The following is a 56621-nucleotide window of genomic DNA, read 5'->3' on the forward strand; positions in this document are numbered from 1 at the left end:
TGACCATAAACATTTTTCAAGGTGGGAGAACGCAAATACTGCTTTTCCAATTCCTTGACTTCTTCCCAACTTTTTTCTAGTAACTGTGTACTACTAAGCTGCACAACCGAGAGATTAGGGGCAATTTCCGTAATGGAGGAGCTAGGGGAGGCCTTGAGGAGTAATCCCCAAGCAGGGCCGGAATCTTGACCGATCAAGAGAACTTTTGACCCCAGACCAGCCATTTTCTTTGCCGAAGCGATCGCTATTGTACTGCGACCGCTGCCCCCCTTGCCCAAAAAGGTCAAAATTAAGGACATAATTAATTCCTAAGCGTTGTATTTAGATGAGTTTGAGTTCATCCTCAAAAAACCAAGTAGCGGTCTTATCATCGAACTGGACAACAGCACCAACACCGCTGCCATCGGTCATCTTAAAATTTTTGATGACACCCACTTTACCCAATTTACCCGCTACATCCGAGTTAACGCGGTCTCTTAAGCGACAGACCTTGACTTTTTGCCCGATTTCCATTACTTCCACAGTTTTAATAAGACGATAATTCAATAAACCAATCCTAAGTTTAATATAAATTCGTGTCAGATAAACCCCCCAATGCTCTTCAGTTATCGGTCTTTCTCAGATCATCTGCACTTAGCGATCATATATACTAGCAAAAAGGTTTTATTTGGTTTCTGGGGCAGCATTTTGCCGATTTTCCAGTTGTTCCCTTTGCTTGCGTTTAAACTCCTCGGCCGCTTCGTTGATATTATTGAGGCTGTCTTCCTGAAATTCCGATCCGTCCCGGCTACGGCGAAAATTACTATTATGAATCAAGTCTAGAGGATTAAAACCACCGAGATCATCCCTGCCATCGGAACTACGTTCATTTTTTTGATAGTCCGGTTGACTGGGGTTCAAGCTTTGAGCTAACACTTGCGGACTAAAATCAGCCCCGACTAATAAAATAGTAGCTAGGAATAAAGACGATTTGAGCAACATTTTTTGAGTATTCATAATCTAACTCCTCAGAAAATTAAGTGGGTAGGTGTTAAAAGTTGTCAGGCACCCCCCTTATTAAGGGGGGACTAAGGGGGGATCGGCACCCCCCTTATTAAGGGGGGACTAAGGGGGGATCAGAGGCAAAATCTATCTTCAATTTAATTATAACTACTTACTTGTCTAGTTTTTGGTGGTGAGAAAGTTACAAGCTTTTCAGTGAACAGTAAACTGATAACTTATAACTGATAACTGATTTAAGCAAAACGACGACGAAGCAAGGGCTGAATTGCTAAAAGGATTAGCAGATCAAAAGCTAAGAGCAGGGCTAAAACTGTCAAGAAATTGAGGTCAAGCCAAGGGGTTTGTAAGACTATGCTATCAAAAGACCAGTGCTGATTGAAATAAATATAACGGATTGGTTCGATCGCATAGGTAAGAGGGTTGAGACTAGCGATTACTTGTAACCAATCTGCCATAAAGTTTAAGGGAGCGAGGGCGGTACTGGCAAATAAAAGCGGTAAATTGGTGACGAAAATGACGGCGATTAATTCGATATGTCCGGGCAGAGCAAAGGTTAAACTGAGACTTAAGGCAGTCATCCCCAAAACGATTAGGAAAACAATCAAAGCGATCGCACCTAATCCGGCTAAACTAGGCAATCCTGCCCCTAAAAAGGCACTAGCGGCCACGATCGAGGCGGTTTGGATGAAACTGAGGGCGATAATATAGATGGTAGAAGCGGCCACGATCGAGTAACGAGTGGTTAAAGGTGCTACCAACAGACGGTTAAGGAAGCCAAATTCTCGATCGAACATTACCGGCAAACCAGCATTTAAGGCCCCGGAAAAAGCGGTAAAGACAATCACCCCGGGGGCGAGAAATTTAGCATAACTGAGATCGTTGCCGAATAGACCCTGGGGAGCATTATAAAACAATGCCCCGAATAAAATCAGCCACATAAAGGGCTGAATTACCCCCGCGATTAGGGTTGAAGGACGACGTTGTAATTGGATGAACAGACGTTTAGTCATGGCCAGAGTTTCTTGCAGAAATTCCCCTAGCACATTTCCCCCATCGTCCACTGTTGCTGCTCTAGTGGGATTGGGGGCTAAACTAGCTTTTAAGGAAGAAGGTGTGATGGTTTGGCTCATGAAATATTTACCTCTAATGCAGTCTTAACGAGTAATTTGGATAGTCAACAGTTTATAAGTGATCAGATGGCTCTCTTGAGGTTCTGGTGATCAGCAAATCCTCTCGAAGAAAAGGCCGACACCCTACCACTTCTCCAATATACAAGGGGCGTAAGCCCTAGGGGAAAGGAATGTAAATATTTATTAAATTGTAGCCTTTGATACAATGCGGAGGGGGTGAAGTGTGTATGCTCTGCTTGAGCATTTGCTGGTCATTGTTTTGGGTTGCCCGATCGCTTAACCCGAATCGAAATGTCACGCACTCAAACCATTTACCATTAACCCTTTTCTTTTGATGAAAATAAAACAACTCGGCATTGTCTCCGCCGGGGTTGCCCTGGCAACTCTGGGAACCAGTGCGGCACAAGCTGCTTTGGTGGTCGTCCCTCCCGACTTGGCCGTTGGCGATCAGTATCGTTTGGTGTTTGTCACTGAAGGCAAACGGGATGCAACAAGCACCGACATCGATGACTACAATAACTTTGTCACCAGTCAAGTGTTGCCAGCAGGGACGACTGATACGGCTCTCTATCAGGCTTTAAAGATAGCAGGAATTGACCCGAATACGATTACTTGGAAGGCGATCGGTTCTACTGCTTCAGTCGATGCCCGTGATAATACGGGTACTAATCCGACATTGAGTACGGGTGTTCCGATCTATCTCATAGATGGCAACCGGGTCGCCAACAATAATGCCGATCTCTGGGATGGCAGCATCCAAACCGCTATCAATCGCACTCCTGACGATTGGCAATTGAATGAGCCAGTCTGGACAGGGACCAATAACAATGGAACAGCGGAGAATGGAAGACTTGGTGGTGGCTCCCTGGGGCAAGTAAGATACGGGCGCGCCAGTTCGATTACAGCTGAGTGGATTACCATGGACGATTCCAACCGCTTTGGTATCAGCCGGTTATATGGCATCTCCTCCGTGCTGACAGTTCCGACTCCAGCAGTCACTGTCCCCGAACCCTCTAGCCTTCTTGGTTTTATCACACTGGGCGGTTTAATGTTAGGAGGTGCTGTCCGCAAAGCTAGAAAATAATGCCCCAAGGGAGAGGAGACGCGGGTTTCCTCTCTCTTTTTTTGGGGGTTATGAGTAGCATCTCAGTCACGAATTATGCTAGGATTCGCCCTAGAATGATAAAAAATCATGACTACACAAGCAACAGTAATCCAAGGCACGGCCAGGGAAATTAGAGAAGCACTGGCGCTTATACCAGATGATGAAATTGTCCGCCTTATGGTGGGTCGTCCCAGCTTATCTATTAGACCTCTCCAAAAATTTATAAGTCAGTCACAGCAAGGAAGAGAGGCAGATTAGACCAAGAGTCAAAATTAGCTCTCAAAACCGATTAATCAGGGTTTGAAGAGACAAAATCCAATTTTGACGGAAAACTATGGCTAATTATAACGTCAATTACTTCCCCTGATTGCTCCCCTTCTATTACTTCTAAAATTAGCGCACTAATTCTCAACCTTACTAAGCCACAAACGGTCAGTAAAACCGATTTATATCGACTTTTATTTAATCTAAATCTTTCTTGAACTACTTTAAATACTTTGACAACTCGAATTAAATGCTCAACAAAAATTCGCCGAGATGATAAAACTTTATTTTCTTTAATTTGATTCTCGGTTAATTCTCCATTCTTAGGTTTTTTATCAGGAGTTCTGATTTGATTTTCTCCTAGGTAAGCTTTATCTCCAATAAAAGTTTGTTGAGAATCGAATTTGCTTAAAGTTTGCCGACAGATTTTTATGTCGCTCGTCGGACCAGGTTGACCAATAACTACATCAACAATATCTTCAGCTTTTGGCAAGACAATAAATTGACTTTTTAAAGTATGTCTTTTTTGCTTTCCCGAATAATATATTTTTTGTTCTTGATAATCGGTCGGCCTCTCCACGGGCTGTTCTGCGCTATCGACAATCAACTCATAATCCCTTAATTGTTCAATTATTATTTCCTCTTCTTGGCACTTCTTTATTTGTTCTAACAAACTTGGCGGTAACTCTCCTTCAAAAAGTTTTTGCCAATAGGTAAAGATATTATGAGCCGTTGATTCACTCACTTGAAATATTAGTCCTAAGATTTGAAAGCTTAGATGATGTCTTAAATAAACCAACATTAGAACAATTTGTTCCTCTTCTGATAATTTAGGAGGTGTTCCGCTTCCTGGTTGATTAATCCTAATTTTGGTTTTTTCGATTTCTGATTGGTTTTTCCGATGTATAAGTTTTCCAAGTGCCATCAGTTGTTCTAGTTGTTGGTAGTCAATTCCTAATAGTCTTTTAGTTTGTTTCGGATATTTTTGAATGTATTCCCAAGTGTAGTTTTTCATGGCTTTTTTGAGTTACTATTTGTTTTATTATATCCTATATATTGTGATTTAATTAAATTATGGAGAGGTCTATTATTGCCAGAAAATTACAGCACGAGGCCGCAACTCTTGGCATAACAGCTGCGGAACACGACGCACTCATGGCATCGTTAAAAGATGATTTGTGATGCGGGTTGTTGTTGATACCAATATTCTTGTCAGTTTCGCCATCCGTCCGAACGAAAATTTTGAGCAAATGTTCAATTTTTTGGCGAGACAGGGCATTACCTTGATTTCCGATGATACAGTTTCCTCTCTCTTTTTTTGGGGTTTCATGGGAAGATCGGGAAAGCTTGCTAGGTGCAATCCCGATCATCATGAAACGAGACTCGATATTTTACCGGCTTTTTCAACAATCCCCCTCCCTTCTCTTCGATTTACTGGAAAACCCGCCAGATAATGCCACCGAATACCGCTTTGACTCCGTAGCCGTCAAAGAACCCAAATTTGAGATCGATGGCGTATTCCTGCCACCCGATAATGATAGTAGCGGGGTAATCTATTTTTGCGAAGTGCAATTTCAAAAAGACGAACGACTCTATGAAAGGGTATTTGGTGAATCATTTTTGTATTTTTATCGTCAGCGAGAACGATTTGCCGATTGGCAAATTGTTGTCATCTATCCCACCCGTAGCCTAGAACAAAGTAACACCCATCCCTACCGAGCGCTGCTCAATTGTCCTCAGGTGCATCGAATTTATCTGAACGAATTAGGGGAAATTCAGCAGTTACCCCTAGGGGTTGCCTTGATGGTACTCACTACTGTGGAAGAAACCCAAGCACCAGAAAAAGCCCGCTATTTACTGGCACGAACCCAAGAGCAAATTGCAGATACAGAAGCCAGTCGCGCCATAATAGAAATGATTGCCACAATTATGGTCTATAAATTTACTAACTTGAGTCGGCAGGAGGTGGAAGCGATGCTAGGACTACAATTGGCAGATACAAGGGTATATCGTGAAGCCAAGGAAGAAGGACGACTGGAAGGACAACTGGAAGGACGACTGGAAGGACGACTGGAAGGACGACTGGAAGGACGACTGGAAGGGGAATCTGCCCTGATTTTGCGTCTGTTGCAACGTCGCTTTGGTGCAGTGGATGAGGTGTTGGCTGCCCGAATTCAGGCTCTAGAAATCGAGCAATTAGAGTCCTTAGCTGAGGCTTTGTTGGATTTTACAACCTTAAACGACCTAGTGCTTTGGCTAAATCGCTACTCGCAACCGCTTAACTAAACTTAGTCAAACCTAAGCCACCTGAAAGGGTGAGTTAGGAAATTTTGATGGCCAAATATCCATCCCTGACGATGGGTGACAAGGGCAATTCTTGTCAGAGGGCAGATAAAAGTTTATGCGGATGGCGAGACTCGAACTCGCAAGGCGTAAGCCACACGCCCCTCAAACGTGCGTGTCTACCAGTTCCACCACATCCGCTTGATTTTAGCTTAACCATTATAGCACAGAAAAAAAATAATCTGCAAGCAAATTTTAAAAATTACTGCCGCACAAGCTTCGCGCCACCTGAGTTAGTACGGATAAACCTTTTAGGGAACCTTGAATCAAATGGAAGGCCGGGAGAGGACGGATTAACATTTGTCGAGCTAGGGGCAATGGTAGCAGCTGACCTTGATTATCAATTGCCGGGGCTAAATCGGGTAAGTCCTGTGTCACCTCGTCGCTAATCACGCGCACAATTGCCACTTTTTGCCCGCGTAAAGCCGCTAAAATCCTTGCTCCTTCCATATCTACCACTTCATAGCCACCCTGTCCTAAACGTCGTTTTTCCTCGGACTGGCTAATCAGGCGATCGCTGGTTAAACCTTTAACGAGACTATATCCGGTTAATTGGGCGATTTCTGCGGTTATTTCTGGTTCGCACTGCCAATAACTCCCCTTTTCTGCGCCACAACCTTGATAGATTACCCCATCTCCGACTCGATAGCGATCGCTGAGACTGCCCGCTAATCCCATCAGCACAATTTTTCCTGTAAACTTATTAAGAAATTCTAGAGATTGCCTAGAGACTGGGGAACTGTCGAGGAATTCTGGAGCGCCAAGGTTAATCGGGATAATTTGCGGGGCTAAATCGCCTATTTTCCTTAATCCTCGACGGATTGAGCTATGCTCGGCCCCCCGGGGAACGAGAATAATATCTTCAGGTGTGAGCATGAAATTTTTGAGAAAGTTTCCTAATTAGTCCATTGAGATGTTATAAACAATAATAGTGAACTAATTAGGAATAATTCTTAAGTAAATAGCCCTGCCACTGACTGGGCAATTGTCTTTCCCACCATGAAAAAGTCTGTAATTCTGCGTTTATCCGAGGTTAACAAGCGTTTTCCCGCTTCTCCTACTCTAGCTGTCGATAATATCAGTTTTAGTTTAACAGAGGGCGAAATTCTCGGATTATTGGGTCCGTCGGGCTGCGGTAAAACCACTCTACTGCGGATGATTGCGGGATTTGAAAAACCATCTCAAGGAGTGATTGAATTGGGAGGGCGAATAGTTGCCGACGAAAAAACCTTTATTCCTCCGGAAAAACGCAATACGGGCATGGTTTTTCAGGATTACGCTCTTTTTCCCCATTTAACCATCGCTGACAATATCGCCTTTGGGTTAAAAAATTCTGGGGAGAAATTATCGAGCAGAGCTATTAACGCGAGGGTGGCGGAAACTTTGGATTTAGTCGGACTGCAAGGACTAGAAAAACGTTATCCCCATCAGCTATCGGGAGGACAACAGCAAAGAGTCGCCCTCGCCCGCGCTTTAGCCCCAAAACCCTCTTTAATCCTCTTAGATGAACCTTTAAGTAATCTCGATGTGCAGGTACGGCAACGCTTACGGCACGAGATCCGTCATATCCTGAAAGCGACTGGTATCTCGGCCATTTTTGTCACCCACGACCGGGAGGAAGCAATGGTGATCAGTGACACAATTGCGGTCATTTGTCAAGGAAAATTAGAACAAATTAACAATCCCGAAGCAATTTATAGTCATCCGGCCTCGCGATTCGTGGCCGAGTTTGTCACCCAAGCTAACTTTCTCCCCGCTAGACGGAAGGGTGGACAATGGCAAACCGAGATAGGAGTCTGGGAAATTGCCGATGGTCAAGATTTGGACAAAGGGGAATTGATGTTGAGAGAGGAAGATGTCAAAATTAACCCGGATGAGACGGGAAATCTGGTTATTTGCGATCGCCAATTTTTGGGGCGGGAATACCGTTATTGTCTGCTAACGGCCACCGGCAGCCAAATCCACGCTAGAACAACGATTAACACCCAATTAGACATCGGTACAAAGGTAAAACTATCAATTATTCCCGATAGCGTCCGTGTATTTGCCGACTGATAACTGATACTAAATCCTGTTTAAGGGGTGTGGGGTGTGGGGAAGGAAACCTCTTTCATCTGTGGGGGTGAAAATTTTTTCATCGGGACTGACTCCTGAATTCCGATCGGTCTCTCCAGCTAATATTGATATCGATCGCGATTTAGGACTAGGGTGGCATTTTTAGCGACAAAATCAATAATTTTTTTGGCCACATCCACACCGGTGGCCGCTTCTATTCCTTCTAAACCGGGAGAGGAATTCACCTCGATAACCACAGGCCCGTGATTGGACCGTAATAAGTCCACACCGGCAACCCGTAAACCCATAGCTTTAGTGGCCCGTATGGCCGTACTGCGTTCCTCTGGGGTTAATTTTATCTTTTCTGCTTTGCCACCCCGGTGAAGATTAGAACGAAAATCCCCCTCGGCCCCCTGTCGTTTCATCGAGGCTACCACTTTTCCATCGATGACAAAACAGCGCAGATCCGCCCCACTGGCCTCTTTAATATACTCTTGTACTAGAATATTAGCCTCTAATTGCCGAAAAGCTTCAATAACTGACTTGGCTGCTTGGTCTGTTTCCGCTAAGACTACCCCAATACCTTGGGTTCCTTCTAATAATTTAATCACCAGAGGGGTGCCGCCGACGGTTTCGATTAAACCATCGATATCTTCAATTGCGTGAGCAATTCCCGTCACCGGTAAACCTATCCCTTCCCGAGCGAGGATTTGCAGACAACGCAATTTATCCCGCGACCGGGAAATTGCTTGCGAGTCGTTGGCAGTAAAAACATTCATCACCTCGAATTGTCGGACGACTGCGGTTCCATAGAAGGTTTTTGAGGCGCCAATGCGGGGAATAATTGCGTCGAAACTCTCCAAGGGTTGACCGTTATAGACCACCGTGGGTTTATGGGAGGTGATGTTCATGTAACAGCGCAAATAATTGATCACTCGTACCTCATGGCCTTGAGCTTCTCCCGCTTCTTTCAGTCGCTTGGTCGAATAAAGAGAAGCGTCTTGGGATAAAATAGCGATTTTCATAAATTTTCGCTTAAATATTGCTTTTAAAACTGAATAGCTCTCTATTCTCCCCTATTGGCTTGTTTGGCCGGTAACTCATAAAATTTCTGCTCTCGATCGAAGTCCATCGATTATTATGGCACTGACAGTTCCCCTTGAACAGTTAGGTTAGGTGAAAAGTAAAAAAGATCAAGCTTAAGACTAGATTTGTTTTTGTCGTCAGGCTAAGTTTAAGTAGCTGGTTATAATTAAATTAAAAATGGATTTTGCCTTTAATCCCCCCTTAATAAGGTAGGGTTGATTCATGAATCAACCTTACCCTTGATAACGGGGGTGTCTGATAATTTTTAACGCCTACCTACTTATGACTTTACTAGCGAAATCTTTAGAGGAACTGACCGACTGGGTAAAAGACCAGGGACAACCCGCTTATCGGGGGAAACAATTACACCAATGGCTATACGAAAAAGGGGTACATTCTTTGGCGGATATTTCCGTATTCCCCCAAGAATGGCGCAGCAAGCTGGCAGACTATCCTATTGGTCGTTCCCTTATACATTATCGCAGTGTAGCACCCGATCGCACTCGTAAATATCTGCTAAAACTGGCGGATGGTTTAATTATCGAAGCGGTGGGAATTCCTAGTGAAAAAAGATTGACGGTCTGTGTTTCTTCGCAAGTGGGTTGCCCGATGGCCTGTGATTTTTGTGCCACGGGAAAAGGGGGTTTTACTCGTAATTTAAAAGCTCATGAAATCGTTGACCAAGTGTTAACAGTACAGGAGGATTTTCAGCAGCGAGTTAGTCATGTGGTATTTATGGGGATGGGGGAACCTTTATTAAATATCCCCGAAGTAGTTACGGCGATTCATTCCCTTAATAAAGATGTGGGTATCGGTCAGCGTTGTTTAACGATTTCTACCGTGGGATTGCCCCATAAAATCAAGCAACTAGCGGAACATAATTTGCAAATAACTTTTGCTGTTAGTCTCCATGCTTCTAATCAACAAGTTCGAGCTAAATTAATCCCCAGTGCCGACCATTATCCCCTAAGTAATCTGATCCAAGACTGTCAGGAATACGTTCAAATCACGGGACGAAGGGTGACATTTGAATACATTCTTTTAGCGGGAGTGAATGATTTACCCGAACACGCAAGGGAATTAGTCAAACTGGTGAAAGGGTTTCAGTCTCACGTCAATTTAATCCCCTATAATCCCATTCAAGAGGTGGATTATCAACGGCCTGATGAAAAGAGAATTAAGGCTTTTAAAACTATTTTAGAACAGGAAAAAGTCGCCGTTACTGTCCGTTATTCGAGAGGTTTAGCGACCGATGCGGCCTGTGGACAATTGCGATCGAGCGTCATGGTACAATGAACGGCCGTAAATCGGCCATTAACTAGATTGCTAGTCTCCCCGCTAGGCTAAACTAGAGAACTATAACATCAATGTAGGAGCCATTTCGATGCAAAGTCTCTCTAGTGCCAAAGAAAATCGCCTTTTTGTCTATGAAGTCGTCGGTTTGAGTCAAAATGACAAGACTGATAACCTAGATTATTCTATCCGTAAGAGTGGCAGTGTCTTTTTAACTGTTCCCTATAGCCGCATGAATCAAGAAATGCGTCGGATTACCCGTTTAGGCGCTCGCATCGTCAGCATTAAACCCTTAAACGCAGCCGCGGCCGAGTAGTTGAAAAAATAATTATTGCTAATATCTGTCCCCCGCTCTTGTCCTGATCAGGCAAACTAGGGGGATTTTTAGCATAAATGGGAAAAAGTAGCAGAAATCTTAATAAAAAGTAAAATGCTGCAAATGTAACAGATTTTAACCAGAGACTTGACCTATCCTCAAGAAAAGGATAAAAGCGATGTCTGTGGTTTTTTTAAGATAACTCTCAATTAGGCCTAGGTGTAGTGTACCGATGGTAGGCTAAACTATGGAACGATTATCGTGACTTGAGTTGGGAGTTATATTTAATGTACAGTCCGAGTACACTAGCGGGAAACCGTTTATTTGTTTACGAAGTGGCGGGTCTCAATCAAAACGACAATACTGACAGCTTGGATTATTCAATCCGTCAGAGTGGAAGCGTGTTTTTCACGGTTCCCTACAGTCGCATGAATCAAGAAATGCGTCGGATTACCCGTTTAGGTGGTCGTATCGTCAGCATCAAACCCTTAAATGGGATTGCCCCCGTAGCAACTGTTTCTAGTGCCTCCGCACCACAGCCAATCGCTCAATCATCGCCCGTCCCCGAACAGACCAAGAAAAAGGCCATGACTCAAGCGAAAGAAAAAACAGATATCCCCGTCAACATCTACCGTCCGAATCAACCCTTTATCGGCAAATGTATCGAGAATTATGCTCTCGTTGATGAGGGAGGTATCGGCATCGTACAACACGTCACCTTTGACCTTTCTGGGAGCGATTTACGCTATTTAGAAGGACAAAGTATCGGTATTATCCCCCCGGGTACCGATGCTAATGGCAAACCTCATAAATTGAGACTCTATTCGATCGCCTCCACCCGTCATGGTGATAAATTAGACGATAAAACCGTATCCCTCTGCGTGCGTCAGTTAGAATACCAACACCCAGAAACCAAGGAAACCGTTTATGGGGTTTGTTCCACCCATCTCTGTAATATAGGGGTAGGGGACGATGTGGCTATTACTGGTCCAGTGGGCAAGGAAATGCTGCTACCCAGTGATGAAGATGCCACTATCATTATGATGGCCACCGGGACTGGTATCGCTCCCTTCCGGGCTTTCCTCTGGCGGATGTTCAAGGAACAACACGAAGATTATAAATTCAAAGGTCTAGCTTGGTTGATTTTCGGAGTTCCCAAAACGGCCAATATTCTCTACCAAGAAGAATTAGAGCAAATAGCGGCGGAATTTCCCGATAACTTCCGTCTCACCTATGCCATCAGCCGGGAACAGCAAAATCCCCAGGGCGGCAGAATGTATATTCAACACCGGGTAGCCGAACACGCTGACGAAATCTGGAATCTACTCCAAAGTCCCAAAACCCACGCTTATATGTGCGGACTGAAAGGGATGGAAGATGGTATCAACGATGCTATGAGTGGTGCCGCCAATAAAAATGGTGCTGATTGGTCTGTCTATCAGAAACAACTGAAAAAAGAACATCGCTGGCACGTAGAAACCTACTAAACCAAAAAGGTTCTCTGAAAATTTTTTCGGGTGGGCATTGCCCACCCTTTTTGTCTTGGTTTCGGTTAAGATCGGTTTTTTAAAAGACCTTTAAAAAGATGAAATTCTCTCGACGCTTTTTTACCGTTTTCCTTGCCCTCTGCCTACTGTTTATTTTGCTGCCCCGGGCCTGGAGTTTTACTAATAGCCAAAAAGCAATTCTTGCCGATCTAAAAACAGCCGAGATTATTTATCTGGGGGAAAGGCACGATAGCCAAGCCGACCATCAGGCCCAATTAGCTATTATCGAGTATTTACAGGCTAATAATCCCCAAATAGCGATCGCTTTTGAGATGTTTCAACGTCCTTACCAAATCTATTTGGATCAGTATTTAGCCGGCAAAATTAGCGAAAATCAGTTGAGAGAAAAAAGTGAATACGACCAACGTTGGGGATTTGATTGGGAATTTTACGCCCCGATCCTACGCTTGGCCAAGGCGAAAAAACTACCATTGATCGCCCTAAATACACCCACGGAAATCACTAGAAAAGTGGCACGAGAGGGATTAGAAAGCCTCTCCACCTCAGAAATGACCTACATTCCCCCTAAAAGCGAAATAAACCAGGATAACGAGGAGTACCGTCAACAGATCTTAGCCGTTTATCAGCAACACACGGGGGGCAAAAGTCAGGGATTCGAGCGCTTTTTTCTGGCACAGGTCCTCTGGGATGAGACCATGGCCGATGCGATCGCTAAATTCTGGCAAGCTTATCCCGAATATCAGATCATCGTCCTAGCAGGAAAAGGTCATATTGCCTACGGTTACGGCATTCCCAGTCGAGTCCAAAGAAGATTAGGCGATCGCGTCAGCCAGCGCTCGGTTTTCTTAGGAAACACTCCTCAATCATCACCGGAAGAAACCAAAAAACCCGCCGATTATTTTTGGCAAGGGCAAAATTAAGCCAGTCAGGAGCTAGGAAGCAAGGGATGATAAGCTAAGAAGCCAGTCTTTAAATTTAGTGGATAATAAGTCTGAAAAACTGAGGCTATTTTATGATTAATTTAACCTGTCAAGATACCGAAACACTCGATCGCATTTTAGCTGTGACTCGTGCCGTGGGTTGGGGTGGTGCTAAAATTCTCCAATCCTACCACCGGGGTGAACAGGATTTAGCCGTCAACGAGGAAAAAAAAGGCGGGCCGGTGACGGCGGCGGATTTAGCGGCAAATCACTATATTTTAGGGGAATTACAAGCAAATTTTTCTGATATCGACTTTGGTTATCTAAGCGAGGAAACCCATCAGGGTAATGAAGCTATCCCGAAAGATTGGGTATGGATTATCGATCCTTTGGACGGAACCCGCGATTTTATCGACAAAACGGGAGAATATGCCCTACATATCGCCTTATGTTATCAAGGAAGACCGATCATCGCCGTGGTTGCCCTACCGGATCAAGAAAAACTCTATTTTGCCCAAAAAGGAAAAGGTACTTTTCTAGAAACTAGCGACGGAAATATTACACAGGTAAAAGTTGCCAATAAAGATAAAATTACCGATCTCTATCTGGTAGTTAGTCGTACCCATCGTGACCAACGTTTTGATAATTTATTAAGTCAAATACCCTTCTTCGGTAAAAATTATGTGGGTAGTGTGGGCTGTAAAATTGCCACGATCCTCGAACAAAAATCCGATGTTTATATCTCCCTATCGGGAAAATCGGCGGCTAAAGACTGGGATTTTGCCGCTCCAGAGTTGATTTTAACGGAAGCAGGCGGCAAATTCTCCTATTTTGACGGTCAACCCGTGCGCTATAATCGCGGCGATGTGCGGCAATGGGGGGGGATCATGGCCAGTAATGGTCCTTGTCATCAACAACTTTGTCAGTTGTCCACGGCAATCCTCGCCCAAATTGATGCCACTGTCTAATTTCTGCTCTCTTATTCTTTGTGTGATCGGTTTAACTTATATAGGAGCGATCAATCTTTGTGTCCTTTGTGTCTTTGTGGTTCGTTCTAGTCCTTCGCCGGCGGTACTGTATCTTAGAATACATTTTACCCACCAAACCCAAGAGAGCTTAATTTCTGCCCCCCTAACCGAGAATCAGAGATCGGTAGAATGGAAAAAAACCAGATCGAGCAATGTTACGGTTAAAAACTTGGCAAGGGTTGATTTTAGCAGTTCCGATCGCCGCCGTGGTCATCTTTCTGATCGTGGCCGCCAGTGTCCAGATCAATCAATGGGGTTTGAATTGGATTTGGGCAGTTTTTACCCTGATTTTTGTGGCTTGGCGCTTCCTGTTGGTCAAATGGACGCGCCCAGCAGTCGGGGAAATTGAAGCCACCATTGGGGAAATTAAGGCAGAATTAACCCCTCCCGACGGTGATTCCGGGGGCAATGTCGAGGAAATTATCGAGAGGATTATCGTCGAGGCCCGCAATGATCGCCCGGTTTGGGAAGATTGGGCGACTTTTTGGCAACGCTGTCAGGATTTGGTCAGTGCCATCGCTCATATATATTACCCCGATGTCAAGTACCCCTTATTAAATATTTACATTCCCCAGGCCTACGGTTTAATTCGGGGAACTGTGGATGATAGCGATCGCTGGATGCAGAATCTTTCCCCGGCCCTGAATCAAATCACCATCGGGCAAGCCTATCAGGCCTACGAAGTTTATCAAAAATTGCAACCCTCGGCCCAGAAACTTTGGCAGGTCTGGAATTGGGCGCAATGGGTGATCAATCCCGCTGCGGCTGTGGCTAAAGTTGCTAGTCAAAAGTACAGCGATCGAGCGGATCAGCAATTATTAGTCAATTTAGGGCAAGTTTTGCGGGAAAATGCCCTAAGAAATCTCTCTCGCCAAGCGGTGTTACTCTACAGTGGCGGTAATCTCGCCCCAACTCTCCCCACCAAGACCAAAATCGCCACCACTACTCTCAAGGAAATTCTCGCCCAAGCTGAACCGATCACGGAAATCGATCGCCAACCGGTTAACATTCTGCTGGTTGGACGCACCGGGGCCGGCAAAAGCAGTTTAATCAATACTCTCTTTCGGGCAGATTTAGCCCAAGTGGATCTATTGCCCAGTACCGATGCCATCCAATCCTACCATTGGCAAACCCCAGAAGGGGACGAGTTAATCCTCTGGGATACTCCGGGCTATGAACAGGCAAATCGGGCTGATGATCGGCAAAAGGTTCTAAATTATGCCAAAAACGCCGATTTATTGATTCTTGTCACCCCCGCCCTCGATCCCGCCCTGGCCATGGATGAGGCTTTTCTTAAAGATTTGCAACAAACTATTGACAATTTACCAGTTATAGTCTGTGTTTCTCAAGTTGATCGCCTGCGTCCGGTGCGAGAGTGGCAACCTCCCTATAATTGGCTGACGGGAGAAAGTCCCAAAGAAGTCAATATCCGCGAATGCTTGCAGTATCGGGCGGAATTATTCGAGGATCTCTGCGATCGCATTTTGCCGATGGTCAGTCAACAGCCAGATAGAGAAGCTTGGGGGGATGAGGAGTTATCAATCGCTTTACTGGGGGCAATTTCACCCGCAAAACAGTTGCGTTTAGCCCGTTTTTTAGCGGATTTGGAAACTCGAACCCTGGCAGCGGCGAAAATAATCGATCGCTATACTTTACAGATGGCCACGGGACAAGGTTTAACGGCCCTATTAAAAAGTCCTATTCTAGGTTTTATCTCCACTTTAGCCACGGGAAGACCGACTTTAGCCTATCTTTTAGCTGAACAAATTCCTGTGGAACAATTACCAGTAGCGATCGGTAAATTACAGATGGCCTACGAGCTTTCTTCTCTCTTAAATACGGAGAATAAAAGTTTTGATTTATTGGCACTTTGGCCAATACTATTAGAAAATTCTAGCACTGCTGACAAGGAAGCTTGGGCCTGGGGTCATGCTCTGGTAGAATATTGGACAAAGAACCTATCGATCGAACAGTTCCGGTCAAGTTATCAGGGGTATTTAGAGACGATAAAAACAGGCCTGTAGCCAGATTAATTAAGCTAAAACTTTATTCCACTTCAAAAGTATAGGAAAGTGGGGAGGAGAGGTTTCTGGGTTTGAGATTTCTGGCCCTTGTACTAAAATTCCTCAGTGGGCAGTTTAAATGCAGTGCAGCTTAGATAGGTACGGGAATAAAATAATTACTCAAATCTTTGTTTTTAGGTGTGTTATCGCAGAATAATATACCTTGTTTGATCAATATTTTTTTGGGTTTCTATGTCGCTATAACAATGCTAGATATCATCTAAAAGATGGTTCAATTGACCTCTCAACAAATCTAGTTTCTGATTAGCCTTTTCAAGTTGAAGACTCAGTTTTTTTATTTCCGACTCTTGAAGCCTTATCTTTTCAGAAAGATCGTCTATCTCTTGTTTGCAAGAGTCTAGATATCCACTTTTTATGATCTCAATGACATCAAAGTAAGAAATTTTTTGATCATTCATAAAGCAATATATTTGACATATTTGCTCTAAATTCGATAGTAGAAAATCCTTTTTAAATATATCTGAAAATGACATTATACTGGACACGTCAAAACTTTTGTGTCTCAGGGAAAGGATAAGTTTTTCGATATTTTGATGATTATTGGAAAAAGTGTCACTTGAAAATATTTCTATAAATTTACTGATTTCTATTTTCTTGCTTTCTAAGAACAATAACAATTTTAGAGTTTTTCTCTTTATTCGTATTTTTAGATATTCTGCAATCTCAAGGTTATATTTTTGTTCAAAAACAAATTCCAATAGATCTTTAAATGTAACTATTTTTTTAGATCCTTCATAGTATGGAATTTCTATGTCAAATTCCTGCTCTATTTGCATCAAGAGTTCTAATGAAGATAATTCAGAACGATAATTGTTGACAAAGACAAAATCTAAAACTGGCTGAGGTATTTCAGAAACTTCAAATACTTCTATCACAATATTATAAATTCTTGAATAAATATCTTCATAAGTTTTATTGTTCATATCCATAATTATAACTATTTTGCTTGTGTTAAAGGTCATCCAATGATAGACTGTCTTGATTGTAGCATTTTTATTAAACTAATGCAAGCACAAGTAATACTCAACCCTGTTTAAAAAGTATAGAAAAGTAGGCAGGGTGGAACGGTAGGCGAGTGGACAGATTTGGTATAATGCTTCAGCAATTATTGAGATGTTAATTTATTGTAAGCAGGAATAATCGCCGCATTTTCCCAATCATCATCAAAAGGAAGTGCATCGGGATCTGACAAAGCATTAGCCTCGATTTCTAGATCACCCATCGATTTAACTCGCTTCCAATCGGTTAAATTATTAATATCTGGGGGATTATTTGTTATATTTATCCTTCCTCAAGCTAGTCTTTCCAGATGCTTTGGCCAGTGCAGAACTACAGTGATATACTAAGGATAACTTGATCAATACTTTCTAGGGAGATTTTGCTATCAATTCCCAGAAAGTATCGGGGTTTAGGTTTTGCGTCCGAGAAAATTAATAATCTGGGGACTAATTTCTTTTGACCAATGTTCTTGGGGATAGTGTTTTGCTTCCGCGAGGGAGATTAATTCCACTCCTGATTTAGTAGCTAATTTTTCAACAGTGACAGAAGATAACCAAGGATCGGCCATTCCCCAGACAAAAAGGATAGGTTTTTCAAAGTTCTCTAAACCTGTCTCAATTTCTGCCATAGTTTTCGATAGGTTTAAATTGCGAATCGTGGCCACCAAAGCGCGACCCACTGCCGAAGTTTTTAGATAAGGTTGACGGAAAATAGCCAGATCTGCATCACTAATCACAAAACCGCTACCGGTTTCTAAAGTACGATCGACTAATAAGGGGTCTTGAGTTGCCATATCTCCGAGGAAAGGTAGCCCCCATTGTTTCATTATCCAGGGTAATTTAACATCACTGGAGAGGGGAGTATTTAAAACGATCAAGCGCTCAATTTTATCGGGATTTTCTAGGGCGTATTGTAAACCGACGGAGGCTAAAAAACCCTGGACAATGAGGGAGATTTTCGGCAATTGGAGAGCTTGAATAAAATCGGCCAAGGCTTGACAAAAAGCGCTAGGTGTGTAGGCGAAATCTCTGGCATCGGGTTTAGCGGATAAACCGGAACCGATCCAATCGGGGGCAATGGCATTAATGTTATATTCTTCTAAACTGGTCAATAATTCCCGCCAAATATAGCCATGGGCGGGTAAACCATGGAGTAGGATCACGGGGGTTGTGTCCGGTTGTTGAGCGGGGTTAACCTGTCGATAAAACCACTTGAGAGAGCCGACTTCGAGAAAACTTTCTAAAATAGCCATGGTTAATGGGGGATTAATAATCATTAACCATTGTCTAACGTCTAGGAACCGATCGCACCGGCAAATTTCCCACCCCGGCAGTTATAGGGAGCTTGCGTCGAGACTTTGTGCTTCTCCGGGGGTTAAGGGTAAATGAAGACCGCATTCTTGTTTTAAACCCTTGAAACGGGTGTCTCGTTCGTTGCTATCATCGGCGGTTAAAGGCCGACTGGAGTGCCAATCGCCGACGGAGACATAACCCAGATCAAAATAGGGATGGTAGGGGAGATCGTATTTAGTCAGATACTGGTATATGGTTTTGGCATTCCAGTCAAGGATCGGTAATATTTTGTAACGTTCGCCCTGTTGATTGACCCATTGGAGAGTTTTGCGGTGGTCGGTTTGGTCGCGACGTAAACCCGCTAACCAAGCGGTGGCCTTTAATTCCTTCAGGGCCCGTTGCATCGGCTCCACCTTGCGGATTTTGTCGTAGAGATTGAGGGAGTCGAGATCGTTATTTGACCACAGTTTACCGTGGATTGCTTCCATGCGGGCGGGACTGAGGGGAGATTGATAAACTTTCAGGTTTAAATGGAGGCGTTGGCTTAAGTCTTCGGCAAATTGATAGGTTTCCGGGGGAAGATAGCCGGTATCGATCCAAATGACGGGAATATCGGGGATAATTGCGGTGACGAGGTGCAACATTACTGCCGCTTGAATGCCGAAACTGGTACTCATCACCAAACCTTCCCCAAAGGTGGCCGCGGCCCAAGCGACGATTTCTGCGGCGTTAGCGGAGTCAAAACGTTGATTAATTGTGGCCAGGTCGAGGGATAGAGGGTAGGAAAAAGACCGGTCGGCAGTGGCGATGAAGGCGGTTTCTAGGGCCTGTGGATGAGAATTAAGCAAGTGTAAATCTGGCATTCTGGCTAAGATTTAAGGTGTACAGTAGCGGCGGATACTGATAGAGTCCAATCTATCCCTGTGATTGGATTATAGCATTGGGCCATCGACCCGCTCTAGCTATTCCTTTTCCTTTCCAGAGTCTGGTTATTCGATCGAGGATAATGGAACTATCAGGCCTCAATTGTATCTTAGTCGCTGATTTTAGGATAATTGGCCCCTCAGCCCCGCTACTGCTAGAAAAGTTACTATTTAGTAATTCTTTACTTTAAGTTAAGAAACTTATCTAAGGCTAGAACCATATTCGGCGGCCAACGACGCACGCTTTTTACCCAATCAAGGTCTTGATAGCGGGTATCCATGCCAACGGCGGCCACCCAATTGCTTTCCGCTTCTCCCTGTTGTCCTTGGGTCCATAAAACGGCGCTTAAGGCGGCTCTGACATCGGGGAACATGGGGTATTTGCGGGCAATATTCCGCATTTTTTGGACTGCTTCGGGATATCTGCCCAATTCGTACAGGGCCAGGGCCAGATTAGCTTGCGCCCAGGCAAAATTCGGGGCCAGTTGAGTGGCTTGGCGATAGTCTTTGACGGCGGCTTCCCAGTCCCCTAAACCGCCTTCGGCGTTGCCGCGATTGTTATAGGCAAAGGCATCATTGGGATCTAGTTCTAAAACTTTATTATAATCGGCGATCGCTTCTTGATATTTGCCTTCTCCCTCTAAAGCGGTGCCGCGATTGAGGTAGGGATCGGGGGCATCGGGGGCAATGGCGATCGCTTGGTTAAAATCAGCGATCGCATCCTCTAATTTATTGAGGCTGACTCTGGCATTGCCGCGATTACTCCAGACGGCGGGGTTAGTGGGGAATTTGGCGACTAATTCGGTCCAATAGTTTTCGGCCTGGGCGTAATCGCCTTTTTCTGTGGCTTCTAGGGCTTTTTCGGCGATAACTTCCCCTTCTCTAATCTGTTCTTCGCTAATAGTCGGGCTATCGGCATAAGCCGCTATGGGTAGGGCAAAAAAGAGCAATAGACTCAATACACAAGCGGTGATCCAACGCATAATTACTTCATAATTTGTTACTTAATCTTTTCTCAATCTACCCTACTTAGGTGAACTCTGCCCTAGATAGTCTTGATAGCCTAGTCGTTGAAGATTGCTTTGTTTTTCGAGGACGGAATCGGTGAGGGATTGACGATAGGCGATAACTTGCTCTAAAAGATCAGCATTACCAGTGGCGAGAATTTGAACCGCTAAAAGTCCGGCATTTTTGGCATTACCGATCGCCACCGTGGCCACGGGAATGCCTGCGGGCATCTGTACAATTGAATAGAGAGAGTCTAACCCTTGTAAAGTGCGCGTGACTACGGGAACTCCAATCACGGGTAAGGGGGTTAAAGATGCCACCATCCCGGGTAAATGGGCAGCGCCGCCGGCTCCGGCGATAATCACTTTTATTCCCCTTAAATGAGCGTTTTTGCCGTATTCAAACATTTTTTCGGGGGTACGATGGGCTGAGACGATGGCGACTTCGTGGCTAATCTGAAAAACCTCTAAGACTGCGATCGCTTCTTTCATGGTGGGTAAGTCGGAATCACTGCCCATAATCACACCCACTAGGGGCGCTGCTGTCACCATAGTTACTAGAAAATAATATTTCCCCTAAATTGTATCGGGATCGATGCCTAATTCTCGTAGTTTTTGGGCTAATTTTTCCTTAGCCTGACGTTCCCTTTCTTTCTCTAAAAGAGCCTGTTCTTTCTCTAAAATAGCCTGTTCTTTTGCCTGTCGTTGCTGTAACTCAGCTTCTTGAGGAGTGGGGACTAATTGACCATCGGCGGTAAAATAACGCAGTTTACGGTCAAATATCCCTAAATATAATCCTAACTGTTCACTCCAGAGATAACCCTGTTCATTGGGAGAAATGGCTTGATATTGTCCCTCAATTAGTCTAAATCCTTGCAATTCTAAAGTATTGGGATCGAACCAAAAATAATTAGGAGTGCGAAAGGTATTTTGATAGAGAATTTTCTTGTTATTGCGGTCAATATTGGCCGTAGAATCGGAGAGAATCTCGACAATTACATCCGGATATTTACCCTGTTCTCTCCAAACCACCCAACTTTTGCGGGGGCGTTTTTCGGTATCTAAAACCACAAAAAAATCGGGACCCCAGAAATCGCGTTTTTTTAGTTGTTCCTCGTTGTAGTAGATGGTTAGATTTCCCGAAGCGTAGTAATCACTCCTCTCGCGCCATAATAATTCTAGACAACTAAGGAGAATGATGATCTGTTGCAGGTGTAGATCACTTTCCAAGGGTGGTTCATCACTCCATAAATCTGTGGGGAGATAGGTGACATCTGGGATCATGTCTAGGGCTGTCATGACTTTTTCCCGATATTTTAGGATTGATTAATTATAGCTTTTTACCACAATTGCACAGATAAGGCGGGGGGGATTTTACCAATAACTTAAGTAGGTAGGCGTTAAAAATCATCAGACACCTCCCCTTATCAAGGGTAGGGTTGATTCATGAATCAACCCTACCTTATCAAGGAGGGCAGGGGGGATCGAACCTAAAATCCATTTTTAATTTAATTATAACCAATAACTTAATCCTATACCTTGACCGATCGCCTTTCGCACTTTATCCTAGCGCCATGGGCAAATATCTTAAAACTTCTATACAATGGCCCCCAATAAGCCCGATAACAACGATGACTGAAACCTTAATTCAACCTGCCACCCTAGTAGAACTCTTACGTTACCGCGCCACGGCACAACCGGAGGGCCATGCCTACACTTTTCTTATCGATGGTAGAAAAGAAACCCCACCTTTAACCTACAGTGAACTCGATCGCCAAGCAAGAGCAATCGCCGCCTATTTGCAAAAATACCAGGCCCAAGGGGAACGCGCCCTATTACTCTATCCTCAAAGTTTAGAAGTAGTGGCCGCTTTTTGTGGTTGTCTCTACGCGGGAGTGATTGCCATTCCCGTCCCCCCACCGGAATCGGGACGACTTAAGCGCACTTTGCCCCGTTTACGAGCAATTGTCAAGGATGCTAATGCCACCTTTGCCCTAGTTACCGAAAGTATTCTGACTCTTATTGAAGGTGTTAAGGAAGAATTCCCAGAATTCGACCAAATGAAATGGATTACTACCGAAAGTATTGATATTTCCCTAGCGGACCAATGGCAAGATCCCCAGGTGGATAAATCGGCGCTTGCTTATCTGCAATATACCTCCGGTTCGACTAATATCCCCAAAGGAGTGATGTTAAGTCATTTTAACCTGATGCACCATTGCGGTTACTTGCAAAAAGCTTGTGGTTACGAACCGGATAGCGTTACCCTCACTTGGATGCCCTATTTTCACGATTACGGGTTAGTGGAAGGTATCACCGTCCCCCTCTACAACGGTACACCCTGCTATCTCATGTCTCCCTTTGCTTTTATTAAGCGTCCGATGCAGTGGTTAAAAAATATTACTAAGTACAAAGTTACTCATAGTCAGGCCCCCAACTTCGCCTATGATCTTTGTACTCGCAGGATTAAAGCTGCCGATTTAGCGGAATTAGACCTGAGCAGTTGGCAGGCCGCGGGAAATGCCGCCGAACCGATTAATCCGAAGGTTATGGCCAAATTTGTCGATACTTTTGCCGATTATGGCTTTTCTTGGCAAACTTTCGCCCCTGCCTACGGATTAGCTGAATATACCCTGTTGATTTCCAATAAACCCAAGGGAACCACCCCAATTATCACCGCTTTGGATGCAACCGCCTACGAACGCGGTAAAATTGTCCCTGTAGGCTCTGATCTAACCACGGGAGTTAGATACGTCCCCAGTTGTGGTCGTCGCGTCTGTGATACCCGTATAGCTATCGTTAATCCCGATACTTTCACCCTTTGTGCAGCCGATGAAGTGGGCGAAATTTGGGCCAGTGACCCCAGTATGGCCGCTGGATATTGGCAACGGGAAGACGCAACCAAAGAGACTTTTCAAGCTTATCTTGCTGATACAGGAGAAGGACCGTTTTTACGCACAGGAGATTTAGGTTTTCTTCTCGATGGGGAATTGTATATCACGGGACGGATTAAGGATTTAATTATTGTCCGTGGTAGTAATCATTATCCCCAGGATTTAGAATGGTCAGTACAGCATCTTAATGAGGTTTTTCGTCCCGATTATGGTGCCGCTTTTTCTATTGAAGATAATGGGGAAGAACAGTTAGTTATTGTCCAGGAATTAGAACGTCGCAGCGGCGAATTAGATACGGCCAAATTAATTGCTGATATTCGTCAGGAAATCGCCGAAGAACACGAAATTATGACCCATGCGATTGTTCTGGCTAAATCGGGAACAATTCTCAAAACTGCCAGCGGCAAAATTCAACGCCGCGCTATTAAACAGAATTTTCTCAATGGGAATATTAGTATTATCGATGCTTGGTCAGAAAATCCTCAGTTAGTTAGTAAATTCGATCGCTCTATTTCTGAAACAGAAGCATAGTTTTTCGGGTGGGCATTGCTCACCCGATCGAGGATAACTAATCGTGTTAGGATTAGGTTAGGGATTAAAGTTAGGGAGAAAGCTAGAGTAAACGCCCAAAATTTCACATTTACAAACACTTTATACCATGATGTTGAGAGAGCCGACTATTTTGCTTGTATATGTATTGGATGTATGAGTAAACAGGATAAATTATTGATTAAAATTCTTTTAGGTAATTCTGATGCTAACATTCCCTTCGAGCAACTTTGTCAACTACTGAGGAAATTAGGATTTGATCAACGAATAGGAGGAAGTCATCATATTTTTACTAAAGAAGGAGTTGAAGAAATTTTAAATCTGCAACCCAAACAAGGAAAAGCAAAAGCCTATCAAGTTAAGCAAATTCGTAGTCTGATTTTAAAATATAAGTTAGGATATCAAGATGAAAATTCGTTATGAACTGATTATTTACTGGAGTAATGAGGATCAACTATTTATCGTTGAAGTTCCAGAACTTGCAGGATGTATGGCTGATGGAGAAACTTATCAAGAAGCTGTGCAAAATGCTGAAATCATTATTCAACAATGGATTGAAACAGCACAGGAATTAGGCCGAGAAATTCCTGAACCTAAAGGACGTTTATTATTTGCTTGAACAAGCACAGGAATAGGGAAAATGGGTGTTGTCGATAGCAATAAAATTAGAAATTGCCTTGAGTAAGAAGCGGGCATAGTTATTATGAAATAACCTAAACACTATGATTAATTATCGGGTATATTATCTCATCGCAAGGCACTACTTAGAACGAGGCGACTTGTGGGGAAAGGTAGAAATTAAGAGGCAAATAATCCCGATATTGATAAAGACATCAGCCAGATTAAAAACAGGAAAATTAATCAATCTAAAATCGAGAAAATCCACCACATAACCAAACAAAAAGCGATCGATACCATTGCCGAAAGCCCCTGCTAAAATAAAACCGTAGGCCAATTGTTCCCAACGATTTAAATGCGGTCCAAAGTAGGCAAAAGCCATTAATCCCAAACTAACTAATAAGGATAGCCATTTTAGCCAACCAACACCGCCCCGAAAAGCACTAAAAGCCGCCCCGGTATTAATCACAAATGTAAAATGAAAAACCCCCGGAATAATCGGGAAAGTATCACCAATTTGCTCAAAACTCTGCACGGTTATATACTTAGTTACTTGGTCTAAAATTAGACCAATCACCGCCACTATCCAAAACCAGCGATTCTTTTTTAACATTGGCTGTGGCATCAATAAAATAATAATTTACGGAAGAAAAAGGCAATAATTGCCACCACACAAATTACTACTAACTGCCCTAAAAATGGCCAGACTGAATAATTCATAAATAGGGTGGGCAAACTATCGGGAAAGGTGATTTGACCGGCTTGGGGCTGAAAAATCGACAATCCCAGCATATATAATAAACCGCACAGATGAATCACTAACAAACCGGCAAAAGCACTTAAAGCTAGGGTTTCTATCTTGGCACGCCAGCGAAAAGCCAGCCAACCACACAGCCATGCCCCCGGCATAAAGCCTAAAATATAGCCAAAACTGGCTTCTTTCAGATAACCCATTCCCCCACCCTGGGCAAACACCGGCAACCAAGTTAAACCGAGAAAAATATAGGCCACCTGGGCGAGAAGCCCGGCATTTTTGCCCCCCAGACAGCCCGTTAATAATACTGCGCCAATTTGGTAAGTTATGCCTAGTTTTTGCGAAGATAGACCCGTAGCCGACCAACTAGCTAGACTGACTGGAACAAATGTACTAAAAATTGTCAGCAGCAAACCAATCAAAGCCCAGAGTAACTCATTGGGAACCGATGCGGAAGAGCGCCGGGGCGGAGATTCTCCTCCTCGACGTGATTTAGGTTGCCTGTTGGGGTTGGTATTCACCGGGGATGGGGGCTTCTCCTCCTATTAAACTAAGATCAGCCAACATCGCCTGATCCTGTTGGGGGGGTTGTCCTAGAGTGGTCAAATAATGCCCAATCAGCATAGCATTAATTCCCGATTTTAGCCCCAGATTTTGCAATTCTCCCATCACTGCCTCTCGTCCCCCAGCATAACGGAGGATTTGTTGAGGTAAGATAAACCGGAAAATAGCGATCGCTTTTAGGGCAGTAAAAGGGTCCAGTTTGGGTAAATGACCTAAAGGGGTGCCACTTCTGGGGTTTAATAGGTTAATCGGCACTGATTCCACTTCTAATTCCGCCAGAGAAAAAGCTAAATCAATGCGATCAGTCCAACTTTCCCCCATACCGATAATTCCGCCAGTACAAGCCTGAATTCCCGCCGCTTTCAGGTTTTTTACCGTTTCTACCCGATCCTGCCAACTGTGGGTGGAGACGACGTTAGGATAAAAATTCTCGGAAGCCTCCAGATTGTGATTATAACGGGTAACTCCGGCTTCTTTTAAGGCCTGGGCTTGGGGGAGGGTTAACTCTCCCAAGGCGCAACAGGGTTTAATCTTGGCGGTTTCGATGATTTCTTGAACTGTGGCCAGTATTTCCTCGAATTCCTTGGATTTGGGGCTATTATACTTTAATCCCCGACCTTGACTAACTAAACAGAAGCGTTTGGCCCCCGCTTCGGCTGCCGCTTTCGCATGGCTGACGATTTCCTCGCGACTTTTTAAACCGTAGATAGGCGAATCTTGGCCGGGATGGTGGACGGATTGGGAACAAAAACTACAATTTTCCGAACAACTTCCCGATTTTATGTTGATTATGCTACATAAATCCACCGTATTGCCACAACAGGCCTGACGAATGCGATCAGCAGCCTCACATAAGCTGAAAATATTTTCCTGACCTTCGATCGCAGTTAAAGCCAGGGCCTCTTGCTTACTGAGTCGATCGCCGGCGATAATCTGATTAGCCCTAGTCTGTAACCAGTTTTTTAAGGCTTCTCCCTCCATGGGGATAGATTGAGTAGCGCTGTGTGTAGAGACTTGTACCACGTCGTTTATGCTCTAACTAAGTTAGGCTCATCTTATCATTATTCAGTTACCTGGGAAAGATTAATAAAAAACTTTAGAAAAAAATGCCCTTTTGTGCTAGACTACCCGCAAAAGTTATCTTGTCTCCGATTTTATGAAAGTTATTCCCACGGAAATTCCTGATGTTTTAATTATTGAACCGCAAGTTTACGGAGACGATCGAGGTTTTTTCTTGGAGAGTTTTAATCAGAAAGATTTTCGAGAGAAAACTGGGGTTAATACCACTTTTGTCCAGGATAATCACTCTATGTCCCTAAAAAATGTCCTGCGAGGATTGCACTATCAAATTCCCAATCCCCAGGGTAAACTGGTGCGAGTAGTGAGCGGTAGTGTTTTTGATGTGGCCGTGGATGCGCGTCAAAGTTCCCCCACTTTTGGGCAATGGGTAGGCTGTGTTTTAAGTGCGGAAAATAAACGTATTTTCTGGGTTCCCGAAGGTTTTGCCCATGGCTTTCTAGTCCTCTCCGAGCGAGCAGAATTTCTCTACAAAACCACTAATTATTATTATCCCCAATACGAAAAAACTATTTTATGGAATGATGCCGATTTAGGGATTGACTGGCCTCTAGAGACCCCGCCGATTCTCTCCCCTAAAGACCAAGCTGGACAACCCTTTAAATCCGTGGAAGTTTTCCCCTAAAGACAATGAAAAAAGTTTTATTAATTGGTGCTAAAGGTCAAGTAGGACAAGAGTTACAGGTAACTTTACCGCAGTTGGGTGAAGTTATTAGTATCGGTCGAGAAGAACTAGATTTAACCAACTCGGAAAAAATCGGCCAGTTAATTAGGGAAATTCACCCCGATTATCTCGTTAATGCCTCCGCTTACACGGCAGTGGATAAAGCCGAAACCGAGCCAGATTTAGCCTATTCTATCAATGCTATAGCTCCGAAAATCATGGCGGAAGCTGCCGAGAAAACTAAAGCTAAATTTCTCCATATTTCCACCGATTATGTGTTTGATGGTCGAAAAAATACCCCCTATCTAGAAACCGATCTAACTAATCCTTTAGGGGTTTATGGACAATCAAAGTTAAGGGGAGAAGAGGAGATTAAAACTGTTAATTCTCAGGCAATTATCCTGCGGACTGCTTGGGTTTACGGCAGTTATGGCAAAAGTAATTTTGTCAAAACTATGCTGAGATTAGGCAAGGAAAGAGAGGAGTTAAAAGTAGTTGTTGATCAGCTGGGAAGTCCCACTTGGGCAAAAGATATCGCCACGGCCATTACTCAGCTTTTAATTAATGCCGATAATCCCCCAGGAATCTATAATTTTACTAATAGCGGTGTTGCCAGTTGGTTTGATTTAACTAAAGCGATTTTTGAGGAGGCAAAAATAAGCGGTATTCCCTTAAAAATTCAGAGAGTAATTCCCATTACTACTGCTGAATATCCTACCCCAGCAGTGCGTCCGGCTTATTCGGTTCTTTCCAGTCAAAAAATCTCGCAACAATTGGGTTATATTCCTCCCTATTGGCGAGATTCTCTCAAAGCTATGCTCAACCAACTATTTAATCTTTAAAACTATGAAAGCACTAATTTTATCCGGTGGTAAAGGTACGAGGTTACGTCCCCTAACCTATACTGGGGCAAAACAGTTAGTTCCCGTGGCCAATAAACCGATTTTATGGTATGGAATCGAATCAATTGTCGCCGCAGGAATTACCGATATTGGCATTATTATCAGTCCCGAAACTGGGGAAGAAATTCGTCAGACCACGGGCAGTGGTGAACAGTTTGGAGCTAAGATCACTTATATTCGCCAAGACCAACCGGCGGGATTAGCTCACGCGGTTAAAACTGCCCAATCTTTCCTAGGAGATTCCCCCTTTATTATGTACTTGGGTGATAACCTAATTGAGGATGATTTATCGCCCTTTTTAGACTCTTTCCAAAAACAGTCCCTTGATGCTTTAATTCTGCTGCGAAAAGTGTCTAATCCTAGTGCTTTTGGGGTGGCAAAAGTAGATGAAACCGGCAAGGTTTTATACCTAGTCGAAAAACCCAAAGAACCTCCCTCAAATTTAGCTTTGGTGGGGATTTATTTTTTTGCTCCCACCATTCACCAAGCGATCGCATCTATTCAACCTTCGGGCCGGGGTGAGTTAGAAATTACCGACGCTATCCAAGAATTAATCAATCAAAATAAAGCAGTAGAAGCCAATAAACTACTGGGTTGGTGGTTAGATACGGGTAAAAAAGATGACTTATTAGAAGCAAATCGGATTATCCTCGATACCAGTCTAGAAATCGCTTTACTAGGAGAAATTGATCCTAATAGTCAGGTGATCGGACGAGTACAAATTGGTCAGGGTAGTAAAATTATTAATAGTACCATTCGCGGGCCTGTCATTATCGGAGAAAATTGTCAGATTGAGAATTGTTTTATCGGTCCCTATAGTAGTATAGCTAATGGAGTAAAATTAATCGATGCCGACATAGAACACAGTGTAATTCTCAAAGATGCCACGATTATTGGCATTCATCAGCGCATAGTTGATAGTGTGATTGGACGACGGGCAAAATTAGAAATTGCTCCCCAACGTCCCAAGGCTTTACGCTTTATGATTGGGGATGATTCCCATGTGGAATTAGTTTAGTTATCGGGGATTAACTGCCCCTTTAATTAGGGTTTGCGGCAAAAAGTTTTGGCTCTTCTAGGTTCTGTGTGATTAGTTTAACTTACATAGGATCGATCTTTGTGTCCTTTGTGTCTTTGTGGTTCGTTCCACCCCCTCGCTAGGAGAAATGTATCCTAGAATACATTTTACCCACCAAACCTAGGAGAGCCAAGTTTTTCCTGGGTGTAGGGTGTAGGATTTTACCGATTTTCAGGGAAAAAGTGCCTGAATTTTCCCCCCAATCACTCCAATCGCTGGCACTTTTTGATGGGAAAAAAGTCTAAAAGCCTTATCCAACAAGGTTTTTATATTTATTCAGCCCACCCTAACTATGTTATGATCAAGAGTCTGACCTATTTTACCGTTCTAGAACTATGACGCAACAGTATCGCATTACCCTACTACCCGGCGATGGCATCGGGCCGGAAATCCTCGCTGTCACCGTAGAGATACTGAAAGTCATCGCTAAAAAATTTGACCTCCAGTTTGACTTCCAAACCGCTTTAATTGGAGGGGCAGCCATTGATGAAACCGGCAGTCCCCTCCCCGAAGCAACTCTGAGCGCCTGTAAAAATAGTGATGCTGTTCTCCTGGCTGCTATCGGGGGTTATAAATGGGATAATTTGCCCCGGCAGCAAAGGCCAGAAACGGGATTATTAGGCTTAAGATCTGGTTTAGGTCTTTTTGCTAATTTGCGTCCTGCCACCATTTTTCCGCAATTAATCGACGCTTCTAGTCTCAAAAGGGAGATTATCGAGGGAGTGGATATCATGGTCGTCCGGGAATTGACCGGGGGTGTTTACTTCGGTCAACCGAAGGGGATTTTTGAGACAGAAACGGGAGAAAAATGCGGTGTAAATACCATGGTTTACTTGGAATCAGAGGTAGACCGCATCGCTAAGGTGGCCTTTGAAATTGCCCAAAAACGCGGCAAGAAACTCTGTTCCGTCGATAAAGCTAATGTTCTCGATGTTTCCCAACTCTGGCGCGACCGGGTGACGAAAATCGCCGCTAATTATCCCGATGTGGAACTTTCCCATCTCTACGTCGATAACGCAGCCATGCAGTTAGTCCGTGCCCCCAAACAATTTGATACTATCGTCACGGGCAATTTATTCGGTGATATTCTCTCCGATGAAGCGGCCATGTTAACTGGTAGTATCGGAATGTTACCCTCCGCTAGTTTAGGGACTGCTGGGGTGGGAGTTTTTGAACCCGTCCACGGTTCGGCCCCGGATATCGCCGGCCAAGATAAAGCCAATCCGATCGCCCAAATTCTCAGCGCTGCTATGATGTTAAAATATGGGCTAAATCAGCCTTTAGCGGCAGCAGCACTGGAAAAAGCCGTAGAAAAAGTCTTAGACCTCGGTTATCGTACTGGAGATATTTTCTCGGAGGGTATGACCTTAGTAGGATGCCAGGCTATGGGCCAGGCCATCCTGAAAGTTTTAGAATCCTAACAAAAGTGGCATAATTCAGAAATCGTCATATACCATTGATTTAATAAATATCTCAATTTAATCGTGGGGAGACGAGTGATATGGTGGCCCTATCTGAGAAAACAGAACAACAACGTGTCGATATGGAAATCCCAATTTTGTTAGATCCTACTGTCTTAAGGGCAGCCAGACGCATTTATCGCATCTACTGTACCCTCAATAGCAGAGTTAGTAAACGTCCTTTCGGTGTCGCTATTAACCGCGACAATCATCGCGGCCAATTGATTTTTAACAATAAACCGATTCTTCTCCCCGGGGAATGTTTCGTCCCGATTAAGCAAATCGAATCAGAAGCCTATTAATTTTTGTGAAGATTTGCCCCGAATATCTTGCCAAACGTCAGCTAATACCCACTGACGTAATTTTTTTGTTTACTAACGCGATGTGCAACTAAGGAGAGACAAGAAGCTCAGAGCGTAATATATTAACTTTAGTAATTACAAAAAGAAGTAGTTCTATGAGTGACATCAAGCCAATCCCAAATGAATTTGTAACTGTCAAAGGCCCTTATGGCGTTATTAATCACGGTGACGGCTACGCCATTGTGATTGTACAAACAGGAGAATGTATCGCACGCAATATTTCCTCTTTTCTTGATTGCGTCAAAACCATTGATCACCTATTGGGGACAATGCCACCGCCACCACCGCCACCACCGCCACCAAACGACGACAAAGAGCTAGATCGTGTTCTTCAAGATTATAAGCCTGATATTCAGCGACTAATCAGAAAATATGCTCCAGAGACGAGAAGGGTTAAAAAAAATAGTAATTTTCTTGGTTATACATGGTATAAATGCTATGACGACTCAGGAAAGGTATTAGGGCGGGTCAGAGGAAGTGATGATGATCGCTATTGGCAGTATGGCGGTCTAGATAGTCAAAAACATTATTAAATTTACGCGATGTGCAACTAACAATGACAGAATCAGGGTTCCAGAGGATACTTTAATCTCTGGTGATTTCTGAAAGCCTTGTAAATCAAGACTAAAAATATAGTTGTACACTGGGTTACTATAAAAAGAATGTTCGGGAATAATCTTAACTCTACCCTAATCCAAGACCTCGATCGCCTAGAAAATCGTCTTCGGGAAATTCCCCTCGAACCGGGAGTGTACTTCCTGCGCGACCAAAATGGCGAAATTCTCTACATCGGTAAATCCAAAAAACTCCGGTCTAGAGTCCGTTCCTATTTTCGTCCCAGTCAACCCCTCAGTCCCCGCATTGCTTTGATGGTGCGACAGGTGACAGAAATTGAATTTATCGTCACCGACACGGAAGCAGAATCCTTGGCCCTGGAAGCTAATCTAATTAAACAACATCAGCCCCATTTTAATACTCTCCTCAAGGACGATAAAAAATATCCATACATTTGTATTACTTGGTCGGAAACCTACCCGCGCATTTTTATCACCCGCAAACGTAGGATAAATAACCAAAAAGACCGTTATTATGGTCCCTACGTCGATACTAGGCTGCTGCGCCACACTTTACACCTAATTAAACGCACTTTTCCCCTGCGTCAACGTCCCCAACCTCTGTTTAAAGACCGTCCCTGTTTAAATTATGATATCGGTCGTTGTCCGGGGGTTTGTCAAAAATTAATTAGTCCCCAAGATTATCGGGAAACCTTGCAGAAAGTGGCGATGATTTTTCAGGGAAGGACGGGAGAATTATTAGAGAAATTAGCGACAAAGATGCTAGAAGCGTCGGAAAACCTAGATTTTGAAAAAGCGGCCACGATTAGGGATCAAATTCGCGGATTACAGGCCCTTAATACCGATCAAAAAGTCTCTTTACCTGATGATACCGTATCCCGGGACGCGATCGCTTTAGCTAAGGACGAGCAGCATTGTTGCATACAATTATTCCAAGTGCGTTCTGGTCGTTTGGTGGCACGTTTGGGATTTTTTGCCGATAGTCAGTCAGCAAACGAGGGAGAAATCCTGCAAAAAGTCCTAGAAGAACATTATTTATCGGTGGAAGGGGTGGAAATTCCCAGCGAAATCCTGTTACCCTGCGAATTACCGGAAGGTGAGGTGTTAGCGGGGTGGTTAAGGGAAAAAAAAGGTCGCAAAGTCGAGTTAACTGTCCCCCAACGGCAAAGTAAAGCGGATTTATTAGCTATGGTGGAGAAAAACGCTCTTTATGAGTTAGAAAAGACGAAAAGAAGCGCCGACCGAGATTTACAGTCTTTGCAGGATTTAGCGGTAATTCTCGATTTACCGGCACTGCCGCACCGCATCGAGGGTTATGATATTTCTCATATTCAGGGTTCTAATGCAGTCGCGTCGTCAGTGGTGTTTATCGATGGGGTGGCCGCTAATCAACATTATCGTCACTATAAAATCAAAAATCCCGAGGTTAAAATCGGCCATTCCGATGATTTTGCCAGTTTAGCAGAAGTAATTCGCCGGCGTTTCCGTCGTTATGCCGAAAATACCGATAATATTGCCGAAAGTGATGATTTTCCCGATTTGGTCATGATTGATGGGGGAAAGGGACAATTATCGGCAGTGGTGGCAGTTTTAGGGGAGATGAATTTATTAGAACAGGTAAAAGTTGTTAGTTTAGCTAAACAGAGAGAGGAGATTTTTTTACCCGGGGAATCCTCTCCTTTAGAGACGGATAAGGAACAACCCGGAGTGCAATTATTGCGTCGAGTCAGGGATGAAGCGCACCGCTTTGCTGTTAGCTTTCACCGACAACAAAGGATGCAAAAAAGTCGCCGTTCCCGTTTGGATGAGATACCGGGGTTAGGTTTTAAGCGACAAAAGGAGTTATTAGCTAATTTTCATTCGGTGGATTATATTCGCGAAGCTTCCCTAGAACAATTGCAACAGGTGACAGGAATTGGGGAACAATTAGCTAAGGAAATTTATAATTATTTTCATCCTAGGTAGGGATAAGCTGTATAAAGAAGATAAGGCGGTGTGTTTTTGCGTAACAATGCAGAAATTAGAATATTGGTATCAAGAACGAGACGCAGCACGAGTTTCTCGGATAGCCTCATTGATAGATTCTTCGATTTCTTCCTCGGAATAACGCGAGTTACGTTCTTGGACAGAATCCACGGTTGCTTCAAAGCTCGCTCTTTGTGACGTTTCTTCAAAGTATCCCTTTTTTGCGCCTTTTTGTCCTAAAGCTGATCCGGTTAGTGACCAACGTACCATGATTTTTCTCCTTTAGCGCCTAAACGCATAAACATCATAACCCATTTCTAGCAACAATTAGAAAGAATAAATTTTAACCTCAGATAAGGTGCTTTACACCCAACTAAGAATAACCGTTGGGGTGGTTGGGTTTCGCTTTTTCAATCGAATTGAGCCATTTTCGACCCCGTATTGTTTCGCTTAACTCAACCTAGGAGGCCGAAAACCTAGACTAACGCGGAGTAATTTCACTCAACGCTTCTTGCAGCACTTCATCACTTACACCATGACGCTTCAAACTAGCAACGAGAGCAGAAATTGTATCTCCCTCTAGACGCTCCAAATCCGCACGCAGCCCTTGTCCAATGTAAGCACGGATCAAAGGTTGATAACCTGAGAAACCAAGCAACGGTGCAACCCGCTTTAAATCTTCAATCACATCTTCGGGAATACGAATCGTGATTGTAGTCATAGGGCGATTTTTCTCCAGTCGTTTTTTTAATGCCTCAACTTTCATAATACCGTCATGGTTGAGCGGGTTAATTCTAGATTTCTCGTCATTCCAAACAAAAGTAATGCCACTTAGGACAAAATAGACATCCATACTTGTAGTATAGGCAGGATGTATTTACATTGTCAATACTTTATTAACACACCCTAGGAGGCTACGAGGCTTCATCTTTAGGAAAAACGCCGTAACTTGGGATATAACTGAATCTGCTAGGATGCTATCACAGAATAGAAGACCACATCTATTAATTGCTGAGGCAGAACTAAGTTTAACCGCTCTTTTTTTAACTACTTATATCGCTTTCAGGTAAAAAAATTAGGCGTTTTCGGTTTACCATAGTCAAAGTGTGCTTTCTAGGCTAATGACTTTGACTAAAAACCCCGTGAGCAGAAACCGTCGTTTTTCCCCGCGCAATCTCTTTGAGACTTGCATGGCCCTATTGGTGTTATGTAATTATATTCTGGTTATTTTCGATTTAACTTATATTCCCCTGCGAGATTTTTGGTTACAGGGACGCTTGCAAATAACTTTATTAAGATTTAATGAACCAATAAAACTCGGTCCGATTTCCTTTCAAGAATTACAAATACCTCCCGATAAACCCCTAGAAATTCCCTTTGTTAAAGGAATTGCTAAGTATGATGTGGTGAAAGGGATTAAACCCTATCGCAGTACCAGTGAATATTTAGATACAGTTAATAAACTTAATCAAATAATTAATCAAAAACTCTTTAACCCAGAGTTTAATCTGGGAGAATATCGCCAAGAGATTGAGAAAATTTTAGAAAATTTGCGCCAGAATAGTGTCAATATGGTCGATAATAATCCCTTTGCCTCGGCGGAGAAAACTGGGACTTTAGAAAAGATTAAAAATAAAATGCGCTTGCGGGTTTTTAAAACAGAAAATGTTTCCGCAAAAGCAGCCTTTCAGAAGTTTTGGACTTGGGATTATCTCAGTCAAAATGGCTGGGAAAAAGAGTTGAAATTTTTCAATCAAGAAATTCAACCTTTAATAGAAACTAATTATTTTCGTCCCCTGGGAGAAGATGGGAGACCGATAGATAACTTTGAGGCGATCGATTTTTTATTTGGTACCATCTTTTTCTGGGAATTTATGCTGAGAACTTGGTGGATTGCTCGCACTCATAAAGGCCTGCGTTGGCGCGAGGCTATGTTATGGCGATGGTATGATATTTTTCTGTTTGTTCCTATCTGGAGATGGTTGCGATTTATTCCTACCGTTATTCGCCTAGACCAAGTTAAAATTATTAACTTAAAGTTGATTAAAGAACAGGCAGTTAAAGGTTTAGTCGCGCTAATTTCTAAAGATATTACTGAGATAATATTTCTGAGAATTATTAATCAAACACAGGAATATATTCGACGGGGACAAGTGGAGAAATTTCTCGATCAATCCCTTAGTGGTGGATATAATAATCTCAATGATACTAATGAAGTTATCGAAATTTTTCGGTTAGTAGTTAATAGCACTGTTGATAAGGTTTTACCGCAAGTTAAACCGGAAGCAGAAGCTTTAATTAAATACAATATCGAGAAAATTCTCAGTCAAACTCCCGCTTATCAAAGCTTATTGCGATTACCCGGTATGAAAGGATTAAAAACTGACTTGAGCAATCGTCTATCTAGTCAATTGTATCAATCTTTTGTTAACATAGCGGAAAAGATTACCCAGGAAGACGAAGTTTTTGAGCGTTTATTACAGCAATTAGTCCAACGTTTCGGGCAATCTCTCGCCGGGGAATTACAATCCCGTCACAGTCTAGAAAGAATCGAGATGTTATTAATTATCTTCCTAGAAGAAGTGAAATTAAACTATGTAGAAGAATTCTCGGATGAAGACTTAGAAACTATCCTCGAACAAACTCGCTTACTCCACTCTCAAAGTGCAGAAATTACCCCAGGAGAAACCATGAATCCTCGTCGTCTTCCCTAAAAATTAGCGATCATTGATTAGCTAATATTGCTTGATTTTTTGATCACTTTTCTAGTAATATATATGCTGAAGACCCGATTACTCAATTAACCTAATTATCTACTCCTATGTTAACAAAAATTATTCTCGGGTTACTTTGGTTAGGCTTCGGATTATACGCTTTTTTACTAGCACCCCCTGATCAACCAGATACAATAAATTTAATTATCGATCTTTCCACTGGAAAATGGCAAAATATTAACCCGTTAATTATCTCTCTTTTCAACCTGATGGGAGTTTGGCCACTTATCTACACTAGCCTTTTAATTATCGATGGTCGTGACCAAAAAATCATCGCTTGGCCCTTTACTTTTGCCTCCTTTGCCGTGGGTGCTTTCGCTATTTTACCCTATCTAACTCTCCGTCAACCCAACAGCAATTTTACCGGTAAAAAAAATCTGGTCATTAAACTTTTAGACTCACCTTGGTTGGGAGTAATTGCCCTAATTACTGCGGCAATTTTAATCGCTTACGGATTAATTAACGGCAATTGGTCTGATTTTTGGCATCAGTGGCAAACTAGCCGTTTTATTCATGTTATGAGTTTAGATTTCTGTCTTTTAACCCTATTATGTCCAATTTTGCTGCAAGATGATCTAACCCGACGGGGGTTAAAAAATCCTTTCCTGTTGCCGGTAATTTCCCTTTTGCCTCTAATCGGTCCGGCAATTTATTTAATTATTCGTCCTCGCTTAGGGGAGAATTAAGAGTAAATTTTCTTGAGCAAACTTAACTATTTCTTGACAAGAGAAGTTCATATTTAACAGAAATTATGCTGAGGTTCCCCTAAAATATGAGGAAAGAGATTAATGTCCAGATTAGAAGGAGTGTTTAACCTTGTTAGAGAGTCAAAAACCCCCTCGGATTTACTGCTTTCAGGCTGATTATCTTGCCTGCCAACAATTTAACCCCCAAGAGATTCCCGCTTGGTTATCCTTAGAAGTAAACTGGCAGGGTTATAGAATTCATACCCTACCCTGGGTAGCAGACGTAGCTAGGGTATTAGGATTATTAGCGATCGAAGATACCCCCCAAGGGTGGCAAGATTATTTAGAAAGCTTGGGATTAGCCAAAATTAGGTTAATGGACAGCGAGGAGTTTTTTGAGGATAAATCTTTATCGGGATGTTAGAAATGCCCTATAATTGGCAATTTAGTGATGATTCTACCAGTGAATTTATGCCCTATAAACTACTCTTCGTCTGTTTAGGAAATATCTGTCGTTCTCCCGCTGCCGAGAATATCATGACTTATCTGATTGAACAAGAAGGATTAGGTAATAAAATCCTCTGTGATTCTGCGGGGACTGCCGGTTATCATATCGGTTCTCCTCCCGATTCTCGCATGAATACGGCGGCCAAAAAACGCGGTATTCCTCTGCAAGGGACAGCCAGACAATTTACCCGCGAGGATTTCGATAATTTTGATCTAATCCTAGCCATGGATAAATCCAATTATCAAGATATTTTATCCCTAGATCGGACAGGAAAATATCAAGAAAAGGTCAAGTTAATGTGTGACTATGCTCGTTATCACCCAGAAAAAGAAGTTCCCGATCCCTACTACGGTGGTCGTGAAGGTTTTGACCGCGTAATCGAGCTACTTTTAGACTCCTGTGGCAGTCTTTTGGAGGAAGTAAAAAACAAAATTTAAGTTTTTTCTTTCAGCTAATCGATTAATCTATGTTCAAGGGAAAAACGAACCAATTCAGCCCGATTGTTAGTATTGGTTTTTCTGAGTAAACTGCTAACATATTTCTCGATCGTGCGAGAACTAAGATGCAGTTTTTGCCCAATTTCACTGTTAGAAAGTCCCCGGGCTAAATGTTCTAACACTTCCCGCTCGCGATTAGTTAACTTAAAATCGTCCTGTAAAGAAGAAGTTAAAACATCCCTAGTTTTGGGGCTTTCTTCTGGTTTTAATTTCTGATATTGACGTTCGCTTTGCACCATTTGCGCTCGCTCTAAAAGATTGCGAATAACCGCTTTTAATTCCTCCATCTCAAAAGGTTTAGGAAGATAGATATCACAACCCACTTGATAACCGCGAATTCTTTCTTCTGTTGACCCTCTTTCGGTTAAAAAAATTACTGGTAATAACCTAAATTCTGGCTGTTGCCGCACCTTAGTCACCAAAGAATAACCGTCTAAACGCGGCATTTTTATATCCGATACCAAAAGATGAGGATGATAGGTATCCAATAAATTCAAAGCTTCCAAACCATTACTCGCCGCTACCACACTATAACCTGCTAATTCTAAATAGTCTTTGACTGCTAGGCGGATACCGGGGTCATCATCGGCAATTAGAATCAAAAGAGGCATAGAAATTAACAGGACAAGGTTTTTTCGGTATTGATAGCCTAGCACCCTCCGCTCGCCACAATTGTCCATCAAGCTACAGAGGCCGTTTTAACTGATATTATACTAGCAGTAACCAGCTTTTTCAGTGATCAGATGTGAGTTTTTAGATTTTTTCTCCCCATCTCCCCACTCCCCCAACCCCTTGTTTACTTTTTACTTAAGATGACAGATTATTTAGTTTCCTTGACAATTTGGGCGGGTATTTACGCGATTTTTGCCCTCGGTTTAAATCTACAATGGGGATTTACTGGCTTAATTAACTTTGGTCACGTTGCTTTTGCCACTTTAGGAGCTTATGCAACGGTTTTATTAACTTTACAGGGTGTACCGATGATTTTTGCCGCTATTGTCGGGGCGATCCTAGGGGCATTGTTGGGATTAGCCATCGGTTTTTCCACCCTGAGATTAAGAGCCGATTATCTAGCGATTGTCACCATCGGGGTGTCTGAGTTAATTCGTTTGCTGGTGCTTAACGAGGATTGGTTAACGAAGGGTAGTTTCGGACTACAACGTTATCCCCTACCTTTGGATATAAATCCCAGTTTTCCCGTCAAATTATTAATTATTGCTCTGTTTACCCTGCTTGCTATCTTTGCTCTCTGGCAATTGGGGCGCAATCTGCAACGACAATGGCGCGAAGCGGGGCAAATTAGCGGTAAAAGCTATCAACCGACGCAAAAGAGAGCTTTAATCTTTTGGGGGTTGTTAGGGTCGATAATACTGCTTTTTCTGTATATAAACGGTGTAATTGCCTTGAATGATTATAATTACAAAGCGGGGCTGATGGTGGTAGTTTTAATACTCCTCGCTCTCGTTTATACTGGTTTAGAATTACTTTTGCGATCGCCTTGGGGCCGCATCCTCAAAGCTATCCGGGAAGATGAAGAAATTCCCCGGGCTTTGGGAAAAAATGTCTTTTGGTATAAGTTACAATCTTTGATGTTGGGCGGTGCGATCGCTGGTTTAGCTGGGGCTTTTTTAGCATGGCAATTAACCACCATTTACCCGACTAATTTTGAACCGTTATTGACTTTTAACGCTTGGATTATTATTATTCTCGGTGGCTCTGGTAGCAATGCCGGCACCTTACTAGGAGCAGTAATTTTCTGGGCTTACGATTCCCTAACTCGCTTTATTCTACCCCAATTAGATATTTTTAATGATAGCCAATTAGGGGCTTTAAGGATTATGATTATCGGTCTGCTGCTCATGGTTTTAATGATCTGGCGACCCCAGGGTATCCTCGGCAAAAAAGAGGAGTTAACTTTGGGAAAATAATTTCAGTTATCAGTTATCAGTTATCAGTTATCAGTTCATCGATTACTGTTCACTGAAAACACTTCCCACTTCATAATTCATAATTCATAATTTATATATGTTACTTTCTGCCAAAGGATTATCGAAAAGTTTTGGAGGCATTCGCGCCGTCAATAATGCTTATTTGGATGTGCCGCAAGGCAGCATCACCGGGTTAATCGGACCAAATGGAGCCGGAAAAACTACACTTTTTAACCTTTTATCTAATTTTATTCGCCCGGATAAAGGGGAAGTTTTTCTTGATGGTCAGCCCATTCATCAGCTGCCTCCCTATCAAATTGCCCTAAAAGGATGTGTGAGAACTTTTCAAGTAGCCAGGGTATTATCCCGATTAACGGTGTTAGAAAATATGCTCTTAGCTAGTCCTGGACAAACGGGCGAAAATTTTCTCAAAGTCTGGTTTCAGGGGGCAAAAATTCGCCAACAGGAACAGGAAAATCGTGCCAAAGCTTTGGACATATTAGATTCGATCGGTCTGGGGGAAAAAGCGCACGATTATGCGGGAGCTTTATCGGGAGGACAGCGTAAATTATTAGAGATTGGCCGAGCGCTAATGACCGAGCCAAAATTAATTTTATTAGATGAACCTGCCGCTGGAGTTAATCCCACTTTAATCGGTCAAATCAGCGACCATATTATTGAATGGAATCGTCAGGGAATTACCTTTTTAATTATCGAGCATAATATGGATGTGATTATGTCCCTTTGTCACTACGTTTGGGTATTAGCAGAAGGGACAAATTTAGCCGATGGCATTCCCAGCGAAATCCAAAAAAACGAGCGGGTTTTAAAGGCTTATTTAGGAGACTAAAGCTAATTTTTGCACCTGTTGAACAAAGTTAGCCAGAATTTTTAAGCCATTAGTCGAGGATTTTTCCGGGTGAAACTGCACCGCCACCAAACGATCACGAGCGATCGCTGCTGTCACCGTTTGACTGCCGTGGCTGACGGTGGCGGCAGTCAGATGACTATCAAGGGGATCAACATAATAGGAATGGACAAAATAGACGTGAGGATGCGGGGGTAATCCCTGCCAAAGAGCATGATCCGGCTGGGTGAAGTCTAACTGATTCCAACCCATGTGGGGAATAGTAATGCCAGGTTCCGAGCGAAAACGGCGCACTGTCCCCGGAATAATCCCTAAACCCGCCTCTTGACCTTCCTCTGATGAGTCAAAGAGAATTTGTAAACCGAGACAGATACCGAGAAAGGGTTTACCATTAGCGATCGCCGCTTTGATCGGTTTTTCGAGATGACGAGCGCGAATTTGCCGGACGGCAGGATCAAAAGAACCGACTCCGGGTAACACAATAGCGTCAGCTTTTTCGAGATCTAGGGGAGAATCGGTAATTTTCGGCACTGCACCCACGGTTTCCAGTCCTTTACAGGCAGAGTGCAGATTTCCCATGTCATAATCGATGACAGCGATTAAGGTCATTGCTATATACTGATCAGGCGATGACCTTATTTTAGAGCAATCACACTACTAAATTAGCCCTTGAATCAAAAGTTGTTAAATGGGATTTGAACCCGCAACCGGCTACTTACAAATCAGCCCTGCATAATTGATAAAACCCTTTTCCCACAACAAACACAGGGCCATCTCAATCCTTGACAACCGCTTTCGCCAGAATTACAGCCAGCCGAGAGATTGTCTTCCCTAGTCGATGAACATCTGGTTAAACTTCATCTTGATGAGAAAAGCTGTAACACAACTAAAGTTTTTAAATTGAATAATCGATAACTTTCTCACTTTTATTGTCAAAATCAGTGAGTAGGGTCGCTTTTCTCGGTTTTAAATGTACCGTTTGTTCTGGTTGTAACTGTAATTGCTTGTATTCCTCTCGATTGAGGTAAGCTACCACCATTTCCCCATCAGCTAACATTAATTCTACCTGTATTTCCCAGCCTAAATGAATAACTCTTTTTACCACTGCCCAACTATTCAACCCATCTTGATTGGGCATAATTTCGAGGTCGTGGGGACGGATAAAAACGGTGGAATTATCCCCCGGATGATGTCCATTTCCTAATCCTGCTAAACTGGGTAAGATATTCACTTCCCCAATAAACTGCATCACAAAAGGTGTGGCTGGATGATCGTAAATTTCGGCGGGAGAACCCACCTGTTCAATTTTACCATGATTCATCACAACAATCGTATCGGCCACTTCCATTGCTTCCTCTTGATCGTGGGTAACAAAAACACTGGTAACGTGAACTTCTTCGTGTAAATTTCTCAGCCATACCCTTAATTCTTTTCTAACTTTTGCATCTAAAGCTCCAAAGGGTTCATCTAATAATAATACATTCGGTTGAATGGCTAAAGCGCGGGCTAAAGCTACTCGCTGCCGTTGTCCTCCCGATAATTGGGCGGGGTAGCGATCGCCTAATCCTTGTAATTGAATTAATTCTAATAGTTCCTCAACTTTTTTCTTAATTACTGGCGATTTTTGCTGGCGAATTTCTAGCCCAAAAGCAATATTTTGACGAACAGTTAAATGTTTAAATAGGGCATAATGTTGGAAAACAAAGCCTATATTTCTCCGTCTAGGATCAAGATGGGTGGTATCTTGTCCGTTAATGATAATTGCGCCACTATCGGGAGTTTCTAATCCCGCAATTGAACGTAATAAGGTGGATTTTCCCGATCCCGATGGTCCGAGAAGGGCGACTAATTTGCCTTCAGGAATGGTTAAACTGATATTATCTAAGGCTTGAAAATTGCCGAAACGTTTAGAAACTTGCTGGATGATAATACTCATAATTTTTAGGTTTTTTGTAGAACGTAGGTTGGGTTGAAGCATGAAACCCAACGCCCGCTCATATTTTTAGGTTAATTGTAGTTAAGTAGTATGAATTTTGTGGGCGGTTTTACGTTCGAGAATTTCTTTGATAATTAAAGTAACTCCCGCTAGTAAGGCGAGAATAGCCGCCGCACTAAAAGCAGCAGGAGTGAGATAATTTTTATAAGCCTGTTCTACGAAAATTGGCAGGGTGGCAGTTCTACCTAAAATACTGCCAGAAACCACAGAAACTGCCCCAAATTCTCCCATCGCCCGGGCATTAGTTAACAGCACTCCGTACATCAACCCCCAACGAATATTGGGTAAAGTGACGCGCCAGAAAATCTGCCAATCATTTGCCCCTAAAGTGCGCCCCGCTTCCTCTTGTTCTAAGCCAATTTCTTCTAAGACTGGGATAACTTCTCTAGCGACAAAAGGCATAGTAACAAATATGGTTGCTAATACCATTCCGGGTAAAGCAAAAAGTATTTTTATACTGAAAAGTTCTAGAAAAGAACCTAACCAACCATTGCGCCCATAGAGCAGTACAATCATTAAACCCGCTACCACGGGAGAAACGGCAAAAGGTAAGTCAATTAAACTAATTAATAAAGTTTTACCACGAAATTGATTGCGAGCAATTACCCAAGCGGCACAAAGTCCAAAAATTGTGTTTAAAGGTACAGTAATTAGGGCAATAATTACTGTTAATCTTACCGCTTCGATAAAGTCAGAAGTTCCCGCCGCTTCTAAAAAAGCTTGGAATCCATTGCGAAAAGCATAGTAAAATACTGCCGCTGCCGGAATAAATAATAATAGTGCCAGATAGACAAGGGCGATGATAATTAGTAGGGGTTTGTAATCCCACTCTTTCGGTTTAGTTGATTTTTTTAGACTCAGCATTTTTGATCTGTCTCCAGTCATACTCTAATATTTTTTACTCTTTACTTAACTCTGTATTTTTGCCCCCATTGCTGCAGGAAATTAATTACTACTAACATGAACAAAGAAACCAGTAATAAAACCATGCCGATTACTGTCGCCCCTGTGTAATCATATTCCTCTAGTCTTTGGAAGATTAAAACTGGGGCAATTAAATCCTTAAAGGGAATATTAGAGGAGATAATAACTACGGAACCATATTCACCGATCGCTCTGGCAAAACCGAGGGCAACTCCTGTTAAAATAGCCGGTAGTATTGTGGGAAAAATCACTCGCCAAAAGATTTGCCAAGAGGAAGCACCGAGGGATAAAGCCGCCTCTTCTACCTCTTTTTCCATTTCCTGTAAAACTGGCTGTAAGGTGCGGACAATGAAGGGTAAAGCGATAAATAACATCGCCACAAAAACCCCTAAAATGGTAAAGGATATCTTAATGCCAAAGGGGGCAAAAAATTGACCGAGCCAACCCTTATCACTGTAAACTGTGGCGAGGACTAAACCAGCAACAGAAGTGGGTAAAGCAAAGGGCAAATCCACACAAGCATCGACAATTTTTTTACCCGGGAATCGATAACGCACTAACACCCAAGCGATAATAGTGCCAAAAACTCCGTCAATTAATCCGGCGATTAAGGAAGTCAAAAAAGTGACTTGGTAAGCGGATAAAGAAATCGGTAAAGTGGCAACACGCCAAAATTCAGCAAAACCAAGAGTTAGGGATTTAGCAAATAGTGCCGCTGCTGGTAAAACCAACAAAACCACTAGATAACTAATGGTAATTACCCAAGGAATAGAAACTTTTTTCAGGGGTTGACTGGGAGATAAAGATAATTGTGGGTTAGCCATTGTTAATTATTGCTAGAGATTACCAATTGTCTGCTTCTTCAAGAACTTGTGCTGAATCATACCAAACTTCTACATCTAAATCTGCCAGATAGGAAAGGGCATTTTCTATACCTTGAGAGTTGCCTTGTAGTTGTAGATCAAACCAGCCATCTTGATTATTATTGGCAGCTAACAAAGCGGAAAATATATTCACTTTTAGACCGGGAAAAGACCCTAAACGTGCTATAATTGGCTCGTTAATATATTGTTTAGGAACCCGAATTTTTATTCGTCGGGAAGTGGGGCGATCAAGTCCCGATTGATCGAGATGTAAGTCACTTTGGGGATGATTAATAGTTTGCCATTGGGGTTGATTATCCATAGTTTTTCTCCTTAGGATTTACCAGCTTTAGTCAGAATTTTATCGAACAAGCCTCCATCATCAAAAAATTGCTTTTGTACCTGATCCCAACCGCCTAAATCCTGCACGGTAAAGAGATTTTTTATCTGAGGAAATTTACTCTCAAACTCTTTAGCTACCGTCGGTTCAACGGGACGAAACCCCACCTGAGCAAATTCTCTTTGGGCTGCGGGAGTAAATAAAAACTGCACAAAAGCTTCCGCCACTTTTCTCGTACCTTTTTTATCCACATTGGCATCAACAACCGCCACGGGATTATCAATAGAAATATTATAATCAGTGGGAACAGTATAGGCTAAATTCTCACCTTTTTGGTTAGCGAGAATCATCTCGTTTTCGTAATTAATTAGCACATTTCCCTGGCCCTGTTTAAAAAATACATCACTAGATTCGCGAGCATCTCTAGGTAAAACTGGCACATTTTTAAAGACTTTTTCGACAAAAGTTTGCGCCTCTTGTTCACTGCCTCCCGCTTGCGTCACCGAACCCCAAAGAGCGAGAAAATTCCAGCGCGCTCCGCCAGAAGTCTTGGGATTAGCGGTAATAACTTTAATATTATCCTTGGCTAAATCTGACCATTTATTAATTTTAATATTGGCATCACGAGGAACAAAAGCCACTACAGATTTATGAACAATAGAGTCATTGGGAGCTTCTTTTTCCCAACCGGGTTGAATTAATCCCGCTTGCTCAATTTTCTTGGTATCCAAAGCTAAAGCCAAAGCTACCACATCCGCTTCTAAACCATCGATAACGGCGCGAGTTTGGGAACCGGAACCACCATAACTCTGTTCAAAAGTTACTTTTTGCCCCGTTTTTTGTTGCCATTCCTCGACAAATTTGGGAATGATTTTTTCGTAGGCACTTTGGGTGACAGCATAGGAAACAAGTGTCACAGTCACGGGTTTTTGGCTGTCATTGCCGCTATTGGTGGGGGATGGGGTGCAAGATGCCAGCATTCCTCCCGTCAGGACAGTTGCCATGAGTAGGGATAAACAAGACTGGGATGACTGCATCGGCGGCGCTCCTAAAATTTACTCTGAGGTTGTATCTGTTTTCAGGCGTGTTTTAATCCTACAGCATAGGAAACAAAATTTCAATACATTTATAAAACAAACTTGAAACCAAGTTAGGAGAAGAGAAACTGTGAGAAGATAGAATCAGTGCTACATCTAGGTTTGAGACTATGGGCAAGAGCGTCAAAGCCAAAAAAACAACCCTCCTACAACAACTGATTAACCAGAGTTTTCTCTTTCGCGGACTAGAGGAAGCTTGGTTAAGTCAGTATCTCGATGCCGACAATCTCAAGCTAGAGACGCTATTTTCCAATCGTCCCGTCTATACGGCTTTTCTCCCCGATGAATTTCTAGATGTTTTGTATGTGATTTTGAATGAGGGTGTAATCGTCGTCCGCAGCACTCCCCTCGACCGGATTATTGCCATTACCTACCCCGGCGGCTGTTTTGGCATGAGGAGTTTACCCTTTAGTTATGGTTTAGCCAGTCGCGCCTTTCCCTGTTTGGTGGAATCCTATAAAACCACCCACGTCCTGAAAATTCCCTTATCGGCGCTAGAAAAGATTTACAACGATAACGAAAGTTTTCGTCAACGGTACTGTTTTTTATTTGAATTACAGCAAAAATTCGAGTATCATTTGCTTAATTGCAGTAGCTATCCACCCCAAGCTGTAGCCACTTTACTCAGAGCTTTAATCTATCAAGAAAGAGAATTAGGCAGTCAACCGAGTGCTGAAAATATCTATACTTTTGATCTATCCGTAGATGTGATTGCTCGCGCTTGTCAACTCAATCAACGCACCGTCGAACAGGTATTAAAAGGATTGCAAAACGTGGGATTAATTGCCTCAGAATCGACGGGGGATTTAATTCGGGTACTGGATGCCGAGGGTTTAAAAGAAGTGTACAGTGCCACCAGGGATAAAGTTAATTGGTGGCCCCTCAGATAAGTAGGTTTGGCCTTATTTATTATTGCCATTGACAGCGCTTTAAAGCATCTTCGGCAGCCGCTTTGGTGGCATCCTGTTTCCGTTTACCTTTACCTGTACCGTAGAGAAGGTTATTAACCCGCACTTCGGCAGTAAATTCCCTAGCGTGGGGGGGTCCTGTCACATCGATGATCGTATATTCTGGATTAGAGGCAAAATTGGCCAGGGCCCACTGTTGAAAGAGATTTTTGGCATCGATAAAAGATGGCGATTCCGATTGTTGGGAGACTAAATGAGAGGCTACAGGGATAAAAAGTTGGTGCAGATAGTTTTTAACCGCATTTAACCCCGAATCTAGATAATAAGCCCCAATTATCGCTTCAAAAGTGTCCGCTAATAGGGTAGGATTCGATCGCCCCCGATCTTTAATTGCCCCCTTACCCAAACGCATTAACTCCCCCAGGCCGATTTCGATGCCTAATTGCGCTAATTGTTCTTCTTTGACCAAATTTGACCGCAAACGAGTTAATTCGGCCTCGTTCATGGCGGGATATTTCTGATACAAAAGTTCGCCCACCAAAAAAGCCAAAATCGCATCGCCCAAAAATTCTAGGCGCTCGTTATTTTCCGTCAATTGGGACTGTTCATTAACATAGGAACGATGGGTTAAAGCTTGGGTGAGAAGGAGAGCATTTTGAAAAGGAGGCAAACAAGACATTACAGAAATGATCAAGTCAAGAGCATTTCTTATCTTAATCCGACCCCACCCCGAATAGATGAGACGAACGATCCTTTTTTTACTGTTTTTTCCGGCTAGTTTAGGCATAATCTCCCAAGTATTCTCACCGGAAAACCTATCCGCTGCTATTCTTGCCCTAGGTACCCTGGTGATGTGTATGGAACAGGCACGCATGGCAGCGGTGGACTTGGCAGAAATTGCCCAATTTCAGCAAAAAACCAGCGATCCTCGCCTCGATCGCTTTTTTATAGTTACAATTAGTACAATTGTTTTAGAATTAGCGGGCTTTTATCTGGCTGCCCTCTGGATAGGATGGGGAGCTTTAATAGTTTTAGTTAGTCAAATTTGGTTTCATTGTTTAGCCAAAATTCAACTGCAGCCAAGCACGGGAAAAATTATTGACCATGGCATAGGGCCACGTTTACCCATCTTACTCGCTGACGGAATCGGCATAATCTTCGTGGCTTTCTGGTTAGCCAAAATTGCCACCCTAATTATGGCCATGACTTTAACGACAATGTTATTAATCTACGGCTCTATTAAGTATAGACCTCTTGTCAAAATCAAAAATCTTCCCTTGGTTGAGGAGTAGGTAGCCAGTATTCGGTCGTCAGGAGAATCAAAAATGAGCTTTAATCAATTAAATTCTCTATTTAGAGATTTTATGCCTATTTTTCTCATTTTTGAACTCTCAAAAATTAATTATCGTTGAGCTTGCCGCTAGAGGATTTGAGCGCATTTTTCTCTCAGACATCAGCCCTCCTTTGCTAAAATGATAATCATTATCATTTTAACTGGCAATGGTCAATCAAATTAAGTCCCCCCTGGCAGAAAGCCCCGTTATCCAAGAAGATTCGCAAAAAATAGTAAAAATACGCCATACTTGCGCCCATATCTTAGCGATGGCCGTACAAACTCTCTTTCCTGAAACCAAAGTCGCTATTGGTCCCTGGACAGAAACGGGATTCTACTACGATTTTGATCGCCCAACACCCTTTACCCCCGAAGATTTGGAGAAAATAGCGGCAGAAATGGGGCGAATTATCGGGCAAAACCTGCCAATTATCCGAGAAGTGCTGGAAAGAAGCGAAATTACCGCAGAAATCGAGCGCCTTAATCAACCCTACAAAAAGTTAATTTTAGAGAGAATTCCCCCAGATGAAACCATTACCCGTTATTTTATCGGTAGTCCGGACGCAGGACGGAGCGATCGAGAACCCTCGTTAATTGATGGTGCTGTTTCTCCCCCAGAAGAATTTTGGTGGGATCTGTGCGCGGGACCCCATCTCAACTCGACGGGGGAAATTAACCCAGATGCTTTCGTCTTGGAGAGTGTAGCGGGTGCTTATTGGCAAGGAGATGAAAAACAGCCGCAATTACAGCGAATTTACGGCACAGCTTGGCAAACCCCCGCAGAATTACAAAATTATCTCCAACAAAAAGAAGAAGCGCAGCGACGAGATCATCGCAAATTGGGACAACAATTAAAATTATTTAGCATCCAAGAAGATGCCGGTGGCGGCTTAGTTTTTTGGCATCCCCGGGGTGCAACAATGCGTTATTTAATCGAAGATTATTGGCGCCAAGCTCATTTAGAAGCGGGTTATCAATTTCTTTATACTCCCCATCTAGCTAATTTAGATCTGTGGAAAACTTCTGGACATTGGGACTTTTATCGCGACAATATGTTTGAGGCGATCGAGTTAGAACAGCAAAGCTATCAAATTAAGCCGATGAATTGTCCTTTTCATGTTTTAACCTATCAAAATGACCTGCATTCCTATCGAGAATTTCCCCTCAGATGGGCAGAATTAGGCACAGTTTATCGTTACGAGCGATCGGGGGTTTTACACGGATTAATGCGGGTGCGAGGTTTTACTCAAGATGATGCTCATATTTTTTGTTTGCCAGAACAAATTGCCGCAGAGATTCTAGGAGTTTTGAATTTAACCGAGAAAATTCTCTCCGATTTTGGCTTTACTAATTATCAGATAAATTTATCGACTCGTCCCAGTAAATCAGTGGGTAGTGATAGTGTTTGGGAATTGGCAACGGCGGCTCTAATTGAGGCCTTAAATGCTAAAAAGTGGGATTATATTGAGGATCAGGGAGGTGGGGCTTTTTATGGTCCGAAAATTGATATAAAAATTCAAGATGCGATCGGTAGAATGTGGCAATGTTCCACGATTCAGGTCGATTTTAACTTGCCAGAACGCTTTGATATGCAATATGTCGCTAGGGATGGTAGTCGCGAAAGACCGATTATGATTCATCGAGCTATTTTTGGCTCTTTGGAAAGATTTTTTGGTATTTTAATCGAGAATTATGCGGGAGATTTTCCTCTCTGGTTAGCACCTATTCAAGTCCGTTTATTACCCGTTAGTGATGAACAGCAGCATTATGCTTTAGGGGTGGCAATGCAGTTAAAACAAGCTGGTTATCGAGTGGAAATCGATAAAAGTGGTGAGCGTTTAGGTAAACAAATTCGTACAGGAGAACTAGAAAAAATACCTGTCTTAGCTGTGATTGGAAAACGAGAAGTTAGCAGTAAAACTCTAAGTGTTCGCACTCGACAAGGGGGTGATTTAGGTTCGATGACGCTGGCAGATTTATTAGAAAAAATGCAAACAGCGATCCTATCTAAAACTAATCTCTGAAGCTTTTGTATCAACCGGCAAATAGTGGATATCGATCCCTTCCAGGAGAATTTAACAGGGTTGAAAAAGCCTATTTTCTGTCAATTAATTAACTTAAAAGTGGGTTAGCTGCCATGAGTTCTTTGATAATTCCTCTCTCCGATTCCCTCCCTTGCTTGCCTAAATCGGGAATGCCTGTGACGATTATTACTGGTTTTTTAGGCAGTGGAAAAACCACTTTACTAAATCATATTCTTGACAATAAAGAAGGTTTAAAAGTTGCCGTTTTAGTCAATGAGTTTGGGGATATTAATATTGATTCTCAATTGCTTGTTTCCATCGATGAAGATATGGTAGAATTGAGTAATGGCTGTATTTGTTGTACAATTAATGATAGTTTAATTGAGACAGTCTATCAGGTCTTAGAAAAAGAAATACCCGTGGACTATCTAATCATTGAAACCACAGGATTAGCCGATCCTTTGCCAATTATCCTCACTTTCTTAGCCACGGAATTAAAATATCTGACTCGCTTAGATTCTATTATTACCCTCGTGGATTCTGAAACCTTTACTGCTGATCATTTTGATAGTAATATTGCCCTTAGTCAAATTCGTTATGGTGACGTGGTAATTCTCAATAAAATAGATCGAGTAAGTGGCAAAAAATTAGATGATTTAGAAAAGTTTATTCGTCGGGAAAAAGAGGGTATAAGACTCCTAAAAAGTAGTTATGGTCAGGTTCCTTTGGGTTTATTGTTAGATCTAGGTTTAACTAAAGAAGAATTGTATAAAGTCCAGTTGAGAGACTTTCAAAAAAATCGCCCAATCTCCAGTGATAATCAATCTCCTGAAGACTTTAATTTTGTCTCCTTTGTTAGCGATAAACCATTTAATCTAGATAAATTTGAACCTTTTCTCACGGAAAAAATGCCGATAAATGTTTTTCGAGCAAAAGGGATTCTCTGGTTTCAACAAAGCGATTTAAAACATATTTTTCAATTGAGCGGTCTTCGTTACGATCTGCAAGCGGTAGAATGGGATACATCTCCTAATAATCAGTTAGTTTTTATCGGCAGAAATTTAAATAAAGAGGAAATCTTGACACAACTAAACGAATGCTTGGCTAGTTCTCAAAAAATTAAAAAGGACAAACTAAGTAGGTAGGTGTTAAAAGTTTTCAGACACCCCCCTTATCAAGGGGGGCAGGGGGGATCGAACCTAAAATCCATTTTTAATTTAATTATAACCAGCTACTTATGAATAATTTATGGATAAAAACTTTAAAATTTAACGAACCCTCGATCCAATGGTTTTACGTCTCTTTGTTCTCCAAGCTCATTATCGCAAACCCTTGCACTTTACGGAAGCGGCGATCACAATTAAAAATGATGGGAATTATCTTAGTTGATTTACCCGATGGACAAAGCCAATGGTATCCTAGAGAAAAGAGCCATAACCATGATTAATACCGCAAGAAACCGCCAATTTTTCCCAAAATAACCTTGCTAAGTCTAGAGGATTGGTTAAGGAAGATTACTTGCCCCAATCTAACTTATGCTAGAATGATTATCATTACCACAATAAAGAAGGAGCAAAATGATTATCGTGGTGACGGGGGGTATAGCTGCGGGAAAAACCCATTGGATTCGCCAACAAATCGCCCAAAGCAAGCAGCCAAGTCTATATTTTAGTCCCCAGACGGAAACTTTTCCCATTGATCATCTCACTTTACAGAGTGACTTTCCCCAGTTGTCCTCTATTTCTAGGGAAGAAGAAGACCTTTTGAGCAGTTTATCCATGGAAAACACGGTTTATATGGAAGTACCATGGCATTTAGACGCGCAATCCCTCGAAAGCTTTCTAAAACCCCTCAATTGTCATCGGGTAGCGATTACGTCTCCAGACGAAGAAATCCCCGAAGGACAAGTTCCCGTCGATGAAATGGTCATCAGTCCCGTCAAAACAACCATAAAAGGTGATCAATGGTTAAAAAAACGAGAAATACAGATTTATAGAGCCGTTTTAACGGGAGAAATCCTCGATTTTTCCAGTTTAACCACCTTTTGGACAGAATTAACCCAAGGGGCCTATGGGGAAGTGCTGCGGGTTAAAAGTATCTTCGATATCATCGACGGTCAGTGTATTTATGGGGAATTTATGGATGAATGGCCAGAAAAAGACTTTCAAAGCTTAAATTTCCCCTTAAATGTCGATGGGAGACCGAATCGCTTCAGTGGGATTGAAATCGTCGGTCGCAATCTCGATAAACCGACAATTGCCGATACCCTGAGTGATTGTTGTCTGTCCGATGAGGCACTTTTTTATTATCAACAACAATTTCAAGAATCTTTAGAGCCAGAAATGGAGTTAATCTGATGAAAATAGCCGTTTTATCCTGTATTCATGGCAATATGCCCGCTTTAAATGCTGTTTTGCAAGATTTAGACCAACAGGGTTGTCAAGAAATCTACTGTTTAGGGGATTTGGTTGGGTATGGACCCCATCCTAACCAAGTGGTGGAAAAAATCCGTCAACTGGGGATTACTACAGTACAAGGGTGTTGGGATGAGGATATCGTTGAGGGATTAAATGCCTGTGAGTGCAGTTATCCGTCGCTTTTAGCAGAAAAACGCGGTAGATTAGCTCATGAGTGGACAAATCAAATAATCACCCCAGAAAACCGTAATTATTTGTCAAAACTGCCCGAAATTTTTAAGCTAGATCACCTCTGTTTTGTTCATGGTAGTCCCCAAAATAACCATGAGTATCTTTTAGCCGAAATGGACGCTTTTACGGCTTTAGAACGGGTTTTATCGGTAGATACAGAGGTTTTATTCTGTGGACATACCCACATCCCCTACATTCGCACTCTCGACGAGGGAAGCTTGCAAATAAAAGTGTATCAACCCGATGGGGAACAGTCGCGGCAATTTACCACACCAGTTAAACGTATCATCAACGTGGGATCGGTGGGAGAACCACGTCACGGTCGTCCAAATGCCACCTATGTGATTTACGATCGAGAAACGGCAGCGGTACAACTGCGAGAAGTGGCCTATAACTATCAGGAAACCTGTCAGGCTATTTTAGAATCGGGTTTACCTCCTATTTTCGCTTGGCGATTGGCTAAGGGTCTAGAATATGCGGAAAAAGCCGATGATCCGACTCATGTTTGCGAACGTTAATTTGTGATAAATCAAGAAATTATGTGGGCAATTTTAAGCGGTATTCAAGGCAATTTACCAGCCTATCAAGCGGTCTTGGAAGATATTCAGCAACGGTCAGTTACTGTAGAAAATTTATATATTTTAGGAGATTTTATCGGTGTTAATCCCGATAGTGAAATGCTAGTAGAACAAATACGTTATCCCACTAAAAATAACTTATATCCGCAGGTTTGTCGGGGATGGTGGGAAGAACAATGTCTAATTTTACACAGTTTAGGAGCCACAGGAGAACCGACGGAATTAATCCATAAATATGGAATTGATAGCACTAAACAACTCTGGGACGCAGTTTCTTTAGAAACGGTGCAATGGTTACGAAATCTCGATTTTGGTTTTGTCGAGTTGGATTGTTTATTAATTCATGGCAGTAGTGTCAGTGTTAGTGAAGAATTAACCCCCGATACTCCCCCATGGCAAATTTTAGATCGACTGCAACGGGTGGGAGTTAATAATCTATTTTGTGGTCGTGCAGGACAAGTTTTTGATTATTCTTTACAGTCCGCTAATTTAACCAGCACTGTTACTACTTTAGATAAACGGCAACCAAGTCAAACTTTGACGATTCAAGATAAGCGTTTAATTGGGGTTGGTAGCGTTGGTAAAGAATTAAATAAAGCAGTTTACACTCTCTATAATCCTAGTAATAATTGCGTGGAGTTTAGAACCGTACCTTATTAATCTTTCAGAGATTAATTAAATATTCAAGATTAATTTACAGCCTTTATCGTAAAAGTGAAGTACAAAATAACCTTTGCTAACTAGGTATTTTAGATGCGATAACGTACCTCATCTATCTAAGAAAAGCTGTAAGTAGGTAGGCGTTAAAAATTATCAGACACCCCCCTTATCAAGGGGGGACTAAGGGGGGATTAAGGGGGGATCAAGGGGGGATTTATCTTCAACTTAATTATAACCAGCTAGATAACTGAGGTAAGAGACTCTTGCTGACTTGCTTGCAGATGGGATTTAGCGCGAACAGCGCGGAACATCCCAAAACGACATAAACCCGTACCAAAGGCCAAACGCATCAGCAGAATTGTCGGCACTTCTCGGACGGATTTAACCAACCCAGTTAGACCAAATTGCCACCAACCTTGGGGACGAATCACCCCCTGCCAAATGGTATCAATCCAAGAGGGTAGAGTGGCTTTTGTCCAGTCAGCAGTCACCACTTCCCCATCTACCAATCCCGTGGCCGCTAACTGTTCGGCAAAACCTTCGATACTGGCAAAAGCGGGGTGGGACCACTGATCCAAAAGTTGGCGCATTACAGGACTTTCCCAGAAATTGAGCGGTTTTTGACGGTCATCTCGCTGATTCCAGTCCGCTACCACTAGGACTCCCCCCGGCTTAAGAACTCGCAGTAATTCCTGAGCAAAAACGGCTTTGTCCGGCATATGGGGACCGGCTTCAATTGACCAGACCACATCAAAACTCTCGTCGGGAAAAGAAAGGGCCATGGCATCATCGACCAAAAAGCGAGCATTTACATCTGGGGGTGTTAGTTCTTTGGCCCGTGCCACTTGTTTGGGACTAATGGTGACACCGGTAACGGCAAATCCGTAGTCGCGGGCCAGAATGCGACTGCTGCCACCAATACCACAACCGACATCGAGGAGAGTTGCACCGGCGGGTAGTTTATCCAAACCTCCCCAAGAGACCATTTCCGCCACAAAGTCGGCTTTTGCCTGTAGAAAGTCTTTTTTTTCTGGTGGGGAACCGTAGTGACCTAAATGGATGTGTTCGCCCCAATAATATTCTAAAATCCCGTCCTCGGTCCATTGGTCGTAGGAATTGGCCACCGAGTCCGACGATTGGTACTTGCGAGAGGAAACAAAATAGACGACGATAGCGATCGCTAGGAGTAAACCTAAAGATGATGTCACCAAAAGTATATTCATTAAATGCTGCCGGGCAAACTGATACAATGCTTAATAACTCTTAAAGATTATACAACCTTGAGGTTCTGTGGGCTGAGGTCTTTCAATCAAGATTGATAAGCGTAAGACGTATTTTAACCGCCTATGCTTGGATTAGCTGAATCTCCCCTAACTTCTTAATGCTGGCAAAATTCTCCCTTACAAGGGAGATTCCCCCAGCTATCTACCAGTTAATTGCACCCAGCTACTGAGAACAGAAAAAGCTATATTTATAAGTAAATCGAATCTGTCTTTCTGTTTAAAGACCCATGGATAACAAAATTCTCGACGTTCGCCATCTCACCGTTGAATTTTCTAATCAGAAAAGAACAACAGTCGCCGTTAATAACATTAGTTTTAGCTTGCAGAAAGGTCAAGTTCTCGGTTGTGTGGGGGAGTCGGGTTCAGGAAAATCCGTCACCTCCCTCGCACTCATGGGATTGGTTCCCTCTCCGGGGAAAATTACCCGGGGAGAAATTTGCTTTCGTCCAGCAAAAGGTCAGTCAATGCAAGCAGTAGATTTATTATCTATTCCCCCAGAAGAATTGCGTTATTATCGCGGGGGAGAAATGGCGATGATTTTCCAAGAACCAATGAGTTCTCTTAATCCAGTCTATAACATCGAGTTTCAACTCACAGAAGCAATTTTACTGCATCAAAAAGTCACCCCCGAACAGGCAAAAAATCAAGCCATCTCTCTACTGCAAGAAGTGCGCTTATTACCCAGTGATGAACAGTTAGAGGAGAAGTATATAGAAACTTTTCCCTTAGAAAATAAGGGTCATGTCAGAGAAAAAATTAGAACTTATATTCAAGAACAAAAAGAAGCAATTCTCAAGCGTTATCCTCACGAATTATCGGGGGGACAATTACAAAGGGTAATGATTGCCATGGCGATTTCTTGTAATCCTACCCTATTAATTGCCGATGA

At 42.7% G+C, this 56621-nt stretch carries 62 protein-coding genes and 1 tRNA gene (2 of these 63 only partly in view); 33 read left to right on the forward strand and 30 right to left on the reverse strand.

Annotation, left to right across the window (positions count from 1 at the left end; translation table 11 throughout):
- The 4 genes from myaer_RS04065 to myaer_RS04080 form a co-directional block, all read right to left on the reverse strand.
- A protein-coding gene (locus myaer_RS04065; protein WP_046661059.1) for an ArsA family ATPase crosses the window boundary here: on the reverse strand, positions 1 to 299 show its beginning. The gene continues 778 nt to the left of window position 1, outside the view; only the first 299 of its 1077 coding nucleotides appear in the window; the start codon lies at positions 297 to 299; its stop codon lies off the left edge, out of view.
- Between the two features lie 22 nt (positions 300 to 321).
- Entirely contained in the window at positions 322 to 513 is a 192-nt protein-coding gene (locus tag myaer_RS04070; RefSeq protein WP_002742483.1) for a DUF2862 domain-containing protein, read from the reverse strand.
- 150 nt (positions 514 to 663) lie between these two features.
- The gene (locus myaer_RS04075) at positions 664 to 996 is read right to left on the reverse strand and encodes a hypothetical protein (RefSeq protein WP_046661060.1); all 333 of its coding nucleotides are present in this window, start codon (positions 994 to 996) and stop codon (positions 664 to 666) included.
- 239 nt (positions 997 to 1235) lie between these two features.
- Positions 1236 to 2132, reverse strand: a complete 897-nt coding sequence (locus tag myaer_RS04080) for an ABC transporter permease (protein WP_046661061.1) — start codon at positions 2130 to 2132, stop codon at positions 1236 to 1238.
- Positions 2133 to 2466: 334 nt separating this feature from the next.
- Between myaer_RS04080 and myaer_RS04085 the strand changes: the two genes are divergently transcribed.
- The gene (locus myaer_RS04085; RefSeq protein ID WP_046661062.1) at positions 2467 to 3216 is read left to right on the forward strand and encodes a PEP-CTERM sorting domain-containing protein; all 750 of its coding nucleotides are present in this window, start codon (positions 2467 to 2469) and stop codon (positions 3214 to 3216) included.
- 310 nt (positions 3217 to 3526) lie between these two features.
- On the opposite strand, the gene myaer_RS04090 is transcribed toward myaer_RS04085, so the two are convergent.
- The gene (locus myaer_RS04090) at positions 3527 to 4516 is read right to left on the reverse strand and encodes a transposase family protein (protein WP_046660511.1); all 990 of its coding nucleotides are present in this window, start codon (positions 4514 to 4516) and stop codon (positions 3527 to 3529) included.
- Between the two features lie 52 nt (positions 4517 to 4568).
- A complete protein-coding gene (locus tag myaer_RS21420) occupies positions 4569 to 4874 on the reverse strand; it encodes a hypothetical protein (protein WP_046661063.1) in 306 nt (101 codons plus the stop codon).
- Between myaer_RS21420 and myaer_RS04095 the strand changes: the two genes are divergently transcribed.
- Entirely contained in the window at positions 4873 to 5787 is a 915-nt protein-coding gene (locus myaer_RS04095; RefSeq protein ID WP_046661064.1) for an Rpn family recombination-promoting nuclease/putative transposase, read from the forward strand. The genes myaer_RS21420 and myaer_RS04095 overlap by 2 nt on opposite strands.
- A gap of 116 nt (positions 5788 to 5903) precedes the next feature.
- Here the strand turns inward: myaer_RS04095 and myaer_RS04100 are convergent.
- Both myaer_RS04100 and myaer_RS04105 read right to left on the reverse strand, forming a co-directional pair.
- Positions 5904 to 5985, reverse strand: a tRNA-Leu gene (locus tag myaer_RS04100).
- A 54-nt stretch (positions 5986 to 6039) separates the two neighbouring features.
- Positions 6040 to 6720, reverse strand: a complete 681-nt coding sequence (locus tag myaer_RS04105; protein WP_046661065.1) for a hypothetical protein — start codon at positions 6718 to 6720, stop codon at positions 6040 to 6042.
- Positions 6721 to 6843: 123 nt separating this feature from the next.
- Here myaer_RS04105 and myaer_RS04110 point away from each other — a divergent pair, with 123 nt between their 5' ends.
- Positions 6844 to 7899: an ABC transporter ATP-binding protein gene (locus myaer_RS04110; RefSeq protein WP_046661066.1), complete on the forward strand. Its 1056-nt coding sequence runs from the start codon at positions 6844 to 6846 to the stop codon at positions 7897 to 7899.
- A gap of 119 nt (positions 7900 to 8018) precedes the next feature.
- Here myaer_RS04110 and rimK read toward each other — a convergent pair whose 3' ends face one another.
- Positions 8019 to 8924, reverse strand: a complete 906-nt coding sequence (rimK, locus tag myaer_RS04115) for a 30S ribosomal protein S6--L-glutamate ligase (protein WP_046661067.1) — start codon at positions 8922 to 8924, stop codon at positions 8019 to 8021.
- Between the two features lie 343 nt (positions 8925 to 9267).
- Here rimK and rlmN point away from each other — a divergent pair, with 343 nt between their 5' ends.
- From rlmN to myaer_RS04145, 6 genes are all read left to right on the forward strand, one after another.
- Complete coding sequence (gene rlmN, locus myaer_RS04120; protein ID WP_046661068.1) at positions 9268 to 10281, forward strand: 23S rRNA (adenine(2503)-C(2))-methyltransferase RlmN; 1014 nt, start codon at positions 9268 to 9270, stop codon at positions 10279 to 10281.
- An 88-nt stretch (positions 10282 to 10369) separates the two neighbouring features.
- Positions 10370 to 10594, forward strand: a complete 225-nt coding sequence (locus tag myaer_RS04125) for a phycobilisome linker polypeptide (RefSeq protein WP_002772199.1) — start codon at positions 10370 to 10372, stop codon at positions 10592 to 10594.
- Positions 10595 to 10881: 287 nt separating this feature from the next.
- A complete protein-coding gene (gene petH / locus myaer_RS04130) occupies positions 10882 to 12081 on the forward strand; it encodes a ferredoxin--NADP reductase (protein WP_046661069.1) in 1200 nt (399 codons plus the stop codon).
- 98 nt (positions 12082 to 12179) lie between these two features.
- A complete protein-coding gene (locus myaer_RS04135) occupies positions 12180 to 13022 on the forward strand; it encodes a ChaN family lipoprotein (protein WP_046661071.1) in 843 nt (280 codons plus the stop codon).
- A gap of 92 nt (positions 13023 to 13114) precedes the next feature.
- Positions 13115 to 13990, forward strand: coding sequence for a 3'(2'),5'-bisphosphate nucleotidase CysQ family protein (locus tag myaer_RS04140; RefSeq protein ID WP_002791382.1), 876 nt, complete (start codon positions 13115 to 13117; stop codon positions 13988 to 13990).
- A 212-nt stretch (positions 13991 to 14202) separates the two neighbouring features.
- Positions 14203 to 16074, forward strand: a complete 1872-nt coding sequence (locus myaer_RS04145; RefSeq protein ID WP_046661072.1) for a GTPase family protein — start codon at positions 14203 to 14205, stop codon at positions 16072 to 16074.
- Positions 16075 to 16322: 248 nt separating this feature from the next.
- Here the strand turns inward: myaer_RS04145 and myaer_RS04150 are convergent, their stop codons facing one another.
- The 7 genes from myaer_RS04150 to myaer_RS04180 all read right to left on the reverse strand — a co-directional run bounded on the left by myaer_RS04150 (position 16323) and on the right by myaer_RS04180 (position 21654).
- Complete coding sequence (locus tag myaer_RS04150; RefSeq protein WP_046663600.1) at positions 16323 to 17063, reverse strand: hypothetical protein; 741 nt, start codon at positions 17061 to 17063, stop codon at positions 16323 to 16325.
- 176 nt (positions 17064 to 17239) lie between these two features.
- Entirely contained in the window at positions 17240 to 17419 is a 180-nt protein-coding gene (locus myaer_RS04155) for a hypothetical protein (protein WP_046661074.1), read from the reverse strand.
- Between the two features lie 123 nt (positions 17420 to 17542).
- On the reverse strand, positions 17543 to 18409 hold the full coding sequence (locus myaer_RS04160; RefSeq protein ID WP_046661075.1) for an alpha/beta fold hydrolase: 867 nt from the start codon (positions 18407 to 18409) through the stop codon (positions 17543 to 17545).
- A 57-nt stretch (positions 18410 to 18466) separates the two neighbouring features.
- On the reverse strand, positions 18467 to 19288 hold the full coding sequence (gene cysH / locus myaer_RS04165; protein WP_046661076.1) for a phosphoadenosine phosphosulfate reductase: 822 nt from the start codon (positions 19286 to 19288) through the stop codon (positions 18467 to 18469).
- A gap of 242 nt (positions 19289 to 19530) precedes the next feature.
- Positions 19531 to 20331: a tetratricopeptide repeat protein gene (locus myaer_RS04170; RefSeq protein WP_002802635.1), complete on the reverse strand. Its 801-nt coding sequence runs from the start codon at positions 20329 to 20331 to the stop codon at positions 19531 to 19533.
- 42 nt (positions 20332 to 20373) lie between these two features.
- Positions 20374 to 20907, reverse strand: coding sequence for a 5-(carboxyamino)imidazole ribonucleotide mutase (purE, locus tag myaer_RS04175; RefSeq protein WP_002802634.1), 534 nt, complete (start codon positions 20905 to 20907; stop codon positions 20374 to 20376).
- Between the two features lie 24 nt (positions 20908 to 20931).
- Positions 20932 to 21654 carry a Uma2 family endonuclease gene (locus myaer_RS04180; protein WP_046661077.1) on the reverse strand — a complete coding sequence of 241 codons (723 nt, stop codon included), beginning with the start codon at positions 21652 to 21654 and terminating at the stop codon, positions 20932 to 20934.
- A gap of 332 nt (positions 21655 to 21986) precedes the next feature.
- Here myaer_RS04180 and myaer_RS04185 point away from each other — a divergent pair, with 332 nt between their 5' ends.
- From myaer_RS04185 to myaer_RS04195, 3 genes are all read left to right on the forward strand, one after another.
- Positions 21987 to 23780, forward strand: coding sequence for a fatty acyl-AMP ligase (locus myaer_RS04185; protein ID WP_046661078.1), 1794 nt, complete (start codon positions 21987 to 21989; stop codon positions 23778 to 23780).
- 195 nt (positions 23781 to 23975) lie between these two features.
- A complete protein-coding gene (locus tag myaer_RS04190; RefSeq protein ID WP_235614802.1) occupies positions 23976 to 24221 on the forward strand; it encodes a type II toxin-antitoxin system HicA family toxin in 246 nt (81 codons plus the stop codon).
- Complete coding sequence (locus tag myaer_RS04195; protein ID WP_002776225.1) at positions 24205 to 24417, forward strand: type II toxin-antitoxin system HicB family antitoxin; 213 nt, start codon at positions 24205 to 24207, stop codon at positions 24415 to 24417. Before myaer_RS04190 ends, myaer_RS04195 begins: the two co-directional genes overlap by 17 nt.
- 141 nt (positions 24418 to 24558) lie before the next feature.
- On the opposite strand, the gene lspA is transcribed toward myaer_RS04195, so the two are convergent.
- The 3 genes from lspA to bioB are packed head-to-tail and all read right to left on the reverse strand — an operon-like array spanning position 24559 to position 26757.
- Positions 24559 to 25029 carry a signal peptidase II gene (lspA, locus tag myaer_RS04200; protein ID WP_046661081.1) on the reverse strand — a complete coding sequence of 157 codons (471 nt, stop codon included), beginning with the start codon at positions 25027 to 25029 and terminating at the stop codon, positions 24559 to 24561.
- An 11-nt stretch (positions 25030 to 25040) separates the two neighbouring features.
- Positions 25041 to 25691, reverse strand: a complete 651-nt coding sequence (locus myaer_RS04205; RefSeq protein ID WP_046661083.1) for a biotin transporter BioY — start codon at positions 25689 to 25691, stop codon at positions 25041 to 25043.
- A complete protein-coding gene (gene bioB, locus myaer_RS04210; protein ID WP_046661084.1) occupies positions 25663 to 26757 on the reverse strand; it encodes a biotin synthase BioB in 1095 nt (364 codons plus the stop codon). The genes myaer_RS04205 and bioB overlap by 29 nt, the downstream gene beginning before the upstream one ends.
- Positions 26758 to 26890: 133 nt before the next feature.
- On the opposite strand from bioB, the gene rfbC reads away from it, so the two are divergent.
- The 7 genes from rfbC to uvrC all read left to right on the forward strand — a co-directional run bounded on the left by rfbC (position 26891) and on the right by uvrC (position 33817).
- Complete coding sequence (rfbC, locus tag myaer_RS04215; protein WP_046661085.1) at positions 26891 to 27436, forward strand: dTDP-4-dehydrorhamnose 3,5-epimerase; 546 nt, start codon at positions 26891 to 26893, stop codon at positions 27434 to 27436.
- Positions 27437 to 27441: 5 nt separating this feature from the next.
- The gene (rfbD, locus tag myaer_RS04220; protein WP_046661086.1) at positions 27442 to 28317 is read left to right on the forward strand and encodes a dTDP-4-dehydrorhamnose reductase; all 876 of its coding nucleotides are present in this window, start codon (positions 27442 to 27444) and stop codon (positions 28315 to 28317) included.
- A 4-nt stretch (positions 28318 to 28321) separates the two neighbouring features.
- The gene (locus myaer_RS04225; RefSeq protein WP_046661087.1) at positions 28322 to 29395 is read left to right on the forward strand and encodes a glucose-1-phosphate thymidylyltransferase; all 1074 of its coding nucleotides are present in this window, start codon (positions 28322 to 28324) and stop codon (positions 29393 to 29395) included.
- Positions 29396 to 29790: 395 nt separating this feature from the next.
- Positions 29791 to 30876 carry a 3-isopropylmalate dehydrogenase gene (gene leuB / locus myaer_RS04230; RefSeq protein ID WP_046661088.1) on the forward strand — a complete coding sequence of 362 codons (1086 nt, stop codon included), beginning with the start codon at positions 29791 to 29793 and terminating at the stop codon, positions 30874 to 30876.
- An 80-nt stretch (positions 30877 to 30956) separates the two neighbouring features.
- Complete coding sequence (locus myaer_RS04235) at positions 30957 to 31217, forward strand: hypothetical protein (protein WP_002734814.1); 261 nt, start codon at positions 30957 to 30959, stop codon at positions 31215 to 31217.
- A 155-nt stretch (positions 31218 to 31372) separates the two neighbouring features.
- Positions 31373 to 31810 carry a hypothetical protein gene (locus tag myaer_RS04240; RefSeq protein ID WP_042790379.1) on the forward strand — a complete coding sequence of 146 codons (438 nt, stop codon included), beginning with the start codon at positions 31373 to 31375 and terminating at the stop codon, positions 31808 to 31810.
- A 129-nt stretch (positions 31811 to 31939) separates the two neighbouring features.
- Positions 31940 to 33817 (forward strand): excinuclease ABC subunit UvrC, encoded by a 1878-nt coding sequence (gene uvrC, locus myaer_RS04245; RefSeq protein ID WP_046661089.1) that lies wholly within the window; start codon positions 31940 to 31942, stop codon positions 33815 to 33817.
- 69 nt (positions 33818 to 33886) lie between these two features.
- Here uvrC and myaer_RS04255 read toward each other — a convergent pair whose 3' ends face one another.
- Both myaer_RS04255 and myaer_RS04260 read right to left on the reverse strand, forming a co-directional pair.
- The gene (locus myaer_RS04255) at positions 33887 to 34087 is read right to left on the reverse strand and encodes a hypothetical protein (RefSeq protein ID WP_046661090.1); all 201 of its coding nucleotides are present in this window, start codon (positions 34085 to 34087) and stop codon (positions 33887 to 33889) included.
- Between the two features lie 211 nt (positions 34088 to 34298).
- The gene (locus myaer_RS04260) at positions 34299 to 34583 is read right to left on the reverse strand and encodes a hypothetical protein (protein ID WP_024968654.1); all 285 of its coding nucleotides are present in this window, start codon (positions 34581 to 34583) and stop codon (positions 34299 to 34301) included.
- A 355-nt stretch (positions 34584 to 34938) separates the two neighbouring features.
- On the opposite strand from myaer_RS04260, the gene myaer_RS04265 reads away from it, so the two are divergent.
- The 4 genes from myaer_RS04265 to myaer_RS04280 all read left to right on the forward strand — a co-directional run bounded on the left by myaer_RS04265 (position 34939) and on the right by myaer_RS04280 (position 38222).
- A complete protein-coding gene (locus myaer_RS04265) occupies positions 34939 to 36531 on the forward strand; it encodes a hypothetical protein (RefSeq protein WP_046661091.1) in 1593 nt (530 codons plus the stop codon).
- A gap of 107 nt (positions 36532 to 36638) precedes the next feature.
- On the forward strand, positions 36639 to 37277 hold the full coding sequence (locus myaer_RS04270; RefSeq protein ID WP_046661092.1) for a hypothetical protein: 639 nt from the start codon (positions 36639 to 36641) through the stop codon (positions 37275 to 37277).
- 130 nt (positions 37278 to 37407) lie between these two features.
- Positions 37408 to 37701, forward strand: coding sequence for a hypothetical protein (locus myaer_RS04275; protein ID WP_045361517.1), 294 nt, complete (start codon positions 37408 to 37410; stop codon positions 37699 to 37701).
- Positions 37702 to 37703: 2 nt separating this feature from the next.
- Complete coding sequence (locus tag myaer_RS04280) at positions 37704 to 38222, forward strand: low molecular weight protein-tyrosine-phosphatase (RefSeq protein WP_046663601.1); 519 nt, start codon at positions 37704 to 37706, stop codon at positions 38220 to 38222.
- Between the two features lie 14 nt (positions 38223 to 38236).
- Here myaer_RS04280 and myaer_RS04285 read toward each other — a convergent pair whose 3' ends face one another.
- Positions 38237 to 38893, reverse strand: coding sequence for a response regulator transcription factor (locus myaer_RS04285; protein WP_002802605.1), 657 nt, complete (start codon positions 38891 to 38893; stop codon positions 38237 to 38239).
- Between the two features lie 201 nt (positions 38894 to 39094).
- Between myaer_RS04285 and myaer_RS04290 the strand changes: the two genes are divergently transcribed.
- Both myaer_RS04290 and myaer_RS04295 read left to right on the forward strand, forming a co-directional pair.
- On the forward strand, positions 39095 to 40210 hold the full coding sequence (locus myaer_RS04290; RefSeq protein ID WP_046661093.1) for a branched-chain amino acid ABC transporter permease: 1116 nt from the start codon (positions 39095 to 39097) through the stop codon (positions 40208 to 40210).
- 97 nt (positions 40211 to 40307) lie between these two features.
- Entirely contained in the window at positions 40308 to 41060 is a 753-nt protein-coding gene (locus tag myaer_RS04295) for an ABC transporter ATP-binding protein (protein ID WP_002802598.1), read from the forward strand.
- Here myaer_RS04295 and hisH read toward each other — a convergent pair.
- The 6 genes from hisH to myaer_RS04325 all read right to left on the reverse strand — a co-directional run bounded on the left by hisH (position 41049) and on the right by myaer_RS04325 (position 46238).
- Entirely contained in the window at positions 41049 to 41687 is a 639-nt protein-coding gene (gene hisH, locus myaer_RS04300; RefSeq protein ID WP_046661094.1) for an imidazole glycerol phosphate synthase subunit HisH, read from the reverse strand. The genes myaer_RS04295 and hisH overlap by 12 nt on opposite strands.
- A gap of 286 nt (positions 41688 to 41973) precedes the next feature.
- Positions 41974 to 43014, reverse strand: a complete 1041-nt coding sequence (locus myaer_RS04305) for a sulfate/molybdate ABC transporter ATP-binding protein (RefSeq protein ID WP_046663602.1) — start codon at positions 43012 to 43014, stop codon at positions 41974 to 41976.
- A gap of 81 nt (positions 43015 to 43095) precedes the next feature.
- Positions 43096 to 43938: a sulfate ABC transporter permease subunit CysW gene (gene cysW / locus myaer_RS04310; RefSeq protein WP_046661095.1), complete on the reverse strand. Its 843-nt coding sequence runs from the start codon at positions 43936 to 43938 to the stop codon at positions 43096 to 43098.
- A gap of 41 nt (positions 43939 to 43979) precedes the next feature.
- Positions 43980 to 44822: a sulfate ABC transporter permease subunit CysT gene (gene cysT, locus myaer_RS04315; protein WP_046661096.1), complete on the reverse strand. Its 843-nt coding sequence runs from the start codon at positions 44820 to 44822 to the stop codon at positions 43980 to 43982.
- A 19-nt stretch (positions 44823 to 44841) separates the two neighbouring features.
- Positions 44842 to 45183 carry an NIL domain-containing protein gene (locus tag myaer_RS04320; protein WP_002802587.1) on the reverse strand — a complete coding sequence of 114 codons (342 nt, stop codon included), beginning with the start codon at positions 45181 to 45183 and terminating at the stop codon, positions 44842 to 44844.
- An 11-nt stretch (positions 45184 to 45194) separates the two neighbouring features.
- Positions 45195 to 46238 carry a sulfate ABC transporter substrate-binding protein gene (locus tag myaer_RS04325; RefSeq protein WP_046661097.1) on the reverse strand — a complete coding sequence of 348 codons (1044 nt, stop codon included), beginning with the start codon at positions 46236 to 46238 and terminating at the stop codon, positions 45195 to 45197.
- Between the two features lie 170 nt (positions 46239 to 46408).
- Here myaer_RS04325 and myaer_RS04330 point away from each other — a divergent pair, with 170 nt between their 5' ends.
- Complete coding sequence (locus myaer_RS04330; RefSeq protein WP_046661098.1) at positions 46409 to 47188, forward strand: Crp/Fnr family transcriptional regulator; 780 nt, start codon at positions 46409 to 46411, stop codon at positions 47186 to 47188.
- A gap of 19 nt (positions 47189 to 47207) precedes the next feature.
- Here myaer_RS04330 and rnc read toward each other — a convergent pair whose 3' ends face one another.
- Positions 47208 to 47885, reverse strand: coding sequence for a ribonuclease III (gene rnc / locus myaer_RS04335; protein ID WP_046661099.1), 678 nt, complete (start codon positions 47883 to 47885; stop codon positions 47208 to 47210).
- A gap of 58 nt (positions 47886 to 47943) precedes the next feature.
- Between rnc and myaer_RS04340 the strand changes: the two genes are divergently transcribed.
- The 6 genes from myaer_RS04340 (at position 47944) to myaer_RS04365 (ending at position 54449) form a co-directional block, all read left to right on the forward strand.
- Positions 47944 to 48498, forward strand: coding sequence for a hypothetical protein (locus myaer_RS04340; protein ID WP_046661100.1), 555 nt, complete (start codon positions 47944 to 47946; stop codon positions 48496 to 48498).
- A gap of 208 nt (positions 48499 to 48706) precedes the next feature.
- On the forward strand, positions 48707 to 50563 hold the full coding sequence (thrS, locus tag myaer_RS04345) for a threonine--tRNA ligase (protein WP_046661101.1): 1857 nt from the start codon (positions 48707 to 48709) through the stop codon (positions 50561 to 50563).
- Positions 50564 to 50676: 113 nt separating this feature from the next.
- Entirely contained in the window at positions 50677 to 51708 is a 1032-nt protein-coding gene (locus myaer_RS04350) for a CobW family GTP-binding protein (RefSeq protein ID WP_046661102.1), read from the forward strand.
- Positions 51709 to 52140: 432 nt separating this feature from the next.
- The gene (locus myaer_RS04355; protein ID WP_046661103.1) at positions 52141 to 52920 is read left to right on the forward strand and encodes a hypothetical protein; all 780 of its coding nucleotides are present in this window, start codon (positions 52141 to 52143) and stop codon (positions 52918 to 52920) included.
- On the forward strand, positions 52920 to 53729 hold the full coding sequence (locus myaer_RS04360; protein WP_046661104.1) for a metallophosphoesterase family protein: 810 nt from the start codon (positions 52920 to 52922) through the stop codon (positions 53727 to 53729). Before myaer_RS04355 ends, myaer_RS04360 begins: the two co-directional genes overlap by 1 nt.
- Before the next feature lie 21 nt (positions 53730 to 53750).
- Positions 53751 to 54449 (forward strand): metallophosphoesterase family protein, encoded by a 699-nt coding sequence (locus tag myaer_RS04365; protein WP_046661105.1) that lies wholly within the window; start codon positions 53751 to 53753, stop codon positions 54447 to 54449.
- A 239-nt stretch (positions 54450 to 54688) separates the two neighbouring features.
- Here the strand turns inward: myaer_RS04365 and myaer_RS04370 are convergent, their stop codons facing one another.
- Positions 54689 to 55672 (reverse strand): methyltransferase domain-containing protein, encoded by a 984-nt coding sequence (locus myaer_RS04370; RefSeq protein ID WP_046661106.1) that lies wholly within the window; start codon positions 55670 to 55672, stop codon positions 54689 to 54691.
- 287 nt (positions 55673 to 55959) lie between these two features.
- On the opposite strand from myaer_RS04370, the gene myaer_RS04375 reads away from it, so the two are divergent.
- Positions 55960 to 56621: the 5' end (the start) of an ABC transporter ATP-binding protein gene (locus tag myaer_RS04375; RefSeq protein ID WP_046661107.1), read on the forward strand. It continues 1213 nt past the right edge of the window; the window shows 662 of its 1875 coding nt (coding positions 1-662); the start codon lies at positions 55960 to 55962; its stop codon lies off the right edge, out of view.

Source organism: Microcystis aeruginosa NIES-2549, assembly GCF_000981785.2.
Lineage (GTDB): Bacteria > Cyanobacteriota > Cyanobacteriia > Cyanobacteriales > Microcystaceae > Microcystis > Microcystis aeruginosa_C.

Coding starts and splice junctions, on each gene's coding strand:
- myaer_RS04070 (WP_002742483.1), bottom strand. CDS start 513: ATGGAAATCGGGCAAAAAGTCAAGGTCTGTCGCTTAAGAGACCGCGTT.
- myaer_RS04075 (WP_046661060.1), bottom strand. CDS start 996: ATGAATACTCAAAAAATGTTGCTCAAATCGTCTTTATTCCTAGCTACT.
- myaer_RS04080 (WP_046661061.1), bottom strand. CDS start 2,132: ATGAGCCAAACCATCACACCTTCTTCCTTAAAAGCTAGTTTAGCCCCC.
- myaer_RS04085 (WP_046661062.1), top strand. CDS start 2,467: ATGAAAATAAAACAACTCGGCATTGTCTCCGCCGGGGTTGCCCTGGCA.
- myaer_RS04090 (WP_046660511.1), bottom strand. CDS start 4,516: ATGAAAAACTACACTTGGGAATACATTCAAAAATATCCGAAACAAACT.
- myaer_RS04095 (WP_046661064.1), top strand. CDS start 4,873: ATGAAACGAGACTCGATATTTTACCGGCTTTTTCAACAATCCCCCTCC.
- myaer_RS21420 (WP_046661063.1), bottom strand. CDS start 4,874: ATGATGATCGGGATTGCACCTAGCAAGCTTTCCCGATCTTCCCATGAA.
- myaer_RS04105 (WP_046661065.1), bottom strand. CDS start 6,720: ATGCTCACACCTGAAGATATTATTCTCGTTCCCCGGGGGGCCGAGCAT.
- myaer_RS04110 (WP_046661066.1), top strand. CDS start 6,844: ATGAAAAAGTCTGTAATTCTGCGTTTATCCGAGGTTAACAAGCGTTTT.
- rimK (WP_046661067.1), bottom strand. CDS start 8,924: ATGAAAATCGCTATTTTATCCCAAGACGCTTCTCTTTATTCGACCAAG.
- rlmN (WP_046661068.1), top strand. CDS start 9,268: ATGACTTTACTAGCGAAATCTTTAGAGGAACTGACCGACTGGGTAAAA.
- myaer_RS04125 (WP_002772199.1), top strand. CDS start 10,370: ATGCAAAGTCTCTCTAGTGCCAAAGAAAATCGCCTTTTTGTCTATGAA.
- petH (WP_046661069.1), top strand. CDS start 10,882: ATGTACAGTCCGAGTACACTAGCGGGAAACCGTTTATTTGTTTACGAA.
- myaer_RS04135 (WP_046661071.1), top strand. CDS start 12,180: ATGAAATTCTCTCGACGCTTTTTTACCGTTTTCCTTGCCCTCTGCCTA.
- myaer_RS04140 (WP_002791382.1), top strand. CDS start 13,115: ATGATTAATTTAACCTGTCAAGATACCGAAACACTCGATCGCATTTTA.
- myaer_RS04145 (WP_046661072.1), top strand. CDS start 14,203: ATGTTACGGTTAAAAACTTGGCAAGGGTTGATTTTAGCAGTTCCGATC.
- myaer_RS04150 (WP_046663600.1), bottom strand. CDS start 17,063: ATGGATATGAACAATAAAACTTATGAAGATATTTATTCAAGAATTTAT.
- myaer_RS04160 (WP_046661075.1), bottom strand. CDS start 18,409: ATGATTATTAATCCCCCATTAACCATGGCTATTTTAGAAAGTTTTCTC.
- cysH (WP_046661076.1), bottom strand. CDS start 19,288: ATGCCAGATTTACACTTGCTTAATTCTCATCCACAGGCCCTAGAAACC.
- myaer_RS04170 (WP_002802635.1), bottom strand. CDS start 20,331: ATGCGTTGGATCACCGCTTGTGTATTGAGTCTATTGCTCTTTTTTGCC.
- purE (WP_002802634.1), bottom strand. CDS start 20,907: ATGGTGACAGCAGCGCCCCTAGTGGGTGTGATTATGGGCAGTGATTCC.
- myaer_RS04180 (WP_046661077.1), bottom strand. CDS start 21,654: ATGACAGCCCTAGACATGATCCCAGATGTCACCTATCTCCCCACAGAT.
- myaer_RS04185 (WP_046661078.1), top strand. CDS start 21,987: ATGACTGAAACCTTAATTCAACCTGCCACCCTAGTAGAACTCTTACGT.
- myaer_RS04195 (WP_002776225.1), top strand. CDS start 24,205: ATGAAAATTCGTTATGAACTGATTATTTACTGGAGTAATGAGGATCAA.
- lspA (WP_046661081.1), bottom strand. CDS start 25,029: ATGTTAAAAAAGAATCGCTGGTTTTGGATAGTGGCGGTGATTGGTCTA.
- rfbC (WP_046661085.1), top strand. CDS start 26,891: ATGAAAGTTATTCCCACGGAAATTCCTGATGTTTTAATTATTGAACCG.
- rfbD (WP_046661086.1), top strand. CDS start 27,442: ATGAAAAAAGTTTTATTAATTGGTGCTAAAGGTCAAGTAGGACAAGAG.
- myaer_RS04225 (WP_046661087.1), top strand. CDS start 28,322: ATGAAAGCACTAATTTTATCCGGTGGTAAAGGTACGAGGTTACGTCCC.
- leuB (WP_046661088.1), top strand. CDS start 29,791: ATGACGCAACAGTATCGCATTACCCTACTACCCGGCGATGGCATCGGG.
- myaer_RS04235 (WP_002734814.1), top strand. CDS start 30,957: ATGGTGGCCCTATCTGAGAAAACAGAACAACAACGTGTCGATATGGAA.
- myaer_RS04240 (WP_042790379.1), top strand. CDS start 31,373: ATGAGTGACATCAAGCCAATCCCAAATGAATTTGTAACTGTCAAAGGC.
- uvrC (WP_046661089.1), top strand. CDS start 31,940: ATGTTCGGGAATAATCTTAACTCTACCCTAATCCAAGACCTCGATCGC.
- myaer_RS04255 (WP_046661090.1), bottom strand. CDS start 34,087: ATGGTACGTTGGTCACTAACCGGATCAGCTTTAGGACAAAAAGGCGCA.
- myaer_RS04260 (WP_024968654.1), bottom strand. CDS start 34,583: ATGAAAGTTGAGGCATTAAAAAAACGACTGGAGAAAAATCGCCCTATG.
- myaer_RS04265 (WP_046661091.1), top strand. CDS start 34,939: ATGACTTTGACTAAAAACCCCGTGAGCAGAAACCGTCGTTTTTCCCCG.
- myaer_RS04270 (WP_046661092.1), top strand. CDS start 36,639: ATGTTAACAAAAATTATTCTCGGGTTACTTTGGTTAGGCTTCGGATTA.
- myaer_RS04280 (WP_046663601.1), top strand. CDS start 37,704: ATGCCCTATAATTGGCAATTTAGTGATGATTCTACCAGTGAATTTATG.
- myaer_RS04285 (WP_002802605.1), bottom strand. CDS start 38,893: ATGCCTCTTTTGATTCTAATTGCCGATGATGACCCCGGTATCCGCCTA.
- myaer_RS04290 (WP_046661093.1), top strand. CDS start 39,095: ATGACAGATTATTTAGTTTCCTTGACAATTTGGGCGGGTATTTACGCG.
- myaer_RS04295 (WP_002802598.1), top strand. CDS start 40,308: ATGTTACTTTCTGCCAAAGGATTATCGAAAAGTTTTGGAGGCATTCGC.
- hisH (WP_046661094.1), bottom strand. CDS start 41,687: ATGACCTTAATCGCTGTCATCGATTATGACATGGGAAATCTGCACTCT.
- myaer_RS04305 (WP_046663602.1), bottom strand. CDS start 43,014: ATGAGTATTATCATCCAGCAAGTTTCTAAACGTTTCGGCAATTTTCAA.
- cysW (WP_046661095.1), bottom strand. CDS start 43,938: ATGCTGAGTCTAAAAAAATCAACTAAACCGAAAGAGTGGGATTACAAA.
- cysT (WP_046661096.1), bottom strand. CDS start 44,822: ATGGCTAACCCACAATTATCTTTATCTCCCAGTCAACCCCTGAAAAAA.
- myaer_RS04320 (WP_002802587.1), bottom strand. CDS start 45,183: ATGGATAATCAACCCCAATGGCAAACTATTAATCATCCCCAAAGTGAC.
- myaer_RS04325 (WP_046661097.1), bottom strand. CDS start 46,238: ATGCAGTCATCCCAGTCTTGTTTATCCCTACTCATGGCAACTGTCCTG.
- myaer_RS04330 (WP_046661098.1), top strand. CDS start 46,409: ATGGGCAAGAGCGTCAAAGCCAAAAAAACAACCCTCCTACAACAACTG.
- rnc (WP_046661099.1), bottom strand. CDS start 47,885: ATGTCTTGTTTGCCTCCTTTTCAAAATGCTCTCCTTCTCACCCAAGCT.
- myaer_RS04340 (WP_046661100.1), top strand. CDS start 47,944: ATGAGACGAACGATCCTTTTTTTACTGTTTTTTCCGGCTAGTTTAGGC.
- thrS (WP_046661101.1), top strand. CDS start 48,707: ATGGTCAATCAAATTAAGTCCCCCCTGGCAGAAAGCCCCGTTATCCAA.
- myaer_RS04350 (WP_046661102.1), top strand. CDS start 50,677: ATGAGTTCTTTGATAATTCCTCTCTCCGATTCCCTCCCTTGCTTGCCT.
- myaer_RS04355 (WP_046661103.1), top strand. CDS start 52,141: ATGATTATCGTGGTGACGGGGGGTATAGCTGCGGGAAAAACCCATTGG.
- myaer_RS04360 (WP_046661104.1), top strand. CDS start 52,920: ATGAAAATAGCCGTTTTATCCTGTATTCATGGCAATATGCCCGCTTTA.
- myaer_RS04365 (WP_046661105.1), top strand. CDS start 53,751: ATGTGGGCAATTTTAAGCGGTATTCAAGGCAATTTACCAGCCTATCAA.
- myaer_RS04370 (WP_046661106.1), bottom strand. CDS start 55,672: ATGAATATACTTTTGGTGACATCATCTTTAGGTTTACTCCTAGCGATC.